The sequence below is a fragment of the Bacillus sp. WC2507 genome (assembly GCF_052656125.1).
On the sequence record NZ_JBQXPN010000001.1, the window covers coordinates 4,645,607 to 4,703,277 of the forward strand.

57 protein-coding genes, 6 pseudogenes and 1 riboswitch are annotated in these 57,671 nt (G+C 35.8%); of the genes and pseudogenes, 25 read left to right on the top strand and 38 right to left on the bottom strand.

Annotation, left to right across the window (positions count from 1 at the left end; translation table 11 throughout):
* Positions 1-93 precede the first annotated feature (93 nt).
* Both ACUN28_RS24525 and ACUN28_RS24530 read right to left on the bottom strand, forming a co-directional pair.
* Positions 94-288, bottom strand: a pseudogene (locus ACUN28_RS24525) (hypothetical protein); the annotation flags it as partial.
* 143 nt (positions 289-431) lie between these two features.
* Complete coding sequence (locus ACUN28_RS24530; RefSeq protein WP_016133795.1) at positions 432-1,070, bottom strand: VanZ family protein; 639 nt, start codon at positions 1,068-1,070, stop codon at positions 432-434.
* A 182-nt stretch (positions 1,071-1,252) separates the two neighbouring features.
* Here ACUN28_RS24530 and ACUN28_RS24535 point away from each other — a divergent pair.
* The 4 genes and pseudogenes from ACUN28_RS24535 to ACUN28_RS24550 all read left to right on the top strand — a co-directional run.
* Positions 1,253-1,327: pseudogene (locus ACUN28_RS24535) on the top strand (TetR family transcriptional regulator); the annotation flags it as partial.
* 194 nt (positions 1,328-1,521) lie between these two features.
* Positions 1,522-1,833, top strand: coding sequence for an ArsR/SmtB family transcription factor (locus ACUN28_RS24540; RefSeq protein ID WP_000433539.1), 312 nt, complete (start codon positions 1,522-1,524; stop codon positions 1,831-1,833).
* Positions 1,834-2,120: 287 nt separating this feature from the next.
* A complete protein-coding gene (locus ACUN28_RS24545; RefSeq protein ID WP_016136576.1) occupies positions 2,121-3,296 on the top strand; it encodes an MFS transporter in 1,176 nt (391 codons plus the stop codon).
* Between the two features lie 594 nt (positions 3,297-3,890).
* Positions 3,891-3,995, top strand: a complete 105-nt coding sequence (locus ACUN28_RS24550; protein ID WP_000505689.1) for a YjcZ family sporulation protein — start codon at positions 3,891-3,893, stop codon at positions 3,993-3,995.
* Between the two features lie 138 nt (positions 3,996-4,133).
* Here ACUN28_RS24550 and ACUN28_RS24555 read toward each other — a convergent pair whose 3' ends face one another.
* From ACUN28_RS24555 to licT, 6 genes are all read right to left on the bottom strand, one after another.
* A complete protein-coding gene (locus ACUN28_RS24555; protein WP_016133793.1) occupies positions 4,134-4,505 on the bottom strand; it encodes an ATP synthase subunit I in 372 nt (123 codons plus the stop codon).
* A gap of 22 nt (positions 4,506-4,527) precedes the next feature.
* Positions 4,528-5,112 carry a CDP-diacylglycerol--serine O-phosphatidyltransferase gene (gene pssA, locus ACUN28_RS24560; RefSeq protein ID WP_016136575.1) on the bottom strand — a complete coding sequence of 195 codons (585 nt, stop codon included), beginning with the start codon at positions 5,110-5,112 and terminating at the stop codon, positions 4,528-4,530.
* Positions 5,105-5,563, bottom strand: coding sequence for a MarR family winged helix-turn-helix transcriptional regulator (locus ACUN28_RS24565; protein ID WP_016136574.1), 459 nt, complete (start codon positions 5,561-5,563; stop codon positions 5,105-5,107). The genes pssA and ACUN28_RS24565 overlap by 8 nt, the downstream gene beginning before the upstream one ends.
* Positions 5,564-5,722: 159 nt before the next feature.
* Positions 5,723-7,162: a 6-phospho-beta-glucosidase gene (locus tag ACUN28_RS24570; RefSeq protein ID WP_016133790.1), complete on the bottom strand. Its 1,440-nt coding sequence runs from the start codon at positions 7,160-7,162 to the stop codon at positions 5,723-5,725.
* A 94-nt stretch (positions 7,163-7,256) separates the two neighbouring features.
* Positions 7,257-9,149, bottom strand: coding sequence for a beta-glucoside-specific PTS transporter subunit IIABC (locus tag ACUN28_RS24575; protein WP_016136573.1), 1,893 nt, complete (start codon positions 9,147-9,149; stop codon positions 7,257-7,259).
* Between the two features lie 139 nt (positions 9,150-9,288).
* Positions 9,289-10,137, bottom strand: a complete 849-nt coding sequence (gene licT, locus ACUN28_RS24580; RefSeq protein ID WP_016136572.1) for a BglG family transcription antiterminator LicT — start codon at positions 10,135-10,137, stop codon at positions 9,289-9,291.
* 557 nt (positions 10,138-10,694) lie between these two features.
* On the opposite strand from licT, the gene ACUN28_RS24585 reads away from it, so the two are divergent.
* Positions 10,695-10,964 carry a YmzC family protein gene (locus ACUN28_RS24585; protein WP_016089072.1) on the top strand — a complete coding sequence of 90 codons (270 nt, stop codon included), beginning with the start codon at positions 10,695-10,697 and terminating at the stop codon, positions 10,962-10,964.
* 149 nt (positions 10,965-11,113) lie between these two features.
* The gene (locus ACUN28_RS24590) at positions 11,114-11,224 is read left to right on the top strand and encodes a YjcZ family sporulation protein (protein ID WP_000505686.1); all 111 of its coding nucleotides are present in this window, start codon (positions 11,114-11,116) and stop codon (positions 11,222-11,224) included.
* Positions 11,225-11,291: 67 nt separating this feature from the next.
* On the opposite strand, the gene ACUN28_RS24595 is transcribed toward ACUN28_RS24590, so the two are convergent.
* Positions 11,292-11,453 carry a hypothetical protein gene (locus tag ACUN28_RS24595; protein ID WP_154214097.1) on the bottom strand — a complete coding sequence of 54 codons (162 nt, stop codon included), beginning with the start codon at positions 11,451-11,453 and terminating at the stop codon, positions 11,292-11,294.
* Between the two features lie 469 nt (positions 11,454-11,922).
* Here ACUN28_RS24595 and ACUN28_RS24600 point away from each other — a divergent pair.
* A pseudogene (locus ACUN28_RS24600) lies at positions 11,923-12,324 on the top strand (WXG100 family type VII secretion target); the annotation flags it as partial.
* A 19-nt stretch (positions 12,325-12,343) separates the two neighbouring features.
* Complete coding sequence (locus tag ACUN28_RS24605) at positions 12,344-12,559, top strand: bacteriocin immunity protein (RefSeq protein ID WP_016089074.1); 216 nt, start codon at positions 12,344-12,346, stop codon at positions 12,557-12,559.
* Between the two features lie 717 nt (positions 12,560-13,276).
* Here ACUN28_RS24605 and ACUN28_RS24610 read toward each other — a convergent pair.
* Positions 13,277-13,522, bottom strand: coding sequence for a hypothetical protein (locus ACUN28_RS24610; protein WP_016089075.1), 246 nt, complete (start codon positions 13,520-13,522; stop codon positions 13,277-13,279).
* Between the two features lie 199 nt (positions 13,523-13,721).
* Here ACUN28_RS24610 and ACUN28_RS24615 point away from each other — a divergent pair, with 199 nt between their 5' ends.
* Positions 13,722-13,847 carry a YjcZ family sporulation protein gene (locus ACUN28_RS24615; protein WP_000540377.1) on the top strand — a complete coding sequence of 42 codons (126 nt, stop codon included), beginning with the start codon at positions 13,722-13,724 and terminating at the stop codon, positions 13,845-13,847.
* Between the two features lie 223 nt (positions 13,848-14,070).
* Complete coding sequence (locus ACUN28_RS24620) at positions 14,071-14,544, top strand: hypothetical protein (RefSeq protein WP_016089076.1); 474 nt, start codon at positions 14,071-14,073, stop codon at positions 14,542-14,544.
* A gap of 63 nt (positions 14,545-14,607) precedes the next feature.
* Here the strand turns inward: ACUN28_RS24620 and ACUN28_RS24625 are convergent, their stop codons facing one another.
* Positions 14,608-14,775: a hypothetical protein gene (locus ACUN28_RS24625; protein ID WP_016089077.1), complete on the bottom strand. Its 168-nt coding sequence runs from the start codon at positions 14,773-14,775 to the stop codon at positions 14,608-14,610.
* Between the two features lie 233 nt (positions 14,776-15,008).
* On the opposite strand from ACUN28_RS24625, the gene ACUN28_RS24630 reads away from it, so the two are divergent.
* The 3 genes from ACUN28_RS24630 to ACUN28_RS24640 are packed head-to-tail and all read left to right on the top strand — an operon-like array spanning position 15,009 to position 16,349.
* A complete protein-coding gene (locus ACUN28_RS24630) occupies positions 15,009-15,350 on the top strand; it encodes a PadR family transcriptional regulator (protein WP_000683187.1) in 342 nt (113 codons plus the stop codon).
* Complete coding sequence (locus ACUN28_RS24635; RefSeq protein ID WP_016089078.1) at positions 15,343-15,825, top strand: hypothetical protein; 483 nt, start codon at positions 15,343-15,345, stop codon at positions 15,823-15,825. The genes ACUN28_RS24630 and ACUN28_RS24635 overlap by 8 nt, the downstream gene beginning before the upstream one ends.
* Positions 15,822-16,349, top strand: coding sequence for a permease (locus ACUN28_RS24640; protein ID WP_016089079.1), 528 nt, complete (start codon positions 15,822-15,824; stop codon positions 16,347-16,349). Before ACUN28_RS24635 ends, ACUN28_RS24640 begins: the two co-directional genes overlap by 4 nt.
* A 148-nt stretch (positions 16,350-16,497) precedes the next feature.
* Here the strand turns inward: ACUN28_RS24640 and ACUN28_RS24645 are convergent, their stop codons facing one another.
* The gene (locus ACUN28_RS24645) at positions 16,498-16,653 is read right to left on the bottom strand and encodes a hypothetical protein (RefSeq protein ID WP_016136571.1); all 156 of its coding nucleotides are present in this window, start codon (positions 16,651-16,653) and stop codon (positions 16,498-16,500) included.
* Positions 16,654-16,951: 298 nt separating this feature from the next.
* Between ACUN28_RS24645 and ACUN28_RS24650 the strand changes: the two genes are divergently transcribed.
* On the top strand, positions 16,952-17,839 hold the full coding sequence (locus ACUN28_RS24650; RefSeq protein ID WP_016133783.1) for a DMT family transporter: 888 nt from the start codon (positions 16,952-16,954) through the stop codon (positions 17,837-17,839).
* A gap of 199 nt (positions 17,840-18,038) precedes the next feature.
* Here the strand turns inward: ACUN28_RS24650 and ACUN28_RS24655 are convergent, their stop codons facing one another.
* Complete coding sequence (locus tag ACUN28_RS24655; RefSeq protein WP_016133782.1) at positions 18,039-18,806, bottom strand: TSUP family transporter; 768 nt, start codon at positions 18,804-18,806, stop codon at positions 18,039-18,041.
* A gap of 263 nt (positions 18,807-19,069) precedes the next feature.
* Here ACUN28_RS24655 and ACUN28_RS24660 point away from each other — a divergent pair, with 263 nt between their 5' ends.
* Entirely contained in the window at positions 19,070-19,855 is a 786-nt protein-coding gene (locus tag ACUN28_RS24660) for a TrmB family transcriptional regulator (RefSeq protein ID WP_016089082.1), read from the top strand.
* A 96-nt stretch (positions 19,856-19,951) separates the two neighbouring features.
* Here the strand turns inward: ACUN28_RS24660 and dnaB are convergent, their stop codons facing one another.
* The 12 genes from dnaB to ACUN28_RS24720 form a co-directional block, all read right to left on the bottom strand.
* Complete coding sequence (gene dnaB, locus ACUN28_RS24665; protein WP_016136570.1) at positions 19,952-21,238, bottom strand: replicative DNA helicase; 1,287 nt, start codon at positions 21,236-21,238, stop codon at positions 19,952-19,954.
* A complete protein-coding gene (locus ACUN28_RS24670; protein ID WP_016136569.1) occupies positions 21,235-22,095 on the bottom strand; it encodes a DnaD domain-containing protein in 861 nt (286 codons plus the stop codon). Before ACUN28_RS24670 ends, dnaB begins: the two co-directional genes overlap by 4 nt.
* A gap of 193 nt (positions 22,096-22,288) precedes the next feature.
* Positions 22,289-22,615, bottom strand: coding sequence for a nucleoside triphosphate pyrophosphohydrolase (locus tag ACUN28_RS24675; RefSeq protein ID WP_016136568.1), 327 nt, complete (start codon positions 22,613-22,615; stop codon positions 22,289-22,291).
* Between the two features lie 52 nt (positions 22,616-22,667).
* Positions 22,668-23,411, bottom strand: coding sequence for a MerR family transcriptional regulator (locus ACUN28_RS24680; protein WP_016136567.1), 744 nt, complete (start codon positions 23,409-23,411; stop codon positions 22,668-22,670).
* A gap of 8 nt (positions 23,412-23,419) precedes the next feature.
* The gene (locus ACUN28_RS24685; protein WP_016136566.1) at positions 23,420-23,671 is read right to left on the bottom strand and encodes a hypothetical protein; all 252 of its coding nucleotides are present in this window, start codon (positions 23,669-23,671) and stop codon (positions 23,420-23,422) included.
* A gap of 3 nt (positions 23,672-23,674) precedes the next feature.
* Positions 23,675-24,013 carry a DUF4870 domain-containing protein gene (locus tag ACUN28_RS24690; RefSeq protein WP_016136565.1) on the bottom strand — a complete coding sequence of 113 codons (339 nt, stop codon included), beginning with the start codon at positions 24,011-24,013 and terminating at the stop codon, positions 23,675-23,677.
* A gap of 255 nt (positions 24,014-24,268) precedes the next feature.
* Entirely contained in the window at positions 24,269-25,264 is a 996-nt protein-coding gene (locus ACUN28_RS24695; RefSeq protein ID WP_016136564.1) for a PD-(D/E)XK nuclease family protein, read from the bottom strand.
* A gap of 26 nt (positions 25,265-25,290) precedes the next feature.
* Entirely contained in the window at positions 25,291-27,735 is a 2,445-nt protein-coding gene (locus ACUN28_RS24700; protein WP_016136563.1) for a restriction endonuclease-like protein, read from the bottom strand.
* Positions 27,710-30,244 (bottom strand): MrcB family domain-containing protein, encoded by a 2,535-nt coding sequence (locus ACUN28_RS24705; RefSeq protein WP_016136562.1) that lies wholly within the window; start codon positions 30,242-30,244, stop codon positions 27,710-27,712. The genes ACUN28_RS24700 and ACUN28_RS24705 overlap by 26 nt, the downstream gene beginning before the upstream one ends.
* An 88-nt stretch (positions 30,245-30,332) precedes the next feature.
* On the bottom strand, positions 30,333-31,307 hold the full coding sequence (locus ACUN28_RS24710; RefSeq protein WP_016136561.1) for a tripartite tricarboxylate transporter substrate binding protein: 975 nt from the start codon (positions 31,305-31,307) through the stop codon (positions 30,333-30,335).
* A complete protein-coding gene (locus tag ACUN28_RS24715; protein ID WP_016136560.1) occupies positions 31,304-31,981 on the bottom strand; it encodes a response regulator in 678 nt (225 codons plus the stop codon). The genes ACUN28_RS24710 and ACUN28_RS24715 overlap by 4 nt, the downstream gene beginning before the upstream one ends.
* Before the next feature lie 19 nt (positions 31,982-32,000).
* Complete coding sequence (locus ACUN28_RS24720) at positions 32,001-33,590, bottom strand: ATP-binding protein (protein ID WP_016136559.1); 1,590 nt, start codon at positions 33,588-33,590, stop codon at positions 32,001-32,003.
* 225 nt (positions 33,591-33,815) lie between these two features.
* On the opposite strand from ACUN28_RS24720, the gene ACUN28_RS24725 reads away from it, so the two are divergent.
* Positions 33,816-35,138, top strand: a complete 1,323-nt coding sequence (locus ACUN28_RS24725) for an MFS transporter (protein ID WP_016136558.1) — start codon at positions 33,816-33,818, stop codon at positions 35,136-35,138.
* A gap of 583 nt (positions 35,139-35,721) precedes the next feature.
* Positions 35,722-36,669: a class A beta-lactamase BlaIII gene (gene blaIII / locus ACUN28_RS24730; RefSeq protein ID WP_016089096.1), complete on the top strand. Its 948-nt coding sequence runs from the start codon at positions 35,722-35,724 to the stop codon at positions 36,667-36,669.
* Between the two features lie 170 nt (positions 36,670-36,839).
* Here blaIII and ACUN28_RS24735 read toward each other — a convergent pair whose 3' ends face one another.
* The 3 genes from ACUN28_RS24735 to ACUN28_RS24745 form a co-directional block, all read right to left on the bottom strand.
* Positions 36,840-36,998 carry a hypothetical protein gene (locus ACUN28_RS24735; RefSeq protein ID WP_000548946.1) on the bottom strand — a complete coding sequence of 53 codons (159 nt, stop codon included), beginning with the start codon at positions 36,996-36,998 and terminating at the stop codon, positions 36,840-36,842.
* A gap of 599 nt (positions 36,999-37,597) precedes the next feature.
* Positions 37,598-37,993 (bottom strand): hypothetical protein, encoded by a 396-nt coding sequence (locus tag ACUN28_RS24740; RefSeq protein WP_000477315.1) that lies wholly within the window; start codon positions 37,991-37,993, stop codon positions 37,598-37,600.
* 754 nt (positions 37,994-38,747) lie between these two features.
* Entirely contained in the window at positions 38,748-39,329 is a 582-nt protein-coding gene (locus ACUN28_RS24745) for a TetR/AcrR family transcriptional regulator (RefSeq protein WP_016089098.1), read from the bottom strand.
* A gap of 272 nt (positions 39,330-39,601) precedes the next feature.
* Here ACUN28_RS24745 and ACUN28_RS24750 point away from each other — a divergent pair, with 272 nt between their 5' ends.
* The 5 genes from ACUN28_RS24750 (at position 39,602) to ACUN28_RS24770 (ending at position 43,973) form a co-directional block, all read left to right on the top strand.
* Positions 39,602-40,861, top strand: a complete 1,260-nt coding sequence (locus ACUN28_RS24750) for an MFS transporter (protein WP_016136556.1) — start codon at positions 39,602-39,604, stop codon at positions 40,859-40,861.
* Positions 40,862-40,961: 100 nt separating this feature from the next.
* Positions 40,962-42,035: an LLM class flavin-dependent oxidoreductase gene (locus ACUN28_RS24755; RefSeq protein WP_016136555.1), complete on the top strand. Its 1,074-nt coding sequence runs from the start codon at positions 40,962-40,964 to the stop codon at positions 42,033-42,035.
* Between the two features lie 51 nt (positions 42,036-42,086).
* Entirely contained in the window at positions 42,087-43,025 is a 939-nt protein-coding gene (locus tag ACUN28_RS24760) for an alpha/beta hydrolase (protein ID WP_016089101.1), read from the top strand.
* A gap of 341 nt (positions 43,026-43,366) precedes the next feature.
* Positions 43,367-43,705, top strand: coding sequence for a hypothetical protein (locus ACUN28_RS24765; RefSeq protein WP_016089102.1), 339 nt, complete (start codon positions 43,367-43,369; stop codon positions 43,703-43,705).
* A 127-nt stretch (positions 43,706-43,832) separates the two neighbouring features.
* The gene (locus tag ACUN28_RS24770; RefSeq protein WP_154214098.1) at positions 43,833-43,973 is read left to right on the top strand and encodes a hypothetical protein; all 141 of its coding nucleotides are present in this window, start codon (positions 43,833-43,835) and stop codon (positions 43,971-43,973) included.
* Positions 43,974-44,007: 34 nt separating this feature from the next.
* Here the strand turns inward: ACUN28_RS24770 and ACUN28_RS24775 are convergent, their stop codons facing one another.
* From ACUN28_RS24775 to ACUN28_RS24805, 7 genes and pseudogenes are all read right to left on the bottom strand, one after another.
* Positions 44,008-44,658 carry a Yip1 family protein gene (locus ACUN28_RS24775; protein WP_016089103.1) on the bottom strand — a complete coding sequence of 217 codons (651 nt, stop codon included), beginning with the start codon at positions 44,656-44,658 and terminating at the stop codon, positions 44,008-44,010.
* 402 nt (positions 44,659-45,060) lie between these two features.
* Entirely contained in the window at positions 45,061-45,732 is a 672-nt protein-coding gene (locus ACUN28_RS24780) for a hypothetical protein (protein ID WP_016136554.1), read from the bottom strand.
* A gap of 156 nt (positions 45,733-45,888) precedes the next feature.
* Positions 45,889-46,407, bottom strand: a complete 519-nt coding sequence (locus ACUN28_RS24785) for a SecY-interacting protein Syd (protein WP_016136553.1) — start codon at positions 46,405-46,407, stop codon at positions 45,889-45,891.
* A 73-nt stretch (positions 46,408-46,480) separates the two neighbouring features.
* Entirely contained in the window at positions 46,481-46,567 is an 87-nt protein-coding gene (locus tag ACUN28_RS24790; RefSeq protein WP_179886403.1) for a hypothetical protein, read from the bottom strand.
* Positions 46,568-46,682: 115 nt separating this feature from the next.
* Positions 46,683-46,874 carry a hypothetical protein gene (locus ACUN28_RS24795; protein WP_016089106.1) on the bottom strand — a complete coding sequence of 64 codons (192 nt, stop codon included), beginning with the start codon at positions 46,872-46,874 and terminating at the stop codon, positions 46,683-46,685.
* Positions 46,875-47,267: 393 nt separating this feature from the next.
* Positions 47,268-47,524: pseudogene (locus ACUN28_RS24800) on the bottom strand (DUF4176 domain-containing protein).
* Between the two features lie 129 nt (positions 47,525-47,653).
* Positions 47,654-47,916: pseudogene (locus ACUN28_RS24805) on the bottom strand (hypothetical protein); the annotation flags it as partial.
* Positions 47,917-48,449: 533 nt separating this feature from the next.
* A riboswitch (SAM riboswitch) is annotated at positions 48,450-48,557 on the top strand.
* A gap of 83 nt (positions 48,558-48,640) precedes the next feature.
* Here ACUN28_RS24805 and mmuP point away from each other — a divergent pair.
* Both mmuP and mmuM read left to right on the top strand, forming a co-directional pair.
* Positions 48,641-50,050 (top strand): S-methylmethionine permease, encoded by a 1,410-nt coding sequence (gene mmuP, locus ACUN28_RS24810; protein WP_016133752.1) that lies wholly within the window; start codon positions 48,641-48,643, stop codon positions 50,048-50,050.
* On the top strand, positions 50,025-51,002 hold the full coding sequence (mmuM, locus tag ACUN28_RS24815) for a homocysteine S-methyltransferase (protein WP_016089109.1): 978 nt from the start codon (positions 50,025-50,027) through the stop codon (positions 51,000-51,002). Before mmuP ends, mmuM begins: the two co-directional genes overlap by 26 nt.
* A 686-nt stretch (positions 51,003-51,688) precedes the next feature.
* On the opposite strand, the gene ACUN28_RS24820 is transcribed toward mmuM, so the two are convergent.
* The gene (locus ACUN28_RS24820) at positions 51,689-52,795 is read right to left on the bottom strand and encodes a serine hydrolase domain-containing protein (protein ID WP_016136550.1); all 1,107 of its coding nucleotides are present in this window, start codon (positions 52,793-52,795) and stop codon (positions 51,689-51,691) included.
* 811 nt (positions 52,796-53,606) lie between these two features.
* Between ACUN28_RS24820 and ACUN28_RS24825 the strand changes: the two are divergent.
* Positions 53,607-53,867 (top strand): annotated as a pseudogene (locus ACUN28_RS24825) (DUF2975 domain-containing protein); the annotation flags it as partial.
* On the opposite strand, the gene ACUN28_RS24830 reads toward ACUN28_RS24825, so the two are convergent.
* Positions 53,794-54,279 carry a DUF2975 domain-containing protein gene (locus tag ACUN28_RS24830; protein WP_016089111.1) on the bottom strand — a complete coding sequence of 162 codons (486 nt, stop codon included), beginning with the start codon at positions 54,277-54,279 and terminating at the stop codon, positions 53,794-53,796. The pseudogene ACUN28_RS24825 and the gene ACUN28_RS24830 overlap by 74 nt on opposite strands.
* Before the next feature lie 553 nt (positions 54,280-54,832).
* On the bottom strand, positions 54,833-56,965 hold the full coding sequence (locus ACUN28_RS24835) for a family 10 glycosylhydrolase (protein ID WP_445423424.1): 2,133 nt from the start codon (positions 56,963-56,965) through the stop codon (positions 54,833-54,835).
* Positions 56,966-57,671 lie beyond the last annotated feature (706 nt).

A 57,671-nucleotide genomic window follows, 5' to 3' on the forward strand; every position in this document is an offset into this window, starting at 1 on the left:
ATATCGTTCTATACTTGAGGGTTTACTCATCTATTTCTTCTCTCATATTCTTAAATCAATAGTTAGCTCATCTGTAATCTGCTCAAGATGGAAAAACCCTTTAATGATTTCTTCAAATCCTATATGCTGATTCCAATTCGTCCCCACTCCTATCATAATAGGGTGATTTAAATAAATAGGATACGGTGATACCCCTTCATCTTTTGACATATACACTCGTTTTCCATCAGTATGAAGAGCTGGTTGAGACTCTTTTAGTAAGTATTGAGATAATTGAACACTTAACACATTTACACCTACCTAACATGTAATACATGAACTGTATCTATTAAGTTAGAAAAAGGGATGAGCCGTTCACATTTTACCTTGTTTGAGCCTAGAGAACTAGAATCATTTTATAAACTAGGATATCTCACAAGAGCATAATCACCTCACTGAATGATGACAGGTCTTCCAAATAAAGCTGGATAATATATTAACATCGCCCCTACAAATGAACACACTAAACAAAAAACAGCCTCGTATTTTATAACTAGAGACGAGTCGGTATCAAGCTTTTTCCCCTCTCTTTTACATATCATTTTAAATAAAACTCTATATATTACATACCCAACAATTGCCCCGAGGGTATTCGTAAATAAATCATCAATATCTGTAATTCTATTATTTAGTAATTGATTTAACTCAATTGCCAATGAAAAAAAGAATCCTGCACATACGGTGTTTTTCATTTTTCTAAACTGCGGCCAAATAGTCGGTAATAAAAAACCGAACGGCATAAACAGTACAATGTTCAAAAGATACGTAGTACTACCTGCCGTATCAAATAGAGTCAAATTAATTTGATTTACACGAATCCACGTTTCGTATCTACTTATATCCCATACAGTCGCGATTTGCGTCACCTTATACACGAGCGAAAGGTAAAACAGAAAAACATATACCCATAGAAAATGCCGAATAGATATAGTTCTTTTCGCTTTAAAATAAACTCCAACTTGAAACATAATACAAAAAATAATAGTAAAAAAATAAGTATATAAATAACTAATCAAAACCTCTGTATGCATGTAGAATCCCCTAACTTTACATCTTCATCTATGACTTTGTCGTTTTTAGTATCCTTCTTGATGTAACTTGTTTATAGGATAGGAAAAACTTTTAAAATAAAAAGTGGGGTAAACATAAAATTTTTCTTAAATCTTCACATGCAACCTCTATAGTATTTTCATCCATACAGTATATATAATCATGTGAATCGTTTGTTCAGTTAAAACATGAAATTAAGAAATATATGCCGTACTATAATCACTCTTGCTATCAATAGAATTTAAAGAAGATGACTCCTGTTTGCATACAGAAATCATCTTTTTTAGGTTGCCTAACTTTTTTTAGAATGTCCTTTACAAAGGGTACAGATCAAGAGCACCTTATGCCTATTCAAAGGGATCAACTATACCTTCTTCCCTTAAAATCACTAAAACCCATTTACAAATCTATAAAAGTAGATATAATATCCTTATGGAACCTTTATTAATTTATAAAGCATTGTCAAATGAAACAAGATGTCAAATTTTATCCTGGTTGAAAAATCCAGAAAACCATTTCGATGAAAAACCTTATCTAGAACAAGACCTTAACTTTCAAGTTGGCGTATGTGTAGGAGATATCCAGCTTAAAACTGGCTTAGCCCAATCGGTTATTTCTAGTTATTTATTAACTATGAAAAAAGCAGGCTTACTAGAGTCTGACCGAATTGGAAAATGGACCTACTATCGTCGAAATGAAAAAACAATACGAGAGTTTTCTGAATACGTCCAAAACGAATTATAAAATGAAAGCTAATAATCAATCAGCATACTAATTGATTATTAGCTTTCACACATTCTGCTTTTTTACAGGTATCCAATAATTTTTGTATAAATTGCACTGCCTATAAAAGCAAGAAACATCGAAAGGAAAATTTTTTTTAACACATCATATCTAGTTATTTAGATATCTGTTATTGTATTTCGGATTACATACTCCAGATAATATTGGCATCCAATCACGCTTATAATAATGCTTCTTTGTTAATGAATTTACTTTCAAAATACTGATACGAATGGAGAGTTTTATAAATGAAAAAAGTAAATCCTTTACTTATTCTGACACTCGCAATAGGTGTGTTCGGAATTATTACTACCGAGATGGGTATTGTCGGCGTATTACCACAAATCACTGAAAAGTTCGGAATTTCAACTACACAAGCTGGATTTTTAGTAAGTATATTTGCACTAGTTGTTGCTATTTCTGGTCCATTTTTAATTCTGCTCGTCTCTAGTATTAATCGTAAAATAATTTTATTAACAGCAATTTTCATATTTGTTATTTCAAATATAATCTACGCTTATACAACACAATTTGAAATCATGCTTATTTTTCGTATTTTACCGGCAGCGCTTCATCCACTCTTCTTTTCAATCGCTCTTGTAACAGCTGCTAAACTTGTCCCTCCAGAAAAGAGCGGTCAAGCAGTTACAAAAGTTTTCATGGGAATTACTGTTGGCTTTGCTTTAGGTGTACCACTAACCTCTTACCTTGCAGACCAATTTTCACTCGAAATGGCTTTCTTATTCGGAGCATTCGTTAACACTCTTGCATTCATTGGAATACTACCGCTACTTCCTTCCATGCCTGTTAAAGAAAAAATGTCTTTCGGCAAACAAATTCGTATACTCGGCAAACCAGGATTATGGTTAAATATTTTAACCGTCACATTCCTTTTTGCAGCCATGTTTTCCGTATACAGCTACTTCGCTGAGTACCTTGCAAAAGTAACTTCCATGAATGGATCTCTCATCAGTATCATGCTATTCATATTTGGTATAGTTATGATTTTAGGTAATCATTTATTTGGTGGTCTTCTGCAAAAAAGCATAATAAACACTGTAATATCATTCCCTATTCTATATTCTATTGTTTACATATTGGTTTATTATTTAGGTTCCTACCTTGTTCCAATGATTTTTATAGTATTCATTTGGGGAATCGTACATGCTGGTGGATTAATTGTTGGTCAAACATGGTTAATAAGTGAAGCTAAAGAAGCACCTGAATTTGGTAACAGTCTATTCGTTTCTTTCTCAAATCTCGGTATTACTTTAGGAACCACTATTGGAGGCTGGTTCATTTCAAACTTAGGTATTCACCAGCTTATTTGGAGCGGATTTATATTCACACTACTCTCATTTGTATTAATTATAATAAAACTAAAATTTTTCAATTCTAATAGCCAGGCTTCATTATCAAGCTAGTACATTTTCAGTTCCAAATTCGATAAAAAACGTTATAAATTCTTCTTATAAGATTTTATTAATTAAAAAGTATAACGCTCAAAGCCTTTAGCCATAATTACGACTAAAGGCTTTTTTGTATATAAAAATAATTCTAAAAGGAGCTAATTTTATGGAACATAATCAAAATGGAGTACTTGCTTTAATTGTTTTGTTTTTAGGATTAGTGTTTTTTGTTAGTGGAATGGTTTATCATTTATGGGGTTCTTTTTAATCGTATGATTGTAATCACTCATAAATACCCTCACGTATATCGTTCCTTTATTAATTTCAACGTTTAGACAGATACATAATTCCAAAACTAAAACGTTTATTGCAATTATCGATATGGAACATTTCCCAAAACAACTTAACATGGTAAAATAATATTCGGACGGGAGTCCAATATTATTAAAATTAAGATGGTTCAAGTCGGAGGAAGGCACCTTAGGGTGTCTTTTCTTTATTTTCAAAAGGACCTGCTCAATTATTGTGTAAAAAACATAAAGTAAGTTGAATCCATTAAAATACATGAGTGACCCCTTGTTTTCCCCTCTTATTAAAGGAGGAACTATTATGGGATTTGGTGGTAGTTGTAGTAGTGGTTGTGGCGGCGGCTTTGCTTTACTAGTTGTATTGTTTATTTTATTGATCATTGTTGGAGCTTCTTGCTTCTGCTAAAAAACTATCGGAAAAGACACTCTTATATGGGTGTCTTTTCTTTGTAATAAAAAGCTTTCTATAAAGGAGGGTTTTTAGGTTTTTAGGTTTTTAGGTTTTTACATTCAAATCATCCAAATTAGTTATTTACACAGCACCTTATTCCTTCTCATCCCTCATACTGTAATACCCCAAATTAATAATAACCAAGAAATATCCACCCATAATTCCCGCAGCAAATGTCCACATGAATTCACGGTGTTCAATTTCATACATAATAATCGCGCCGAGTATTGCGGCTGCAAACCGATTCATCATGCCGAGCATCGGTGCTTTTTCTTTTTTTACAATGCTATCCCCAAACTTTTCAATACGCCTTCCTAAAATCCAGGCGCAGTACATACTCACCAAAAGGCCAATGCTTATCCCTACAAACTGGGCTGGAAAAGGTGTCACAAGCCACCCTAATAACATTACGCCTAGTAAACAATACATTTGTATGTTGAATGATCTTAATGCCATACGAATCATGTTCTGTTCCTTACCTTTCTCTTTAGTCCCATCTTTCGGACTTCAAGCTTTCCGATATATCTTTTTTAAAATGGGGGAATTTGATTTTGCTTACCATTAAATAAGCGAGTACGCATGTGCCAAACGCCACGGAAACTGGATTATTCAGGAGGCATAAAATAAGGAGACACATTGCCGCAAATGGAATGGGCATGCCGATAAATGTTGGGAGTTTGCTTTGTTGCGTGTTAAATCTCGCAAGCCGCAGCATTCCGCAAATACTATAAGCAAGTGCACATATCATCCCGATAGACTGCAAATCTTTTAACACGACACTATAGGCAAGAATAGACGGCGCCACACCAAAGGTAACTAAATCCGCAAATGAATCTAACTCTCCGCCAATTTCCGAAACAGCATCCAGTTTCCGAGCAACTATACCATCAAACAAATCAAATACCATACCTGTAATAATGAACATGACTGTACCATACATATCTTGAACGAAAACAGAATAAATGGCCAATATCCCACAAATAAAATTAGCTATCGTCATCATATTTGGTATGTAACTCATCACACGCTTCTCCTCCTTTCTACTCATTACCTCATCTAAGTTCTTACTCATTACAATCAAGATCCTTCTGTTTTTCTTCTAATATCACTTTATTTATTTTCGTTAATGTATCCGTCATTTGTTCTAAAGCACCGATATCGATTTTAGAAAAATACTTCTCAATTAATACATCATCTAACTCAGACAACCGCTCTATATACTTACTACCGTTTGGACCAAGCGTAAGGAAATACTCCCGTTTATTGTTAGGGTTTACTTGTTTCGAAATCATCTTCTGTTTTTCTAATTTCGATAAAACTTGGCTAACAGCACTTTTTGATATATTAAAAGTAGTCGCAATGTGATTTGCTGTCGTGTTTTCATTTAAATTAATATGAAATAACATACTCTCTTGCTGCCCTGTAAGACCGTACTCATCTTTCAACTCCTGAAATAGTAAAATGTAGAATTCATTATAGGCTCGGTTCATTTCATTAATTATTTCTTTATACGTTCTCGTCATAGCGTTCTTCCTCCATGCTGTTATTTTGTTTTATTTAATAGTTAAGTTCACTTAACTTAACTATATTATACCGTTATCTTTGTGTAAAGGGAAATCAATTTCCATACTTTATTCACAACGAAAAAAGAAGACATCCATTAAGATGTCTCCCTTTCATACTTAAGACTCCAAGCTCCCACCATTCGTCTCAATTACTTCTTTATACCAATCGAAGCTTTTCTTCTTCGATCTGTTTAATGAACCTTTTCCTTCATTATCTTTATCAACGTATATATATCCGTAACGTTTTTTCATTTCTCCAGTAGAAGCACTTACAAGGTCAATCGGGCCCCAACTTGTGTATCCGATAATATCTACTCCGTCTTGAATTGCTTCTGACATTTCAATCATATGCTTTTCTAGGTAATCAATACGGTATTCATCGTTCACTTCGTCTTCATCATTTAATTGATCAATTGCACCGAGGCCATTTTCAACGACAAATAAAGGCTTTTGGTAACGATCGTAAAGTTGGTTCGCCGTAATGCGGAAGCCTTTCGGATCAATCGTCCATCCCCACTCTGATTTTTCAAGATACGGATTTTCAACCGAACCGAATACATTTCCGCTCGTTATGCTTTTTAATACTTCTGGATCTGTACTTGTTGCTCGGCTTGCATAGTAGCTAAATCCAATATAATCAACTGTATGTTCTTTTAAAATTACCTCGTCTTCTTTTTCCATTTCAATTGTTACATTGTTATCTGTAAAGAATCGTTTTGCGTATCCAGGATATGCTCCTCTTGCTTGTACATCAATGAAGAAGAATGATTCACGGTCTTGTTCCATCGCGCGTTGGATGTCATCTGGATTACATGTATATGGATACGTTGCACCAGCAGCAAGCATACAACCGATTTTTGCATCTGGAATGATTTCATGACACGCTTTTACAGCTAACGCACTTGCGACAAGCTGGTGATGCGCCGCTTGATACTGAATTTGTTTTTTATTATCGCCTTCTTTAAAGGCTAGACCTGCTCCCATGAAAGGTAAATGTAAAAGCATATTAATTTCGTTAAATGTCATCCAATATTTCACTTTATCTTTATATCTATTAAAAATCGTTTTTGCATACGTCTCGAAGAAGTTTACAAGCTTTCTACTTCTCCAGCTTCCATACTTTTCTACTAAATGAACAGGCACATCAAAGTGAGCCATCGTAACGACTGGTTCAATACCGTGCTTTAATAGTTCATCAAATACGTTATCATAAAACTGTAATCCTGCCTCATTTGGATTTTCATCATCACCATTTGGGAAAATACGTGTCCAAGCAATAGATACGCGTAACGCTTTAAATCCCATTTCTGCAAATAGAGCGATATCTTCTTTATAACGATGATAAAAATCAATTGCTTCGTGTGATGGGTAAAACTCCCCTTCTACCGGTGTAAAGGAATGAATATTTCCTTTCATAATGTCCCAGCGGTTTTCACCAGTTGGTAATAAATCAACCGTCGTTAATCCTTTTCCGTCTTCTACATATGCGCCTTCAACTTGATTGGCTGCAGTCGCTCCACCCCATAAAAATCCTTTAGGAAAAATCACTTTAGACATATAGAAAAACTCCTTTATATAAGAATGAACGAGGAAAGGTATTATAAGTTTTAAAGAATACCTTTCTTCGTTTGAACCTGTATGAAATGTACTACTATTTAACTCCTAACTTTAGTAAGGAATCTCCTGCTTGTATCTTTTCTACTTCTGTTTTTTTCAAGCTATATTTATCATAATTTGTAACAACAACTGGTGTTGTCACAATATAACCCGCCTTTTGAATTTCAGCTATATGAAACTCAATAAGTAATTGCCCTTTTTCTACTCTCGCTCCTTGTTCAATATGAGAAGAGAAAAATTCGCCATTTAATTTCACAGTATCCATCCCAATGTGGATTAAAATTTCAGCTCCTGAATCCGATGTAATTCCTACTGCATGATTCGTCGGGAAAAGCGCAGAAATCGTACCTGAAACTGGTGAAAACAACTTTCCTTCTGAAGGCTCGATCGCAACTCCTTCTCCTAACGCACCTGATGCAAATGCAGCATCGTCAATATTTTGAAGTGGCATAACTACACCATGGAAAGGACTAAATATTACCTCATCATTGCTTGATGCAGCAATTTTATTACTTGTTTCCTCTGTTTCTGTAGATGTTTGTTTTTTCGTAAAACCAAATAAGTAAGTCAGAATAAAACCGACTATTAAAGAAACAACCATCGAAACAATTGCTCCCCAAAATCCAGCTGTAATCCCATCTTTCGGACTAATAAATGTGGGAAGCGTAAATATGCCAAGCCCGCCTGTCATATAAGCTTGTGTACCAAATACGCCAAGTATTGCGCCGCCAATTCCTCCAGCGATACAACTCATAATAAACGGCTTTTTAAGAGGAAGTGTAATACCATAAATCGCCGGCTCTGTAACACCGAAAATACCTGAAATAAAAGCTGGAATACTTAGTGTTTTTAATTTCTTATCTTTCGTTTTCACCCAAACGCCAAGCACAGCACCAATTTGAGCAAATGAAGCAGCAAATATAAGCGCTAGTATTGGATCAATACCGTGTACTGCTAAATTGTTATAGCCAATCGGAACGACGCCCCAATGAAGGCCGAATATGACAAGCACTTGCCAGAAAGCACCGAGTAAAGCACCCGCTACTAATGGGCTTGCATGATAAACCCAAAGCGTCGCCTGTCCTAAAAACTGCCCTGCCCACGTCGCAATTGGACCAATAACGAGAAATGTAACTGGTACAACGATTAATAATGTGAAAAATGGTAATAAAAATGTTTTCACAACATCTGGAATGACTTTCTTTAAAGAATGTTCTACTTTCGCTCCAAAATAAGAAGCGAGAATAATTGGAATTACAGATGATGCATAGTTCATTAAAATAACTGGTATGCCTAAAAACGTAATATGAATGGGTGATTCAAACATCGTTCCTGCAAATAACGTATATAATGGCTCACTTGCTTTTAAACCGGATAAAGCCGGATAGACTAACGCTCCTCCAATTGCCATACCGATGAATGGTGATCCCCCGAATTTCTTACTTGCTGTATATCCAAGGAAGATCGGGAAGAAGTAAAATAGCGAATCGCCTACCGCATTTAATATTTGATACGTTCCTGACTGTGTACTTAACCAGCCTAACGCCACAAATAGTGCATTAAACCCTTTAATCATCCCTGTTGCAGCTAACACCCCTAAAATAGGAGTAAAAATGCTAGAAAGAATATCTATAAGACTACTCTTTTTCTTCTCACTCGCACTTTCTTCCTCTGTTTCTTGAAATCCCCCGGCAACAATAACCGCTTTATACACGTTGGATACATGGTTACCAATTACAACTTGATATTGTCCGCCGCTTTTCATAACAGTCACAATATCTTCCATGCCCTTCAGTACTTCCGTATTTGCTTTCCCCTCATCTTTTAACTGAAATCGTAAGCGAGTTATACAATGTACAACGCTATTTATGTTTTCTCTTCCCCCAACATGTTTCAGTATGTCTTTTGCCAATTGCTCATACTTCATAGTAATTTCCCCTCCCTACAATCATCCCATTTTTATAAAAGAAAAAACCTAAACTAACCATAACGGTGCGATACATACGAATCACTCCATTACAAGTCAATTTAGGTTTTGCCTGCCAAACAGTAACAATCCCGTTTATTCAATTACATAATTCATTGCGTTTTGTTACACGATGAATGTGCAACGTTACATACACTTTTTCATCTTTTGAAAGATGACTATTATGTGCTTTTTGCAAGTATGCTTCAATCTTTTCTGTACAACAATATGCCTCTTCGTACTTACTTTTTACTTGCTCGTATAAAAAATCATCATCGGCCGAGTTCAATTCCTTCTGCATTAAACGCTGGGCAAAGTATCGTAAATGCGTTACGAACCGACTATAATTAAATGAATTTTCATCTAAGTTCATCTTATAGTGGTACTTTACAACATTTAAAATATCTTGGACGATTTTCGTCATCGCCACCGTTTGCTGCATTGCCGGCTCCCCTTGCTGCGCATTCACGAAATGTAGTGCAATTGACCCTGCTTCATCTTCAGAAAGTCTAAAGCCAGTCTCTTCTTCAATGATGTTCAAAGCTTGTAGACCAATTTCAAACTCTTTCTGATAGAATCTCTTAATCTCCCAAAGCAAAGTATTTTTGAGATCCATTCCTTCTTTATGCCGAGTTAAGGCGAAACTTAAGTGATCCGTTAATGTAAGATAAATATAATCACTTAAAGTCCCCGGCAAAACAGTCTTAGCAAACTGAATAATTCTCTCTGTAATCTCTAAATTTTCTACAGGAATTTCAGTAAGTAACCTAGCAAGTTTCTCTGACAATTCTCTTGTTTCTAGCACAAAGGTTTTTTCTATCTTAGATTCATCAATCGCATCGCCAACTTTTTTCTGAAATCCCAAACCTCTGCCCATAAGTACAACTTCTGTCTCATTATCCTTCATCGTACAAACAACATTGTTATTTAAGATTTTATGGATTCTCATATTGTTCCGCCTTCTTCTTCTTAAAGTCACAAAAGGTAATAAAAAAACCTAAACTGATTCCAAAAGCTACACTACACCCGTAGCCTCTAGATCAATTTAGGTTTTGCCTGCCGAACAGTAACAATCCTTTTACTTATTAACTTACCTTTATTATACACAAAGAGTAAGCGGTTGCAACGATAAATTATTGAATATTTTTTTACAAAGAAAATACTAACAATCGATCAGCTGTTGCTTACATTCATTACAAGACTAGTTATATACATCATTATATTTTACAATTACTGTAGGTAACGTATACCTTTCACTACATATATCATTCTAAATAATCAAACATAATTATCTATAAAATTCCATATAGACCCATTACTGGTTAAAATGTTATAATTTAATTACCCTACATAGTTACTCATATCCGGAATGAGGAACTAGCGTCTTATTAAGTAATGCGCATAACTCAAATAAAAAAGACACTTGAAAGTGTCTTTTTTATTTATTTTCATAATAATTATCTCTTTTATAAACAAAATCTATTAAACAACGAAGGAGACTATTAAATGGAGAATACTGTATCGAGAGAACTACGTAACATACGTATATGCCTTATCATCTTGATCATTGTCATTGCGTTTTGGGATCGTGAGAAAACTGTGGAAATCACTGACCATGGTAGTGACCCTATCGTAAACACCAGCAATATGACCCAAGTTGGCGATAATACATTTGCCTATAAAGACGAATCTAATCAAATTAAAATATTTAAATTTAACCCAGATACAAATGAAATAAAACTAATAAAAGAATTTTATACTAACGAATATGAATGAAATACATGGGACAAAAGGCACCTCAAGGTGTCTTTTTTATTTTCAAAAGGACCTGCTCACGTTTATACGTCAAAACATAAAGTAAATGGAATCCGTTAAAAAACACGAGTGACCCTTTGTTTTCCCCTCTTATTAAAGGAGGAACTGTTATGGGATTTGGTGGTAGTTGCGGCGGAAGCTGCGGTTTTTCTGGAGGATTTGCATTATTAGTTGTGTTATTCATTTTATTAATCATCGTTGGAGCTTCTTGCTTCTGCTAAACAAACTATCGGAAAAGACACTCTTATATGGGTGTCTTTTCTTTATTTTTGCATAAAAAAAGATTATTTATATTCTATCACTAACATCGGATACTTTTTCGCCGACGGCAGACATTTCTTTTTTTAGATTTCCTATTCCCTCTAATATTTTATCATGTCTTTCCTCTTCTTTATAAAGCTTTACACATTCCTTTAGACTATCAGCTTGATGTATATCTAAATACTCCATAAATTTATCAATTATTTTAGTTTCGCAAAATAATTGAGGTAATTGTGTAGAATGAATAAGTTAATCCAACTTATGTGACATTTCTTTCTTTAGTCTTTTTTGTTTATTTAATAAAAAGCACTTGCCTATGAAATAAACATAAATCTTAGTGACTTGTTTAATAATTGGAAAAAACAAAAGAATTAATGCTATGATTACGTTAATTCCTATCAGCATAGGCCATTGACCTGTATTAGTTATAAAAAGTTCTTTTAATATAAGAGTCATAGATATAATTTATTTTATTGATATAACAATTATTTCTAAAATAACTAAAATGATTACTAGTAAGGCTCCACTTAAAAGAATATGTCTCTTTGCCCTATTATATTGCCTATTTCATTCTTCATATTCTCCTGCTAGTTGTTTACCTTTTGTTAATACTGCTCTAAGCTGTTCCTTCTCCCCAAAAAATCCCTCCATTATGTTTACCAAAACTTCAAGTGCAGTAAAAAGAAAGACACCAGGTACAGTGACCTCAAGTTTTAACCTCGAACGAAGTTTAGGTACCCAAAAGAAGTTAATGTATAATGATGGTGCTATTGGTATTATTCCGCAAGAAGTTCGAGAAGAATTTTGGAAAACACTTTCTGATTCGAGCTATGCTAAAGAATTTAGTTCTATGAATATAAAACTTATGAAAAAAGGTAAGGCACCTTACTCACCAATAACAGAACATTGTGGTAACAATAATAAATATATACTACATCCGAAACAGCCTATTAATAAAAGTGGAGATGTCTATAACCTTGATAACTTAATCATTGTATCTCCTAAGATTCATCAAACAATATTAGATCCATCTTACCATTTTTGGAAAAAAGGGCTATAAATGATAGGAGGAATATAACATGAATAGTAAAATGACTAAAGAAGAGCTTATTAAACTTGTAGAGCAAATATGTGATCCTAAATTGCCAGATGAGTTAGGTAGTAAGTATATTGATATCTTAAAAGAGAATGTACCCCACCCAGCTCCAAGTGACTTAATCTTTTGGGATTTTAGAGACTTAACACCTGAAGAAATAGTAGAGATTGCATTGAATTACAAAGAAAGAAAAAAGTAGAATACTATGTCCGTAATAAGGTCGCTCCTTTATGGAGCCTGTTTTATTTTGTAACCAGAACATCTAATCGTTACCATGCCCCTTAAAGAAAAGACACCATAAGGTACCTTTTCTTTAAAAACTAAAAAGTATGAGAAATGGAACCTTTAGCCATAATTACGACTAAGGGCTTTTTGTATGTACATAAAAAAAGGAGCTGACTGTATGGAACATAATAAAAACGGAATGCTTGCTTTAATTGTTTTGTTTGTAGGACTAGCATTTTTTGTTATCGGCATGGTTTATCACTTATGGGGAACAGTTTAAAAACAAATAGTAATCCATTTAGAAGAAATTCAGAAGCAACATTCAGGTCTTCACCTCATTAAACACCAATAACCATTTTCCTAGTCATGTAACCCCTCCTTATGCTTGAGGGGTTTCCGCTTTAACACAATTATAAAAAAAGGCCCCATCACTGGGGCGCTCCAAAAATAATATAAGTAAATGAATTAAAAAAATAACAGACAACTAAAATATATATGATTAAAATTATATAATCTATATATATGCAATATTACATAAAAAATTTCATCATTACATGCTATACTAAAACAGGAGTCGACAATCGTTATTTTCTTCTTATTTTTAAAGCAATATGATATATACCTTCTTATCGCATTTGGATTGTACAAGCAAAAGAAGACATCATAATTGATGTCTTCTTTTCTTATATTTTTATGAATTTTTTTGCGAAGATGCTCTCCAATCACGAAAAGATGTTGGGCGTCCAGAATAAGCTCTTTGCTTTGCAGCAGCAACAGCTGATTTTTCTTCAATAGTCTTTGGTTTCTCTTCCACAATCGCTGATTTTTCTTCAAGAGTAGTCACAGCTGTTTGTATTTTTTCCAACTGCTCTTTTAAAGCTTGCTGTTCAATCTTTAAATCCGTAAGTAAGCGTAAAATCATTTCAGAATTAGCCATACAGATCCTCCTTCCCCCAATACACAGAATAAAATACAATATGTAAACGACCCAATACCGGTGACAAAATAAGGTTGTCAACTCTTATAAAATCCCAAGTATCTTTTATTTTTCAAAAGGACCTGCTCAAGTTTATCCGTAAAAACATAAAGTAAATTAAATCCATTAATTAATGGTCTTTATGGAAGGAGGAGTTAATATGGGCTATGGCGGTAGTTGTGGTGGAGGCTGTGGTTTCGGCGGCGGATTTGCTTTACTTGTTGTACTCTTTATTTTATTAATCATCGTTGGAGCTAGTTGTTGGGGCGGCGGATTCGGCTGCTAAGGGGAGGCACTCTTGAGAGTGTCTTTTTTTTTGTGTTTTTGGATGTACAGCTCCTATCTTCTGTAGAATGTGGAACAGACGGATAAGAACCTTTCGTATTTTTCCACCTAAATACGGCATCCTAATATGATTGATAATTATAAAAATTCTCCCTATTCATATGGTTAATTTTTCTATATTTGTTATAATTATTTTATATAAATAAATTGGAGGTGAAAAAATAATGATACTAATATTACCTATACTGTTATTCTTATTATTTATCCTTTATAAGATTTCTAAAATGGTTAGTAGAACCGTAGCTGTGTTAGTTGATTTTTTATTTTTAGGAGGATTCACTGCTTATTCATTACATAAACTCATATCGGTAAACATAGCAAGTGGGTATGCCGTTTATTTTTGGGATATTATATTTTTTATCCTTTCTTGTGTTCTATATTACATTGTTTTAAATTATCTAGTTATTAACTTCCCTAGAATAGCCGCATTTATTAATTACATTATTTCTTGGATTGGAACATTTTTAGTATATACAACAATCTGTATTATCTTGATAGGAAATTTACCGCAGTTATTAAATAATGAGTTTTTCAGTCAGCTCACTAATATTATTATTATTTCTATACTTGCGATCATAACATTTAATATTAGAAAAACCATGTTTGCCAATGAAGAGAGAAATGAAGAAATTTATTAGTTTATTATTAACTACATATCATAGTGTGGTAATAAAAAAGGCATACTAAGGTGCCTTTTTTATTTATTTGAATTGGATTAATCCATAACCTTCTTGTGTATTTGGAAATCCTAGTCGTTGAGAATAAACAATTAGATAGAATTTCACCAGATAAAGAAGTATTTCTATTTCTTGTTTACCTATCATTTTTATTATAAGCGCTATTGCCCCTGTTGCATGAAGTGCGGCCATAGATGTACATCCAATAACCCTCATACCAATTCTGTTGTACACTTCATTTTAAATATCCTACCCTTCCTTTATTTTAGTTTCCATTTGTGCTTTGCTCGTAGCAAGTTTTCTTACACCGTTTTCAGTACATGTAACATTACAAATTGACATAACACTTCATGCACCATATACTGTTAACAACAGTATACTGTCATTAACAGTATAAATCCTAATTCATTCTAGGAGGTCTATTCATGAAACATACAGGAAGACATACAGGTGCATTTCTTTTGTTATTTTTAGCTGAGGGGGATAACTATGGTGGGCAATTATTGCAAAAGTGCGAAGAAGAACTTCCAGTCAATCCAATCGATAGCGCCATTTTATATCGCACGCTAAAGAAATTAGAAAACGAAGGTGCAATTGAATCTTACGTAAGTACAGATCATCAAGACAAACCGAGAAAGATGTACAAAATTACACCTGCTGGAAAGGAACAATTGGCAGATTTCCAAATGGATATTGAAGAAAAAATGAAGAACTTATCCTTTTTCTTAGATAAATATAAAGACTTAAAGGAATCTGATCATGATTAACGGCGTGATCCTTTACACTTTAGCCATTATTCTTACGGGGCTTTCTTTTATGAAGGATCGTACGAAAACGAAAGAAGCTCTATGTAAGTCATGGAAAATGTTTCGCAATCTTCTACCCGCCATGCTTTCCATCATGCTTTTCGTTGGCTTATCGCTTTCTATATTAACACCGTCCTTCATCTCTTCTATCATTGGAGAACAGTCTGGATTGTTAGGTATTATTTATTCAGCGATACTCGGCTCCGTTGCACTTATTCCAAGCTTCGTCGTGTTCCCACTTGGTAATACGCTATTACAACACGGCGCAGGTCTACCTCAAGTTGCGGCACTCATGTCTACATTCATGTCAGTAGGAATTACAACATTGCCGATGGAACAAAAAATATTCGGACGAAGCTTTGCTTACGCACGTAATGCATCTGCATTACTCATGTCACTCCTATTCTCCTATATCATTTGGGTGGTGATGGTATGAAGGAACTAAAAAAATATCGCTTCTTTTTCATTTTATTACTGGGGCTCTTTGTCTTAACTTTTATAAATCAATCTTTAGGATGGAGCGCATTACAATTAACGGGGAATAGCATTTTAGATATGTTGTTTCTACTCCCCCCTGTCCTAGTATTTGTAGGATTACTTGATCAATGGGTGAAGAAAGAAACGCTCATGAAATATATGGGAGAAAAGTCCGGCATATATGGAATCTTATTCTCTTTATTATTAGGCGGAATTGCAGCTGGCCCTCTCTACGTTGCCTTCCCAATGGCAGCACTACTATTAAAAAAAGGCGCCAGCATTCGGTACATCGTATTTTTCTTAGGCGTTTGGACAACTGCAAAATTGCCAATTCTCGTGTATGAATTTTCTTCATTTGGCGCTACTTTTACACTTATTCATGTTGGTTTCGGTCTCGTATTTTTCTATGTAATGGGGCTTATTTTTGAAAGGTTTTATGATCAGGGACAGTTGCTTCGGTATGATGTTACGGAGGAAATGTAATCAAATTGACCATAAAATAGGAATATGATATATTTTCGGTAGAATACTATATAAGTATGACATCAAATAAAATGGCATATAATAAAAGAAGAGATGCGCTAACATCTCTTCCCTAACTGCTACCGTATAGGGTGGTAGTTATTATAAGTTATTTCTTTTTACGAAACCCACCCTTCTGCTTCCTACGGCGCGGAGTGGGTTTTTTGTTGTCCTTATCTAGAAGTTGCTTCCGCAAAAAATACGCTGAAACTTCGCGCACAGTCGCTTTCAGAAACTCTTTTACAAGATCAATCAAAAACTCCATATTATCACCTCCTTTCCTTCCGAATAGAAAGAAGGGATAACCATCCACCCTCACAATATGCAGTTGACTTTGTTTTATCAAATGATTGTAAAGATATTATGTAAACAAAACAAATGAAATTTTACATAGTTAAAAAGCCCTTCTAAACTGGGCTTTTTATATACATGCTATTACTTCCCAATTGTTATGAAAAAAACGTCGATAAATTTCTATTTCAAATATTCAGAATTAATATTAAAATAAAAAATGGGGATAGGGGTATGGGATTTAAAATTTTATACATAACGAGGGAATAGAAATGAAACTACAATTAAAAGCGGATTTAATGCTACTACTAGTTACATTCTTTTGGGGTGCATCCATCCTACTTACAAAGCTTGGACTTGATGGCATAGAAGAATATAATTTAATCGCATTACGATTTATTATTGCCTTTCTTTTATCAGGTTTAATATTTTACAAACATTTATTCAAAGTTGATTTTAAAACTGTAAAATATGCATTTATACTGGCTTCTGTTTTATTTATCGTTTACATTTTCGCGACTTTCGGTACAAAGTATACAAGTGTTTCTAATGCTGGTTTCTTATTATGTCTCACAGTCATTTTCATTCCAATATTATCAGCTATATTTTTAAAACACATTCCTGAAAAGAAAGTTATAGTAGGAATCATTTTAACGATAATAGGAATTGGTTTATTAACATTAACGAGCGAATTCAAAATCGGTAATGGCGATATATTTTGCATACTGTCTGCCCTATTTTATGCGATCCACGTCATCATTACTGGAAGCGTAACGAAACATGTAAATTCCATTGCACTTGGAGTCATACAACTCGGTTTCGTCGGCCTATTTAGTCTTATTTTTTCATTCATTATAGAAACACCAAAGCTGCCTAGCACAACCAACTCATGGCTCATCATCTTAGCCTTAAGCATATTTTGCACCGCAGTCGCATTCATCGTGCAAGTAATTGCCCAGCAATACACGACGCCCACACATACCGGACTTATCTTTTCATTAGAACCTGTCTTTTCCGCAGGCTTTGCTTTCGTTTTCACGGGTGAAACACTTACTGGAAAAGGATACTTAGGGGCGACACTTATATTAGTAAGTGTGTTGATTGCTGAGTTGGATTTTAAGAGTTTGTTGAGGCCTAATTATAAGAAGAATATAGAGTAAACATTTCACTATGATCAATAAACATACCCTAGAAAAATATGAGTTTATATTATTTTCATGCTCTTCACTTAGATTTTCTTTTTCGATGCTATCTTCAAACAAGGTAGCATCGAAAAAATGTTAAAAGGAATTTCTCCTTAGTATCTTCTTATACTTGATGTAGTTTACATATTTGACCTTTTCTACGTTCTTTGATTACTTACTGAATAAAGTCATACAGATTTTTCGCTAACAATAAACAAGTTACTGTAATGAAAAGAGCACGAACATACCCACTTCCTTTTTTTATAGCAAATTGGGAACCAACAATCCCTCCAGCAATTTGAGCAATCCCCATTATAAAACCATACGCATAGTTTACTTGCCCTACATACATAAACATCAACAATGCCCCAACATTACTTCCTAAATTAAGAAGCTTCGCATTACCTGCTGCTTTTAAAAAATCATACCCGATAAATAAAAGAGAAAACATTAAAAACGAACCTGTTCCAGGACCTAGAAATCCATCATAAAAACCAATAGTAAAAACAAAAAAAGTAAAAATAATGACGTGTCGACCAGACAATTTCTTATGAGTGGAAATACTACCCCAATCCTTTTTGAATATCGTATAAATAGCCACCGCACCAAGCATGATCAGCATCAATGGCTTCAGTACTTCTGGGTTCATTAAATGGACGGTCCATGCCCCTATTATGGAACCTATGAAAGTGAGTGGAACTAATTTAAACGCCGATTTCAAATCAAGATTACCAGAACGATAAAACACAATATTACTAGTTGCACACCCCATTGTCGACGCTAGTTTATTCGTAGCTACTGCACTTGCTGGATTCAATCCTGTAAATAATAAAGCAGGTAAGGCAATGAGTCCACCACCACCTACAACTGAATCAATAAATGCAGCTAAAAATCCAAAAGCAATCAAAATCATTAATACGGATGGGTCTAAATAAAAATCCATGTTATTAACCTCCCCTTTAGTCACTATCAGAATAGTAACTAATAATTTGCTAAATGTAAACAGTTATTGTAACGTTGAAATATAAAGTGAAACTTTAATCAGTGGGGGGTTTTGTTCATCCCCCACTGATTATTAGTTGAACCAATCGGGCTTTTACGGGCAGTTGATCCCCCACCTAACTTCTTTGCTTCCGCTGAATTTTGAGGTGGGGGTCTTACTGCCCGTTAAAGCGGGATAAAAGCAAACATCGGAGGACGAAAAAAGTGGATTACATAGTGCAACAGCTTAAAAAAATGGGTTTTAATGAATATGAAGCTAAATCTTATGTATCTCTTGTTAAACAAGGGCCTGTCACAGCCTACCAAGTGAGTAAGGATTCGGGTGTCCCAAGAGCGCGAATTTATGAGATTTTGGGTAACCTTGTAGAAAAAGGAATTGTCATGAAGGAAGAAATAAATGACACCACTCGCTATTCACCTCTACCGGTTGAAGTCTTTTTACAAAAGGCTCAATCAGAATGGCAGTCTACTTATGAAGGAATCAGTGATTCATTAAAAAAACTAGAAACTTCCGAGGAAAAAACGGATAATCGAGTCATTACGTTAAAAGACAATAAAACAATCATTAGCTATTGTCAGGCATTAATAAAAAAAGCAGAACAACGTATTGTCATTTCAATGTGGGATGAGATGTATGAAGCGTTAGAAGAGGATCTATCTGAAGTAGCTGATAAAGTTACAATACAAGGTATTACCCTGCATGTTGAAAATCCCATCAAAAATCTAGAAGCCCATCGTATAACACCTTATACAGAAACCTTATCTACAGAACATTGGTTCATTTTATCGATAGATTCTAAAGAGATGATTTATGGACCATCACTTGAAGAGCGTAATATTGCTTTTTATACAGATGACCCCGTTCATATATACCTATTAGAGGATTATGTATGGCATGATGTTTTAGTAAATCGACTTGTCCGACGTAGCCAAGATGATTTGCAGCAATGGATTACTGCAGAGAGAAGATCTTTCTTTATGGGGAAATAAGAAACATATTTAAAGAATCAAAGAATAAAGCATAAGTTAATGAAATGAAACACTTATGCTTTATTTTATTCGCAAAGCGATACTCGATCCTTTTCACTATTTCCCCTCCACAAACCTCCCAAACTCCTTCAAAAACCGCAGCTTAAAACTCCCCACAGGTCCATTCCGATGCTTCGCCACATGAATCTCCGTCATCTCTTTCTGCTTCGTTTCCTTATCGTAATAATCCTCGCGATACATAAGCATAATGACATCCGCATCTTGCTCAATTTGTCCCGTCTCTCTTAAATCAGATAAAAGAGGGCGCTTATCTTGACGTGACTCTACGGAACGAGACAATTGCGACAACGCTACTACACAAACATGTAATTCACGTGCTAATACCTTAAGGTTACGCGAAATCTCACTAATCTCTTGAAATCGATTGCCCTTATGCTTCGGATCGCCCGTAATGAGCTGCAAGTAATCTACAATAATTAAAATCTTTTTATCACCGTGCTTCCTTTTTAACTTACGAGTTTGCATCCAAATATCTTGCACCGTAATGCCTGCATTGTCGTAAATCTCAAGCGGCAGTTCACCAATCTCCGCAAACGCCTGACTCACCTTTTCCCAATCTTCCATCGCAAAACGGTGCTTCGGATTTTTCAGCCTGCCTGCTGACACTTCACCTACGCACGAGGCCATCCTTTTTAACAATTGCTTGCTACTCATCTCTAACGAAAACAATCCAACCGCCGCTCCAGACTTCGCTGCATGCAGTCCAACATTTAGCGCAAACGCAGTCTTCCCCATAGAAGGACGCGCACCAAGAACGACAAAATCACCTTCCTGCAATCCGCACGTCATTTTATTTAGCGATATATAACCAGTCTCAATACCAGTAATCTCTTTCGCATCTTGATGAAGCTCTTCATATAAATCAACTAACGCATCCTTCAAATCAAACTCACATACACAGTCCTTTTCCTCTAACTCACAAAGTGCCGTAATCGTCTCACCAATAATTTTCTCATTCTTCTCCGCAATAAGACGCTCTCCCATCTTGTGCCCGAGAACACCAGCCTGATACATTTTCCAGGCACCTCGAACAAGCCCCTCATAATAAGAGAAGTTGCTAGTAGTAGGCACACCATCCATTAACCCGATAAAATACTCCATTCCCCCGATTCCCTGCAAAAATTTCGGATCTATCCTAGAAGTGAACGTCACAAGGTCAATTGGTTGCCCCTCTTCTTCCATTTTTCGCATTAACTGAAATATAGACTTATGCACCGGCATCGAAAAATACTGCTCCGTCAAACGGCACTCCTTAATAAGCTCTCCATCAAGTAATAGAGAACCTAACACCGTCTTCTCCGCCTCCACATTTTGAATACTCATGGACGCCACCCGCGCTCCGCTAAAAAGCGCTGCAACTCTTCCTCAGACGGCGCACTCTTCTCCCACTCCTCACACCTCGCCAAAAACTCCTCCGTCTCCCCCGTACTAACAGACGACTCCTTCTTCCGAAACTGAGCCGTATCCGCCTCAACCTCACATACTTTCGTAAATCCTTTCCCGTGCCACCCTCTCAAAATCCCCTTCACATAAGCAACCGTCCGCTTATTATTCTCAAACGCAATTTGAAGAGCCTTCAGCACAAGCTCCTCTGACAAATCTTCCATCCACGCACTCAATTCCTCCACCGTATGCGGAGACAAACTACCAAAATGTTGCTCATAAAAAGAAAACACGCGACTTCCCGTTTCCTCCTCTACAACCTCTTCTTCCTCTGCCTCCTCACAAATCGGATCGGCATCATCCACAGCCAAATCACCCGGCATACCGAAATGCGCTAACAGCATCGGAACATTCAGCTCCTCCTCTACGCACTTCTGAAGAAACATATGTACAAACTCCTTATTCTTCACACCCTTAAGCTCACGAAGCACACACTTCTCCACATTCGTATTCGTCACAGGATTATAACGAAGCCAATTTAAAACAAATAACTCCCGAGTATCCGCATCATAAAGAATCTTTCCATAATCAACAAAGCGCTGCACAAGCTTATCAACCGTCTCCCGATTATAACCAGTCTCCATCTCAGCTAACCGCTTCGGAAAAGGAAAAATCCCGCACTGCGTCGTCTTCGAACAAGTCAGCAAATACACATAAAAATACCGCTCCTCCGGCGTCAAATCCAAAACAAAATCATCCTGCCAAAAATTCACCTGCACATTACGATATACCGCCATCCTAATTCCTCCCGTCTCCGTTCAAAAGTGAAAACCTCTTCATAATATATATGGGAGGATGGCCGGGTTTTTGGCGTGTTATTTCAAAATTTTTTTCGACTCCTACTACGGTGTTTGTTGGTGTTTTTGTTTTGTTATGTTTTTTCTTAGTGATTTATTACTTGGTAGGGGCTTGTAAGGGGCTTAGGAGGGGTTAGTTGTCGGTTACTTCGATTAGAAACACTCGATCTGAGAAGCCGCCTCTTTCTTCTGCTTTCTTTTTTCGGATGTTGTTGATTTCTTCTAGTGTTGTGCCTTCGTGTTCAGCTAGGGCGTTTATTAGTTCTAGTAGGTCGGAGAGTTCTTCTAGTTTATGTTCTTTTGCATCTGCCTCTAGATACTCGGTTAGTTCTTCTTCTGTTTTTTTGCAGATTTCTTTTATATATTCTTCTTCGGGTAGGATTTTTGTTGTGGGTGTTTTTCCGTTGTTTTTTATTATTTGTGGGATTTTGTTTCGGATTAGTTTGTTGTAGGTTGGCATGGGGTTTTCCTCCGTTTGGTTTTTCTTCTATTATAATGGAAAAGCAGTTTAACTAGGTGTTAAACTGCTGCATTGCTTCTTTTATATAGTTTTCTTCTTCGGTTGTGAAGAGGGTTGGGAATTCGGATAGTGGAAGGTTTGTTTTTTGGATTATATGCTCTATATCGCTTTGAGGTGTATCAAGATAGTTCGTTACTTCTTCTATTAAATTGAAAAATCTCTTCAAAGTAACTTGAACTTCATGATGACTCGGATCCTTCTCTTCTTCCTTATACTTTTTCAACTTCCCTATCACATCCATAAATCGCCGATCAAACTTTTCTTTTAATTCCTTATTATTATAAAACGCTCGAACACTATCCGTTGAAAAGTGTTCCTCTAACCATTCACTATTTTCTTTCTCCCATATAAAAGTTTGCAAAAACGAAGAAAACAAAGCAACATCCACTCGTTCTTCCTTTTGAAACTTCTTCGTCATCTCATCCATATGCGAAAGCACCTTTGCAATTCTTTCTTGCTCTGCCAAAAGCAATTCCCTTTGAAAATGCACTTGCCTTAAAAATTCTTCCGTCTCTATATCACGCTGCAATATAATATTTTGAATTTCCCCAAGCGAAAAACCAAGATGCTTAAACGATTGAATTTGCTGCAGCACATACAAATCATCTTTCGTATATAACCGATGCCCACCCTCAGTATAATCGCTCGGCTTTAATAAATTAATCTTGTCATAATAACGAAGCGTCCGCACCGTAACATCCCCAACACTTGCAAACTCACTAATCATCCACGCCATACCATCACCTACTCCGCTAACTTCTTTCTCACATACTGAAGCATACGAGAAAAACTCTTCTCATTCTGCCTACAATATTGAAACAAACCTACAACAAGCAATAAAAAAGAAATATTCCCTCTATAACGATTTTCATACTCACTAATCCCATCATAAAAGTAATCATACTTTCTTTTTCGTAAAACGATATAAATTGCAATAAACAACACAGCAATCATAACCAAAAGTCGCTTTCCCCTTATCTCCACTTCTTGTTTCATCACCTATTCTCCTTCCAATGCATACTTATCTTCTTTAAATAACGGAATTCGAATGAGATAACGATATGTTTCATCGCGTATTACTTTCCACGCAACAATGATCACTTGAACGACCTCAAAGGCAAATAGAATCCAAAACAAAATATCACTAATACGCGAACTAATGTTAAATAGAAGAAAGATTAACAAATGAAAGTTGAACGCCTTTCGGCAATGGTATTTGTACACTTCATTTTTACGTGCCAGTGTGATGTACATGAGTAGTGGCGAAAAGATTCCTATTGCGGCTGAGAGTAATAGCATGATAATGGTGTTTCTTTTTTCTTTTGTGGTGGTTTTCATGAGTAGTTTTGTCCCCCTTTTTGTTTTGTCTTCTTTAGGTTAGGGGGTGACGTTGGGGGAGGTTCAAGGGAGAATGTATAGGAAAATTGATTAATACCGATATAGGTAAAATTAGACTTTTACCTTGACAGGGTGGAGGTCATCATTTTAAATTTCACATCCACGTTATTTACAAATAGAAAGAAGAGCATATATCTCATATGCTCTTCTTCCCATAGCTAATAATACAATTTATCCGACTAATATTTATCTAATCTATTTCACAATTACATCCATCATTTTTAACAATTTCTCCACTTCACCTAAAACTCCCATCGTTCCAGGAATATCAATTATCCCTTTTCCATCTCCCACTCTATAATCCCTCACCACAGCAACCGTCATATATCGCCCATTACCAAACCTAGGTTTCTCCACATTGAAAGAATAATTATGCCTTCGTTCGATTAGCGCCTTACTCCACTTATCCCTAAGTTCTTTTCTTCTATCCTTATCAGCAACATGTATTTTAAAACATACACGTCCTTCTTCTAACTGCAAATACTGCTTACAATTATTATCTTCTTGTTCACTCCACCATAACGCATAGAACCCACCATTGGGATTAGCTACATATCCATATTGACCTTTGATCCCGCGTTGCTTTAACTCCTCATAAAATCCTTCCCAAGCTTCACCTTTCCACTCGCTTAACGGAAGTATCTTATATGAATCATATTTTTGATCTATTTCTCGTAAATAAAAATAGTAATCTAAAAATATTTGATCTTGAACTCCTCTATCTATATTCTCTTGTAAAAATTCAAGCATATGTTTTCTTGTAAACAACATATATTTTGCGTCAATTACTGCTGAATAATCACTTTGATTCCCTATTTTATAATAGATAGGCAACAGTTCATTTTCTTCATATTTTTTAAATTTCATTATATCTTCATAATAACGTTTCAGTTGATTAGAATGCTCTTTTGTATACGTTTTATCTTCAATTAAAATAGCCTGATTACCGTTAATTTCAATGAGTATATCTAAACCTTTAAATTGTTTCGTAATCTTAATTCCTTTAATAACGGCTGGAAAGGTCTTTTTATGTAAGTCATATATTCTTCTAATAAAACCTATACCGGCTTCATGTAAACATTCATCGGTTTCTTTATAGATTGGGTTTGCCCACTCTGCTAGCCAACAAATAAAAGCATCTTGCGACAACTCACTTGTTCCATGTGAAAATAAATTCGGTCTCTTATCCATTATTTACTCCCCTTTGTATCTAAACGCTATTCCCCAACATTCAATACTTCTAAAACTTCCCTAAACAACACCGATCCCCTACCAATGGCTAACTCCAAAGGCACTTCCTTAACTCGTCCATCTCTCCCCACCATAACAACCCCATTCTCATAATCAACCCAAATCTGAACATCCTGCACATAATAACTCTTAATAGTAGAAGCCTCATCTAAGTTGTTATGATCCAGCTCAACTTTAACCTGCTTCGTGAAACGACGTAACGTTTTCCAAAGAATTCGTTCCTCTTTTGATTTCATGAAGAGTTCTGGGAGTTCTTGTACTTCTTTTAATAACGACATAGTTGTTATGGTGTATGTTTGAATACCATATCCTACTGGACGAATGAGGTGGTCTAGTTTTTTCCATGGCTCTAGTTCGAAATGTACATGCTCATCGTTTTGTGGCATTTGAATGTGTTTGATTTTGGCTACGTATTGAATGCCACCTTTTTCTCCGTGCCATTTTTTCGGTGCATATAATGCTATGTACTTTGCTTCTTGCCATCCTGATTTTAGCTGTATGGCTGGTAACTGATATAAGCCATTCTTTCTATACGTTTCATAGTCATTTTCAGTTTTCACGCTGCCCACTAATACTTTTTCTTCTAGTGAAGAGTGCCATTCTTCTTTTGTTCCTCTTGGAAGGATGCCTTCTCTTATAATTTCTTCTGGGCTTTTTTCAATGAGATGATCTAGAAATTGTTCGACTAGTCTTGTTGCATTTGGTAAGAATGGAAAGCCACCGATATTTACTTTTTCGATACTTTTATAAAATGGATGGTTCTCGTATTCTTCCTCTTGGTCCCACGGGAATAGTACGTACGCTCCGTAAGCTGTTCGCTCAAATGGTCCTTCTTGTTCTACTACTAGTGCGTCTCTGTAACGATGCATTGTATTAATGTCTTCTTCCATTGGACCAGGAGTGCCATACTTCCTTTTGTAATGAGCTTTTTCAGCAAAATCAATTCGGTATTTTGCATCAAAAATGTATTGATATTGATAGTTCTTTCCCTTTTTCTCAATAGCGAGCATCGTATCTGGTTTTTGTGTAACTGTTGGTAGTCTACCGTTTCTTTTCTGGAAATAAAGTTCTATTACTTCATCAGTGACTGGATGCTTGAACGTTCTTTTTGCAGTTTTACTTTCATCAAGCGTTACGTATAAACCATCTTGTTTAACTTGAATAACGTCTTGATGAAGCGGTATATATTTTTTAGATAGAATTTGTCCAAGTTTTAAATACGTCCAGTATTCGTATAACCTTGCGACATCTTTTACCGACATTTTGAAAATTTGTCCTCGTAATGTTAAACCGCGCGATAGCATTAAGAAGATTTGATATGCATCTCTATAGCCTGCTGCCATCTGGATAACGAGTGAAAAGACTGAGCGATCTAATTTTCCGATTGCTCTCCAAAATGGATCGTTCAATTCATTTTTCATTCGATACTTCATATTTTTTACACGTTTCAGCAAATCTTCATCAGTTTCACCACGTGTATATCTAGACTTTTTCTCTAGCGCCTTAAGTAAATCATCGATTTTATGTACGACTCTTTGAATCATCCATTTAACAAATCGATTTTCTAACGTATCATAAGACACTTCCTTATAAGCTGTAACACCTTTAGTCGGTATACTGTTTTCTCCTTGCAGCAAGTGTGGTCGCTTTCGCAAATAGTTCATTCCGACAGAATCCAATTTACGAATTTTTTCTCCTCGTACTAGTTGATGTCTAGTCATAAGCGTATGATGCGGTTGTCTTTTAATGTGAGAGATCGACTTCATAAACCGCTCAAAGGAATCATTTAAAATACGATAAAACTCACTCTTCGATGGATTTGTAGCGTAAATTGCAGACGCTCCTAAGTAAGTTCTCTTTAATAAATGAAACGCTAAATTATAAATTTCATCATTCACTTCATCTAATAAGGCTCTGTAATCATCCTTATAATCAAGTTTTGCTGGAAAAACTTCAAATGTAACGGTTAATAAAGTATCTTGATCATCTTTAATTTCAAACGTTGTATTTCCTACTTCATTCGGAAACGAAAGATTCCCCATTAACACATGAAGTGATCCCATTTGAATAGAACTAACTTGTTTTCGAAAACCCGGATGTTCATGATAAAAAGAGAGCTGCTTGTTATTTTTCGGAACAACAACAAGCTGATAACTTCTATTTTCAAAAAAGATTGGCGGGTGTTCGCTCCATTCATCCAACCTCTGCAATCCCGCATCAAATACAGAAACGGATTCCGGATTCCCATCTACATGAAAATACATCATTTCATCCGCGTTCATAGCGTGATATTCTTTTAAGCTCTCATATTTTTCATGATAAGGATTTCCTTTAATCGTCAATGATAGTTCATCTGTTTCAATCTTAACTAGCTCTATCTCATTATTAGATCCAGAAAGAGGTGAAACCATCATACTCGAACCTCCTTAACATATGAGACAGCTTGTTAGCTGAACGAGGATATTTAGCATATGAAGCGTCATTATTACCGCTATCATATTCTTCATTTGCACATAATACATACAACTGTTTTAATACCTCTTCTGTTCTTCCATCGCTTCCTGCAAGACGCGGTAAAATCTTTTGATATATTTGATAATCAAGCGCTTCATCAAACGATAATAGCTTTCCTTGTTCGTTGTATGCCATATAGAAACAAATTTCATCTCGTATACGGTATCCAACTTGAGCACCTACTGATTCAAGTATTCTATTTATTTCTATTAAAATAGTTGAGATATTTCTCACAAGATCTTCGTTTTCTTTAAAACATTCTTTTAGATGAAGATACTCGGTTTCTAAAGAGCGATTTGAAGCAATTTCAGCTTCCTTCTCTTCTACATCCATTAAGAAATTAAAATAATCTAAGTTAACGGTATTAAATTCAATTGTATTTGCACGATCTAATACTTTCTTACTTAAAGGATGTGTCGTTTCGTCCATGTTTACCGTTCCGATAATATATACATTTGATGGGATCGTAATGTGCTTATTCGTAATTGATTCTGGAAGTACTGGTGACGTAACAATTTTTCCACCTTTCCATTTACGGCTCTCAATTACACTTAAGAAATCACTAAAATAGTATTCCACTCGAGCTAAGTTCATCTCGTCCAATACTACAAAATAAGGTCTATTTGGATTTGCATCTGCAGCTTCAAGCACCTTAATTAACGGTCTTTCTTGAAACTCCCCTTGAAGGTTCACATACCCAAGCAAATCAGAACTGTCACTCCAATCAGGTCGAATCGGAATAAGTGTAAATTGTCCATTCTCTTCCGTTGCTCCTAAACTCTCCGCAAACCACTGAACAATTTTCGTTTTCCCTGTACCTGAAATACCCGATAAAATCACAAATGGCTTCGTCTTTAATGAAAGGAAGAAATTAATAAGATCCTTTTTCTCATAATAGAAACCTTTACTTTGAATATAAGAAGACACATGATTAATAAGGGATTTCTGATCTAAATGAACTTCTTTCCTCCCATAAATCACTTCATATTTTATTCCTTCCTCTTTATAAGCAATAAATCCCTCATAATAGCGAAGCATTTCTTCTAGATCCTCTACTAACTCTTTTTCACTTGGCATTTTATTAGCATCATACGCAATATAAGCCGCTGTTGAATTCGCATATCCTTTCGCTTTTGGGCTTGTCCCTAGGAAAATCTCATCATCTTTTTTCACCTTTTGAGACATATGTATTTGCTCTCGAATCTCTTCTTTAATTTTTTGCATATCTTCTTTAGCGGTTTCCGTTACACCTTGTCCAATGGTCAAATATAGTCGTTGCATATCTTCACTAAATAAATAAACGATATAATATCCTCTCTGTGTCGATGTTGTAATATCTCTATGCATTAATGCAATCCACGGAACTGTTGCCCAATTTCCTTTCCCAACCGATCCTATTACACTGTACTGCGCCTCATTTATAAAAGGTAAACGAATGATCTCTGTTGCCATATCATTTCGGACTGTTGACCCTAATTTATGTCCTGCTAATTTTTCTGTTTTTGCATCCAAATATTCTTTCATTATCTTCAAAAAACCTTCACGTAAACTACTACTCATATTACCGCCCTTTTCTTCACTCTTTTTTATGTATCGTTCGGCTGGAACCCCTTCATCATTAATTAGCCCTACTTGCTCAAGCCAATCCAGTAAGTTATTCGTACGCTTCCTCGCCACAGATTCAACCATCAAATTATCTCCTATTGAATTTCGGACAATCGTCATTCCCAAACCTACTAAAGCTTCTTTCTTTTCATCCTTTGAATACTTCTCTAACAATCCAAGAACAAATAAAGCATGTCGGAAATATTCCTGCTTTAAAACTAACTGGGCAATGTAGATATTTTTATCTTCTGATTGAACATATTCATTTAATAGAAGATGATTCATTTCATGAGGTTCATTCAAAAATCCCAACAATCTTAAATCCTGGCGCGCATTAGATTTCATTCTATATAAATTTTCATCCGTTTGTTGACGTAACGTACTTGGATTATATGTACCATTCATTATCTCTTCTAAAAAGAGCATGACTTTATCATATTTTTCGCTTGGTAGATTATCAGTTTGGAACTCTTTAAATGTAATAATTCCTGATTCCGTTACATTCACAAATGGAAGCTGTGAAAAGAAAGCTACCAAGAAATTATTCATTTCACTTGCTTGTCTAAAACCCTCCCTCTTTACTGTGCGTATATCAATAAACTTTTGCCAAGCGTTCTTAAGGAGCTCAGAACTCACTTTAAAATAAGATGATGCTTCCTTTTCGTATTGCTCACGTGAAAATTTGATTTCAACGTCTAAGTCTCCATTATCTTTATTTCTAACCAAATAAGTTTTATCACTATTTATATCTTCAACCTGCTTTGTTGATTTAGCCAATTCACTTATGAGTTGCTCTAACATTTTCATCCCCACCGTTACAATAAATTACAATTACTACTATTTTACCAAACTATGTATAAAAGAAAAATCATACGCCATACCGTATGATTTAATAATTTCTATTATTCCCCACTAGTTCCCCATACTCCTGACTACTTTTCTCAAGAAATATTATACTCTCCCCACTCCCCTTATAAAACCCCTCCCAACCCCGCTCCCTCAAAATCCCCTTCCAACTATCACTCTCCACCATCTTCCTAATAACACCATCCCAATAAGCAACCTCTTCCTCCGTCATATCTTTCGGGCCCATAATCCCTTTCCAGTGCTGGAATATGACGTCGATTCCTTGTTCTTTCCATGTTGGGATTTCTGGTAGTCGGTCTAGCCGTTTTGGTGCGGATACGGCTAGTATTTTTATTTTGCCGGTTTTGTATTGTTTTTCGGCTTCGGATAGGGTCATGGTTGCGGCGCTTATTTGTTTGTTCGTTAGGGCGTTTATGATTTTTTTTTTGTTTTCATAGACGAAGAATTGTAGTTCGGCAGGGTTTATGCCGAATGCTTTGCTTACTTGTACGAAGGATAGGTGATCGTCGTTTCCTAGGCCGGGGGCAACGCCGATTTTGAAGCTTTTCTTATTTTGTTTTAGTTGTTCCATTAGTTGTTTTGCATTTTCTATATTTGAGTCTTTTGATACGACAACAACTTCCCAGTCCGATGCGAGTGTTGCGAGCGGCGTGAAGTCTTTATATGTTAGTTTACTGTGGCCTAGTAGGTTGTTCGTTATGAGTAAGCTTGAGTTAATCGCCAGTACGTGACCGCCTTTTTGTTTCGTATATTTCCATCCGACATCACCACTGCCACCTACTTTGTTTGTGACAGTGATTGGTTTTGTGAAGATTTTTTCTTCTGTGAGCGTTTTTTGCATCGCTCGTGCTGTTAAGTCCCATCCTGCTCCTTGAACGTTTGGGGCAACGATTTCTACTTTGTCGATGTTCACTTTATTTGTTTGGGATTTTTCCGAGGAACAACCAGCTATTACTCCTGTCATGATCCATATACATAGTAATAATCGTTTTTTCATAGTCCTCGTCCTATTCGGTATTTTCGTTCTGGTCGTCCGATAATGCCGTATGTGTACTCTACTGTACATTCGTTTGTCGCCACTAAATATTCTAAGTATCTTCTTGCGGTTGTTCTGGAGGCCCCCATTTGTTCTCCCATTTCTTCTATTGTAATTCCCTCTTCGAATCCTTTTATAATGTCTTTCACTTTTTGCAGCGTTAACGGATCAACGCCTGTCGGTAAGTTTTTTACATCTTGTGTTTGCGACGTACCGAAGAAGTTATCGATGAGTGCTTGATTCACTTCATTGCTACTATGTAATAATTGCTTCTTTCTTTTATAGTCTTCAATTGTGCGAACAAATTTTTCTAACGTGACCGGTTTTATAAGGTAATTGCTTACGCCGTTTCGAATTGCTTTTTCTAACATATGGTTTTCATTTGCCGCAGTAACCATAATGACATCAACGTTTGGAAAATCAGCATGGATTTGTGGTAATAAGTCGGTTCCAATTCCGTCTGGTAAATAATTATCTAATAGAAGCAAATCGACTTCTTCCTTTTGTAGTAGTTCCATCGTTTCTTTCGCGTTCAATGCTTTTCCAATTACTTTTACGTCCTTTATTTTTGATAAAAACTCTTCCTGAATTTGTGCGACGCGGAAATCATCTTCTGCAATTGCAACCTTCAACATATGCCCATCCCCCTGTTTGTCATGTACTTTCTCTCAATGTTTTCGGAAGGTAAATTGTAAAAATAGCTCCCCCATTTTTCTCGTTTTGAATTTCAATTGTTCCTCCTAGTAGATCTACCATTTCTTTCACGTTTGCTAGTCCGTAACCACGATTGTTTCCTTTCGTTGAAAATCCTTTTTGAAAAATAGTCGTGATTTTTTCTGCCGGTATTCCTGCTCCACTATCTATCACTTCAAACACAATATCGTGTCCAATATCCGTAACAAAGAACGAAACATTCTTTTCCTCTCGTTCACTCACCGCATCAAACGCATTGTCGATTATGTTTCCAAGGATCGTAATAAGATGCGAAACTTTTATATGATCTGGTAACGGATGAAGCGCACTATCTCCTTCAATATGAAAATCAATTTTCTTCTCAGACGCTGTTCCGAGTTTTCCTAATAAAATAGCTTGTACTTTCGCATCGTGAATTTGATGGAATAAAATATGGTTTTGGCTTTGATGAATGTTAGATTCTTGCTGAATAAATTCAATTGCTTCTCTATAGTGCCCTAACTGAAGTAATCCTGATAAAACGAAAAGTTTATTTGTAAATTCATGCGTTTGAGCACGTAAATCCTCCGAATACTTTCTTACCTCAGATATTGTGTTCACAAGGTTTTGCAGTTCTGTTTTATCTCTAAAACTACATACAACGCCTACCGTATTATTATTTTCGAGTATCGGCGTCATGTTTAAAATAAACACTTTATCTTGAAATGCGATTTCTTGATCGTTTTCTAGTACTCTCTCCATATGAAATTCCGGTAAAACTTTTGAAATGTGCCGCTGCATATAATCATCATTTACATGTAGCATCTCTTCTGCAGACGTATTCATCATCGTAATAAAGCCATTTTGATCAATGGCGATAATCCCTTCTTTTATAGATAGTAGTATCGCACTTCGTTCCCGGTATAGCGCTGCAATTTCATTCGGCTCTAGACCGAGTGTATCTTTACGAATGCTACGTGCTAAAAGAATGCCACCAACAATTCCAGCTAGTAATACAGCTAAAGAAAAGAGTATAATTTCTTTCGTTCTGCTCAGTATGTTAGATTCGATACCTTTTATTAAAAACTCTACTGTCACAACGCCTACGACTTGATCATAGTCTCCGTTATGAACAATAATAGGTGCCTTCGCCATTAAGGCTGGACCGCTTTCACCATTTCCTTCAAGCGTATAGTATCCGCCAAAAGTGAGTGCTTCATAGTTATATGGATTGTTACTCTTTGTACCAATTAACTCCGAATTAGAATGGGAATACATAACCCCAGAGCGATCTTCCACAATGACATAATCTGCACCAGCTTGCTCACGAACTTGTTCCGCAATGGATTGAATCGTACTTTTATGCTCGTTATATTGAAAAGCATCTTTTATAGCTGGCATAAAAGAAAGAGATTTAGCCGTTTGCAGCGCTAACTGTTCTACTTGGCGCTTCGTATCAACGGACTGAATGTAAACAAATATTCCCGCTAATAGGAGAACGACAAATAAAATTAACGTAATAATTAAGCTTACTATTTTCGTTTGTAATGACACTTTGCGTGATTTCTTCATATTTCATATCCTTTGATAAAATATTCAAAACTATCAATCTCCTTTTTTCTATTATTATGACAAAACTGAAAATGAAGCAACTATTAAAAATACCCATGTACATAAAGTACAAAAAGAATAAAATTGTCATAATATTGAGATTTTAACCAAAGAACAGTACAATTCAACTACAATGAACACGCTTTCATATTATTTTTTTATTTATAAGCAAGAGGAGGAATTAGTATGGCTCAAGCAAAATCTAATCGAGTCGCCGGCAATATTTTCAAAGGTTCTGTCGGCAATTTAATTGAATGGTACGACTGGTACGTTTACTCTGCTTTCGCCGTTTATTTTTCAGCAGAGTTCTTTCCTAAAGGAGATCCAACGAGTCAGTTACTGAACACAGCCGCTATTTTCGCAGTTGGGTTTTTAATGCGCCCTATCGGCAGTTTATTAATGGGACGATATGCGGATCGGCACGGTCGCCGGGCAGCATTGACTCTTTCGATTACAGTTATGGCCGGTGGTTCTTTAATTATCGCCTGTACACCTAGTTACGAAAGCATTGGGATCATGGCACCAATTATTTTAGTCCTTGCCCGTTTACTTCAAGGACTATCACTTGGCGGAGAGTATGGAACTTCCGCAACGTATTTATCTGAAATGGCTAGTAGTGGTCGCCGCGGTTTTTATTCAAGTTTCCAATATGTAACGCTCGTTGCTGGACAGATGGTTGCGTTAGGCGTTCAAATTGTTCTTCAGCAATTACTAAGCGAACCAGATATGAAAGCTTGGGGATGGCGAATTCCATTCATTATTGGAGCGATGGGGGCAGTAGCTGTATTATGGCTTCGCCGCACGATGGATGAATCGGAGCAATTCGCAAACATAAAATCACAAAAACGCGAAAGCGCAGGAACCGTTCGCACTCTTATGAAACATCCGAAAGCAGTATTAACAGTAGTCGGCCTAACACTAGGAGGCACTGTCGCATTCTATACGTACACAACATATTTACAAAAGTTCATGGTAAACACAGTCGGTCTTCCGAAAGAAGTTGTGAGCTGGATTAACTTTGTCGCACTACTTATTTTCGTCGTACTTCAACCAATTGCGGGGCTACTATCCGATAAAATTGGACGTCGCCCACTATTAATGGCATTCGGTATTCTCGGAACATTACTAACAGCACCGATCTTCTTCTTTATGGAAAAAACGACAGAACCAATCGTAGCATTCTTACTCATGATGATCGGCCTCATTATCGTTACTGGTTACACATCCATTAACGCAATTGTAAAAGCCGAACTCTTCCCAACTGAAATTCGTGCACTTGGCGTAGGTTTACCATATGCACTAACCGTTGCGATATTCGGCGGAACAGCTGAGTTCATCGCATTATGGCTAAAGAGTATCGGAATGGAATCACTATTCTACTTCTACGTAGCTGGATGTATCGCAATAAGCTTTATTACGTATTGGCGTATGGATGAGTCATCGAAGACTTCGCAGATTGAGGCGGAGCTTAATGGTGGAGGTAAACTAGCTAATAATAAATCTAGTTAAAATTACGTATTCTATGTTCTTCGTTTACCTGAACTCGATTTTCTTTTTCTAAAAAAGCATAATTCATTCATATATAATTTAAAAGCCTCTACTTATATGTAGAGGTTTTTGTATGACGAAAAAACACGTAGTTCCATTGTTATTTTACAAACCCCAAATTCTTCCTCCTCTTAAAGTGGAACAAATTTATTACTTAGAGTGTCTAATAAGTGTATTTCTAATATGAGTTTTCCAGATTGGATACAACATATCCCGTTTGACATCTATTTTTATGTATTATAAAAAAATGAAAGGACTTATTATTCCCAAAAGTAAAAAACATGTATTGTAATACTACGGTTAAGTATTACAAGTGGAAACAAAAAAGAAATAACGCAAACTGTGACTTATCAATCATATAAAGTGAAACTTTAATCAGCGGGGGTCTTACTGCCCGGCAAATAGCGGGATAAATGTTTTGGATGTCATTTAACCTGTGAAATTTTAGCTGCAGTAGTATTGTTACCCAATGCCATCTTTAATTGCATTGGTATTTAGAATACCTAGACAAAATCCATATATTCTTGAAAGAGGTTGAAAATTTATGTTCGTTTTAAACAAGTTCTTTAACATTTTACATTACAAAAAGATTGTGCCTGTAGTATTACTTTCATGTGTATCACTTATAGGATGTTCCAATAGTAACACTCAATCTGAACCACCTAAACAAACGAATCAAGCTAATCAAATTAAACAAGAAAATACAGGTAACCAATCTTTCGCTAAACTTGAAAAAGAATATGATGCTAAGCTTGGTATTTATGCACTGGACACAGGTACGAATCAAACTATTGCTTATCATTCAGATGATCGTTTTGCGTTTGCATCTACATCTAAATCATTAGCTGTGGGCGCTCTTTTACGCAAGAACTCATTAGAAGCTCTTGATCAAAGGATTACGTATACTCATGAAGATCTTTCTAATTATAATCCAATTACTGAAAAGCATGTTGATACAGGAATGACGTTAAAAGAACTCGCAGATGCTTCTGTTCGATATAGTGACAGCACAGCACATAATTTGATTCTTAAACAGTTAGGAGGTCCCTCTGAATTTGAAAAAATCTTGAGAGAAATGGGAGATACTGTTACTACTTCAGAACGATTTGAACCTGAATTAAATGAAGTGCATCCAGGAGAAACACATGATACCAGTACACCAGAAGCAATAGCTAAGACACTTCAATCATTTACATTAGGAACTGCACTTCCAATAGAAAAACGTGAACTATTAGTAGATTGGATGAAGAGAAATACAACTGGAGATAAATTGATTCGTGCTGGCGTACCAAAAGGATGGGAAGTAGCTGATAAAACAGGCGCGGGATCTTACGGAACAAGAAATGATATCGCAATTATTTGGCCACCAAATAAAAATCCGATTGTTCTTGCTATACTTTCTAATCATGATAAAGAAGATGCTGAATACGATGATATACTTATTGCAGACGCAACCAAAGTCGTGTTAAATACCTTAAAAGCTACGGAATAAAGGATAATAGGTTATAAGTTTTCTATTTTGGCGGGTGTTTTCTCTAGTAGGAGTTGTACCGTATTTTCATCAACTAAAAATTTAATAGTGTCTCAAAAACGAAATTTGGCGCTCCCCCTAAAGCATCTGGACTATAATAGCCAATTAAAAAAATGCAAACAAAACGACCCTTAATCAGTCGTTTTGTTTGCATTTCCTTTTTCTAAAACCACAGAAAAGATAAGTACTATAGTTAACAGCATAATAAACCTTACTTCACTTCCGTCACTTACAAAAAATGAATACAAAGTATAAATTAAAATTAATATTCCATAAATAATTTTGTGCAATGTACTCCCTCCTTTTTGCCGTATATATTTTAGTATAAAAATTTGATTCAAGTCCTATATCCAAATGAAAATAAAAATCACCTGTGATATACACAAAGTACTTTTCTCTTGTTTATTTATCTATTTCACTATATTTATCTATTTTCTTTTTATAACTCAAACTTCTTCGAATCCTACTTTTCTAGAATTTGCTACAATTCATTTTGTTCATATGGAATATGCTTATCTTTCTGTACATCTTCAACATTTGCTCCACCTGCTAATAATCTCCTGTACATAAAAGAGTGCCCTGTTAATACTGTTTTAATCATTTTATATTGCCCTCCTTTTGTTTGATTACTTGTATCATAAAATAAGTATCTGAAGTTGATATGTAGTCTATCTAGAGTGTATGTAAATTTAGAAAATCTCTAATAAAATGTTTGTATTGTAACGTTACCACCAAAACTATTGCCCTAAACACCATGATTTGAAGAGATAGGCCCCCACGTTCTAGTCTCAATTCCTCCTACAGTTCTATATTCAGTAGAACTAGTTAATTCCTATAATATAAAAAGAGCACCACTTTTTGGATGCTCCTCGTTATAACTATATATTATTTAATTTCCTTCTTTTGCTGGTACCATTTTTCCTTCTTGAGAATCCGTACCCTCTGTTCTTTCAACAGTTTTTGCATGCTCTGGTTTTTCAGGGGCTCCCATTTCAAATCCAGGTTGAGAATCTGTACCTTCTTTTGTTGGTACCATTTTTCCTTCTTGAGAACCTGTACCCTCTGTTCTTTCAACAGTTTTTGCGTTTCCTTTAGGAGTTGCTGGCACTGCATCTTTAGGTAAATCAAAGTTTTGTGAGAAAGACGTTGTTCCATCTGCACTCTGTGTAATTACTTGATTTGAACTATTTTCATTTGACTTTAAATTGTCCATTTTCGCATCATCTGCACCTCCCGCTACTAATCCTGTACTTAAAAGTGCTCCTGCTAATAATGTTTTAAACATCTTTCATTACCTCCTGTTTATTTGTAATATTCATCAAAAAAGTATCTAGAGTTAATGTTTTAGTCATTATCTTTATCTACTTGCTTTTTGATTACATTTAGCATAAGACAAGAATCTATAGTTGATATGGACTGTATCTGGAGATTATGTAAAGAAAAATGGATGATCCATTGTATATCCTAATGGATGCTTAGACAAGATTGAAACTTTATATGAGTTTGAACAATTGAGTTCCCCTTTGTTTTTGGGTGTGAGGTTTTTAGCTGGAGTGGAGTGAGGGACTAACCTTTTCTAATATAAAAGCAAACTTTTTATTATTAGTTTACATTCATTTCCCCTTAAATATTGACTTCTCAACAATTCCCTTTGATATCCTCAATTTATATAACAGCAGATTTACAATATTAAATATCTATCAATATGATTTATTCTATTGATAGATATTTAATTAATTTTACACTTCAACTAAGGCTTACAAATATCTCGTATGACTTATCTCAAAATCCTTATCGATGTTAAAGTTATTCATTTTTAAGACTAGATACAAATTAATATTGTGAGTTCACATTTTAGGGGTACTACCCCATACCCATCAACTTAAGAATTCAGAATTACCCCGAAACGAAAAAATGAGTTTTTTTGTTTCAAGTTAGCACAAAATTTCGTTCTGGGGGTACTATAAAATTTTAGTTTGATGGTGATGTGACGCTACCCCTATAAAGGTATAGTTTTCGTACTTTCATATACAATCATGTCACTTAAGTAATGTGAGCGTCGCTGCTATTACATTGTCGACAAATGAACGTTGGGGGCGAGATTTCATCATAACCGTTAGACCGATTAACGCTACAATCAGTGCCTGTGCCAAAGACTTTGCATCTGTGTTGACTTCCAGCTCACCTGATTGGATTCCTCGTTCGATCGTCTCCTGAAAAATGACAGCGAGGTACATTTGATGTTCTCTGGTCAAAATTTCAAATCTCTCATCATGAGGTGCTAATTCAACCATTGTATTGATACAAAAACAACCTTTACTAAGATCACCCGCGTATTCTTCATTGACGACATCCGCAAAGAAAATAGAAAATGACTCTTTTACAGAGGAGTGACTTTGAAGCCTATTTCGTATATCAGATGCCCGAGACATTGTATATCTACGAAGTGCGGCTTCAAACAATTCTTTCTTATCTCCAAAAGCCGAATAAATACTAGGGCGTTGAATGCCCATTCTAGAAGTAAGATCACTTAATGAGGTAGCCTCATATCCCTTCTCCCAAAATAACTGCATTGCTGCATCTAAAACTTGATCTTCATCAAATTCACGAGTTCTTGCCATTAAGAATTCTCCTTCTCAAACTTTGATTTTATTAATTGTTTTAGGATAGGTGTGTAGGTAATTACAATTATTTTTCATTACCAAACAGTATGTAATTATTATATAATTAGCCATTATTTATGTCAAATCAAGCTCCATTCATTTAATGTAACATAAACTTTAGTGCAAAAATCGTTGACATCACGAATGAGAATAAGTTATATTTACCAGTAATCATATTGTACTGAACGGTATGTTATGATTAAAAATCTAATGTGATTGGAGGTTAAGGTATGTTTAAAACAGAGACAGATATAGAAGATGATCCACTCTACACTAAGATAAGTCATAAATCTTCCATAACAAAACCTAATTTGAATCAACAGCCATCCATGTCTCACGCTTTGGCATTATTGTTTGCGACTGCCTGTGGAATGTCTGTTGCCAATATTTACTTTGCACAGCCGTTGCTTGATCAACTATCTAATGAGTTTAGTATTAACCATTCCATTATTGGTGTTGTTATTACCGTTACACAAATTTTTTATGGAGTGGGCTTACTGCTACTCGTACCGCTTGGAGATTTGCTAAACCAGCGACGTCTAATTGTCGGTCAGATGCTATTATCTACAACAGCTCTGGTTATAGTTGGTACTGCTTCCTCCAGCATGGTACTTTTCGTAGGTATGGCTTTGGTGGGTCTGCTTGCAGTTGTGACACAGACTCTCGTGGCGTTTGCAGCGACCATCGCTTCCCCTACAGAAAGAGGACGTGTCGTTGGAATTGTAACAAGTGGGATAGTTATTGGCATACTTCTCGCACGCACTTTTGCTGGTATATTAACAGATGTTGCGGGATGGCGTTCTGTATATCTATTTTCTGCTGCGCTCATGCTTTTGATGGTTTTTATGTTTATAAAGATGTTGCCCAATGTTAAGCGCGAGGTAAAATCGCTATCCTACCCTGAGTTGATTAGATCGGTGCTTACTTTATTTATTCAAGAACGAACGTTACGTGTTCGCTCCGTTCTAGCCATGCTGATTTTTGCTGATTTCAGCATTTTGTGGACTTCACTAGTACTGCCACTTAGTACACCGCCAATTGCTCTATCTCATAGTGCAATTGGCGCATTCGGTCTTGTAGGTGTGGCTGGAGCCTTAGCTGCGGCACGGGCAGGGACATGGGCCGATCAAGGTTACGGACAACGAACGACAGGTATTGCTTTAGCTCTATTATTGATTTCATGGTTGTTCATCAGTTATATAGAGCAGTCATTAATCTCATTAGTGATAGGGATAGTTCTACTTGATTTGGCCGTACAGGCAATACATGTCACGAATCAAACCATGATCCTTCCATTGCATACAGAAGCACGGAGTCGACTTACTGCTGGATATATGGTGTTTTATTCTATCGGCAGTGCTGGTGGTTCAATTGCTTCGACTCAAATATACGCACACTTTGGCTGGGGAGGGGTTTCCTTACTCGGAGCCTCTGTCAGTACTTTCGCTCTTCTTTTTTGGGCTATGACCAGACGAGTTAAGATTTCATGAAATAAACGTGTGTTAGCCAATATGAGAAACACGTTACTACTATAAAGGAAATGATTAATTTTTTTGACTTAAAATCTAATTGAACTAGGAGAGATGACAAATGGAAATAGGGATTACGTCTTTTGTAGAAACGAAACCAGATGTACATATTGGTGAAGTGATAAGTCACGCACAGCGATTGCGTGAAGTTGTTGAAGAAATCGTTCTTGCTGATCAAGTAGGACTTGATGTGTTTGGTGTTGGTGAGCACCATAGGAAGGATTATGCAGCATCCTCTCCAGCGATGGTTCTATCAGCGGCGGCACCACAAACGAAAAAGATACGGCTAGCGAGTGCAGTAACTGTACTTTCTTCAGCTGATCCTGTGCGCGTTTTTCAGGATTTTTCTACACTGGATGGCATTTCAAATGGACGCGCAGAGATTATGGCGGGGCGTGGTTCCTTTATCGAATCTTTTCCATTGTTTGGCTATAACATGAAGGACTATGAAGAACTGTTTGAAGAACATTTGGACCTACTTCTCAAAATACGTCAGTCCGAAAAAGTGACTTGGGAAGGCGGACATCGACCAGCAATCAATAATTTAGGTGTGTATCCAAGACCTGTTCAAAATCCTTTACCGATATGGGTTGGTAGCGGTGGAAATCAGGAGTCTGCTATCCGTGCCGGTTTTCTGGGATTACCACTTATGCTGGCGATTATTGGTGGTAGCCCAATGCACTTCGCACGAATTGTACAGCTATATAAGAAAGCGGCGGCTCACGCTGGTCATGATGTATCAAAACTTCAGGTGGGATCTCATTCGATTGGATTTGTTGGAGAGAATACGGAATTGGCAGCAGATACATTTTTCCCGTCCACTCAGGCAGGCATGAATAAACTTGGTAAAGAGCGGGGTTGGCCTTATTATGATCGTTCCAGCTTTGATGCTGCACGAAGTTTTGAAGGGGCATTGTATGTTGGTGATCCAGATACAGTCGCCGAAAAAATCATCCATCTTCGTAAGCATGTAGGGATTACACGCTTTATGATGTATGTACCATTAAGTACCATGCCACATGATCAAGTCATGCGTGCCATAGAATTGCTTGGAACAGAAGTTGCCCCTCGTGTAAGAGAGGAAATTGCCAAATGGGAAGCTGAAGGAGAACAGGAGACACATCTATTCCGTTAATTATTCCATAAGGATTGCATCAAGTCTCATTATTTAACTGGAGGAATTTATATGAAAATTGACAGTCGAGTATTACCAGAATTAAAACAGGCTTTCTCACAATTTCCAGGCTTTCAATTAGAGGGGGATTTAGAGGCGAGTCGAAGTCTCTTGTCGAATCCACATTTGGAAAAATCAGAGCTTGTACACATGACCAAGCGAATGATTCCTGGCGCTGCTGGCGAGATGTTAGTTAAAATTTACGAACCCGTTGAGAACAATCTTGATAAACTTCCAGCTATGCTGTGGATTCACGGTGGCGGATACGTAATGGGACACCCCGATATGGACGATGTTTTGTGTGAACGCTTTGTTCAGAATGCTAAATGCGTTGTTGTGTCTGTCGATTATCGACTTGCTCCCGAACATCCTTATCCAGCGGCTATCGAAGATTGTTATGCAGGCTTGGTTTGGATGACAAATGAGGCAGACTCGCTGGGCATTGATGTGAATCGAGTTGCGATCGCCGGTGCAAGTGGAGGCGGTGGACTAACCGCAGCGCTTGCGTTAATGGCTCGGGATAAAAGAGGCCCATCTATTATATTCCAGATGCCGCTGTATCCGATGCTTGACAATCGCAACATAGCACCATCAAGCTATGAGATTACAGAAGACCACGCAACATGGAATAGAGCAAACAATTTGACGGCTTGGAGTATGTACTTGGGCAAGGAGAAAGATTCCAACGAGCTATCTCCCTATGCCGTACCTTCGAGAGCAGAAAATTTAGCCGGGCTACCGCCAACTTATACATGTGTAGGTCAACTCGATTTATTTCGAGATGAAACCATTGAATATGTAACACGACTTGCACAAGCAGGAGTAGACGTTGAATTTCACCTCTACCCCGGCTGCTTCCATTGCTTTGAAGTATTTGTGCCTGAAGCCGTAGTAAGTCAGCGTGCCAGTCAGAATTATTTTGATGCGATAGCACGGGCACTTCATCCATAATTTATCTTGGCTCAGTCATCAGGGTGTTCAACTGAAGGCATGAGTGATAGCTCTAGGTTTATTCGATGAGCAAAGATTACAGGACGAAGTACAAATAGTGCCACCATATACTTTGAATTTTGCACCTTACTCATTGATTTAAAAACAGTAAATACTTCAAAGTTTGAATAGCTAACCAAGGTTTCAAAATAATGCAGTACGAGAGGTCACCTTGAAAGAGGTGGCCTCTCAAAATGAGTTTAAGCCTAGCAACCTAAAAGAAACTCCTCTTAAATGATTGTTATATATGATCAAAAATGTAGAATGGGATTAAAGATAAAAAACACTTTTAGGAGGTTATCATGACATTTGATGAATTGAAAAAAAACAAACCAACAGCCTCATGGGTTGAGTATGATGAAGATGGGGAATTTTTCACTGAAGAAAATATAAGTGCAACAAATAAGGTTCTTGACACTTACATTAACCATTTACAGCAATTAGGTGAGAATCCAACCGAAGTCGAAGTAATGCAAGTTGTTAAAGAGGTAGTTATTAAAATAAATGAACTAAATATCGAACATGACCATTTTATCGAAACAATGGAAAGAGAAGATCTCTATGAATTTATCGATACAGCAGCACGAATAGCTGGCTTAGAATCCGAAGAAGATATAACAGAAGAATGGCGGGAATGGTAACAAAGGCTGCATTTACTCCTCCATAAAAATTTGTCCCTTATTCTCCAATTGGAAAATAAGGGACAAACAAAGACAATCTACCCAGCTACCCTAAGGTTTTAATGGTTTAATATTTTGATTTTCAAGTTTGCCTTCACAAATTCCTGTTAAAAGAAAAACAGGCCGTAAAACGGGCGATCAATTTGATCATAAAGGTTATACGCTTCGCCAAGTGGAACATCCGAATCATGTGGTTGTTCATCCTGTAACACTTACTAACAGCAAGTAGAAAACGTTTGGATAAATAAGAAGCAAATAAATTATTAAAGGGTTGTAACCCCTACTATAAGAAATACTATTATTACCAAAGGAAGAATAATAATCATAAAGGACACTATTATTGTTAATAATGCTTTCCATGCTGAAAATTGGTGTGCTTCTCCTAAACATTTTAAGGAAATAATGATTGTCCAAATTCCAATAACTATATCAATTATGGCAAAAATAAGAAACAGAATCGTTAAAGTTATGCTACTCTCCATTTTCGGTGTCTCGCTCGTAAAGTTTTCTATCCCAAACAAGAAAAATGAAGGCACCCAAACTAATATAAGAGAATAAACGTAAGGGATATAAGAATAGGCAACTGAGTAACGTGTTTTTTCAAAGGTACCTTGTCCACCAAGTTTTTTTGCCACCCAATTAAATAACGCTGGTAGCAAAAAATAATAAATTAAGAAAGCAACGAAGGTACCGAATATAACTATTGAGATTATTGAAAATGGACTACGTATTGAATCCGCCATATTTTTAGAAGATGCTCGATCTAAAGTCTGTACGAATGAGCCTAATAAAATGAGTAAAAACACATTCTTAGGTTTGGATATAAAAATTTCTTTCATTGTATCACGTGGTTTTGTCCAAATGGAGAACCAAGGATTAAGTGCACGTTTAAATTGATTTTCTGGAGTTTCCATATAAAAAAACATTCCCCTTTCTTAAAACATATTAAATATAAATCCCTAATTATCCCAGTTGTGTACATAGAAATATTAAAGCATAAGTAGTCGATTATTTAAATATAAATATTCAATCATTTAATTTCATCTGAAACTTAGGGGGAGTGCTTCTTAGCAATTGTCTTGCATTTTTAACTATGGGCTGAGTAGTTACTTTCATTTTTGAGTACCTCACATTCTTTAATACATTGGATAAACAGTTATAATCTTATCATTAATATGAACAAACCTAATTTCCATTCCTTCAGATGTTTTACCAGAATGTGACCTTCTACTTATACATCTTTTATTGCTATAAGCCTCGTGAATGGCTTCCATAATAAGAATGCGATTATATACTTGAAATGCAACAAATCCTCTTTAAAAGCCTATGCGTATTTTCCCTCCATCTTCTATATGCTTCCGTAAATAATAATACTTATGGAGTTCTATAATCATATAAAACAAACCAAACGAAAACACTGTGCATGCAGACATAAATACAATTGCCCCCATCTGTTGTGTTGCAATGCTAAGAATTATATTAGCAATTAACTGCCCCAATCCCGCTGCAATAGCTGCTACTTTTACACCACCAGTTCCTTTCGATGATTTTGATTTTTTTCTTGGTTCCTGAAGTTTTTCAATATGATTTTTATAAAAATAATACAAAGCAAAACCATACAAACCAAATGAAAGAATAAAATAGATGGGAGTTTGTAATTGTAACACTTCATAAGCATATTTTTGAGTTATAACCAATAATCCGACTGAACATATGGTGCCATATACTCCTCGAAATAGAGTGTATTGTAATTGTCGTTTCCGAGGATTGATAGCAATCCATATCGCCCACAAATTTAAAAAAACAACTGGAGGAGTTACTATATATACATAGAGTAATCGAAAAGGATTCGCAAAAGCAGGCAAAAGAACAAACACGTCTGCCCCCAAAAGGACAAGACCAATTACGTGGACTCTTATTTCATTTACAGGATAAAGAGCCATATAATGTGCAAAAGCTTTCTTATTAAAATCTATACTTTTTTTCATATTAATTAAACCACCCCGCTACTGTTCCAATCGGTAAAAGTTTCATAGCTATTTATTCTCCTTTTTTTAAATTTATCCATAATATTATGAGCAACTACATTCCATAGTAAAGAAAGTACGGTAACAAAAAGTACAGCTAAAAAAAATAAATCCAAACTATATATTTAAAATTAATTCTGCTAAACTATCACAAATAACTTCGAAGCTTCCGCTTTCATAATCTTCTAATTTTACTTGTCCATTTTCATTATCTACAACTACCAAGAGACCATTACATTCCATACCAATAGGAATATTATTCAGTTGATTATCATGTGCGCCTTGGTATCCTTGTAAAGATACATAAAAATCATGCAATTCAATTCCTGGTATAACAGGATTTAATTCAAAATCATAACCTAAATAATTACCTCCTAAGTCTAAAAACCAATAAGAATTATAATATTCTTTAATTGAATTATGTAATTGTATCCCCAAATCTTTTTCTATATCAGAAAAATCATGAATTATATTTTTCTCTAAAGGTTTCCAGAATACGTACCCCTCTGTATCTGGTTCTCCTTCATAGATAAAAGCATCTGCTTCTTCTATCCATAAAGATTTTGGCAATGAATTATTACAATCTTGCCACTCTCTAATTATTTTATCAAAACAATTTTTCATTTCATTTTTCATTTTTTTATTTACCTCCTAATTTATGATGTTCCATAAACTTCTGAAGCATTTCTGCATATTCTGCATCTTTTCCTCATGCTCCAATCGCTTTTTCTGCGTTATGAATCCCTCCAAAACCAGGATGTAGTGGCATCGGAATACCAACAGCTTGACCACCAATATGGTGATGAACTAATTTAGTTCCACGTAATTCTGTAAAATCATTTTGTAGAAATCCCCCTCTAAATCCTTAATGATTTATTCATATTTTGAATTACCCTATCACATAAGTAATATCATTTCTTATTAAATTTACTGTGTACCCGTTCAAAAAATTTATTTGCACCAAGTGAAATTGCGCCAATAATAAGAACACCAATAATAAAATAAATCTTTTTAAATAAGTTGTAAGGAGATAAAATAGCAACTACAAGAAGTATTATAATTGCAACGAATGTGACTAATTTTCCAACTTTAAATGCTTGCATATCAGCTTTCCTCCTTCTTTGGTTTTTCAAATTTAATAACCCCTCCAAGACCAAACTCTTCACCAAAGTATCCCCCATTTTGAGCTCCAAGCTTTGCTTTAAAACCGAATGTACCTAATCCTACTTCCCCTTTTGCTATTACATCGCAGTTTCCTATAAAGTGAAACTTTAATCAGTAGGGGGTTTTGTTCATCCCCCACCTAACTTCTTTGCTTTCGCTGAATTTTGAGGTGGGGGTCTTACTGCCCGTTAATGTGGGATAAATGTTATGCAATTTCAAATAAATTTTTTAATTCATTGCACGTTGAAAAAACAAAGTTTGGTTGCAAACTTCGTTTTTATTTATAAATGGCATGAATCGTTTTGATTACTTTCCCTGTTTCTAGATCACATTCAATTAAGCAATCCTACAAATGCCTCTTCTTCCTCATCTATAAAACCTACAAATATAATTTCTTCAATAGCATCATGATTAAATACAAATGTATAATTATGATCAATATATCCTTCTGGATAAAAACAGCCAATATAGTCATACATTACAGGTTCTTTAACCCATAAGTAGTTGTTTCCTTCCATAAATCACAATTTTCTTCGTCCCACCTTTTAATAGAACCATTTGGTAAAAATTTTTCTTTAGAAAATTGTATAATTCCCTATCCTTCCTTTATCTAAATGTAATTCTATATTCATGATGTTGTTTCCCCCTTCTCTTTTCCATAGTCTTTACTGACTAGAAGAGGGCTGCAACCACAATACTTAAAATTCAATAAACCTCTTTAAAAGGTTGTATGTGTTCTACCTCCATCTTCTATATGCTCCCTTAAATAATAATACCTATGAAGTTCCATAATAAAATGAAACAACATAAACGAAAGCATGGAGTATACACACATTAATACAATTGCTACCGTCTTTTGTGTTGCAAAACCAAGACTGATATTAGCAACGAATTGACCCAACCCTATAAAAGCCACTACTCCGAAACCAGAGTTTTTTTCGATGACTTTGATTTTTTGATTGGTCCCTGAAGTTTTTTTAACTGAAATAACATCAAGAACTTGCAGATTTACAATATTAAATATCTATCAATATGATTTATTCTATTGATAGATATTTAATTAATTTTACACTTCAACTAAGGCTTACAAATATCTCGTATGACTTATCTCAAAATCCTTATAATGTTAAAGTTATTCATTTTTAAGACTAGAAACAAATTAATATTGTAAATTCAAATTTTAGGGGTACTACCCCACATCCATCAACTTAACGTATATTTTTTATACAAAATGCGGTCTTTCCACGTAGTTTTTTTATTATCTTTTATAGATGTTATAAAAGTAGGCACATCAAATAAACCCTGACGGGTTTCAAATTTTGAGCAAGTGCTTGTGAACCGTATCATAAATAAATGAGGTTTTGTATGTTCGATTTTTAAATAATACCCAAGAAGGAGTGGGTTGCAGTTATAGTAATACTCTATTTTTTGTATTTCTATAATAGACAATTTTTTTAAAAAACAGAATTATCTTTACAGTTATTGAATGGATTGATAAGGTTATAAAAAAATATTTCTTATCCAGAGAGGTGGAGGGACTGGCCTTATGAAACCTCAGCAACAGGTCTGCTTAAGTAGACACTGTGCTAATTCCAGCGGGTGAAAATCCTGATAGATGAGAGCTTCCGTTTTTATTTGTCAGTAGCGCCCTCTTTTTTAGAGTGCGTTTTTGTTTTTTCTGGATAGTAACTAAAGGAGAGTAGAAATGGAGAACAAAAATGGGCAAGGATTTCAAAGGAAAATGCAAGCACGTCATTTAGTCATGCTATCACTTGGTGGCGTGATTGGAACTGGCTTATTCTTAAGCCCAGGTTACACTATTCAACAAGTTGGCCCATTTGGAACAATTCTATCCTATCTGATTGGTGCGCTAGTGGTTTATCTAGTTATGCTATGTTTAGGAGAGCTTTCCGTACATATGCCTGAAACGGGCGCATTTCATAGTTATGCAGTTAAATACATTGGACCGGGTACAGGGTATACAGTAGCCTGGTTGTATTGGTTAACTTGGACTGTTGCTTTAGGTTCTGAATTTACAGCCGCAGGATTACTTATGAAGCGATGGTTTCCATCGATTAATGTTTGGGTATGGAGTGCTCTTTTTGCCATTTTGATCTTTGTATTAAATGTCCTGACTGTTAAATTTTTCGCCGAATCCGAATTTTGGTTTTCATCGATAAAGGTTATAGCTATTGTGATTTTTATTGTTTTAGGAGTAGCGGCAATGCTAGGGTTTCTTCCGATGACTCATTCAAAAGCAGCACCATTCTTTTCTAATTATACAAGTGGAGGTTTATTTCCCCATGGTGCTACGGCCATTATAATGACCATGCTTGCGGTTAATTTTTCTTTTTCGGGAACAGAATTAATAGGCATTGCAGCTGGAGAAACAGCGAACCCGGAAAAAATGATACCGAAGGCCATTCGAACTACTCTGTGGAGATTGATCATCTTTTTTGTAGGAACGATTGTTGTTTTATCTGCGTTATTGCCTATTTCCGATGCAGGGGTATTAGAGAGCCCTTTTGTTGCAGTACTAGAACGAATTGGGGTGCCATATTCAGCTGACATAATGAATTTCGTTATCTTAACAGCCATTTTATCTGCGGCAAACTCAGGCCTTTATGCCTCTTCTAGAATGCTTTGGTCGCTTGCTAATAAGAATACGATATCCCCGATTTTTGGAAAAATGACGAAGCAAGGTGTTCCAATCAACGCCGTCATTTTCAGCATGGTGGGTGGAGCTTTGGCTTTGCTCTCGAGTATTGTGGCACCAGATACTGTCTATATCGTACTTGTTTCCATTTCCGGTCTAGCAGTAGTTGTAGTTTGGATGAGTATTAGTGCTTCCCAGTTCCTATTTCGCAGACAATTTTTGAAAGAAGGAAATTCTGAAAAGGACTTGATTTATCGCACACCACTATATCCATTAGTACCAATTGCTTCTTTTATCCTTTGTCTGGCATCGTGTATTGGAATTGCATTCGATCCAACACAGAGAATTGCCTTATATTGCGGCATACCGTTTATTTTGTTTTGCTATGGAAGTTATTATCTAACAAAAAATCTAAAAAAGAGGGGCGTAGATTATGTCGAACAAAATCAACCCAATTGATGATATTTTATCCCAACATTCCATTATGCTTCTTGACGGAGCATTAGCTACAGAATTGGAGGCGCATGGATGTAATTTGGACGATCCCCTTTGGTCGGCAAGTGTGTTACTAGAAAATCCGGAACTAATTTATCAGGTTCATTCAGACTATTTTCGTGCTGGAGCGGACTGTGCCATAACAGCAAGCTATCAAGCTACTATTAGTGGGTTTTCCACGCGTGGAATACAAGAACAGGAAGCTTTGGAATTAATTAAGAAAACGGTGTTACTTGCAAGAAGGGCAAGAGATGATTTTTGGAAGGAAAATAAGCAAACGAATAGGCCTAAACCATTGGTTGTTGCATCAGTTGGGCCGTACGGGGCTTACCTTGCAGATGGTTCAGAGTATGTAGGCAACTATGGTGTGACAGATAAAACATTAGCAGACTTTCACCGTTCGAGAATGTCTGCGTTAATCGAAGCAGGTGCAGATCTATTGGCATTTGAAACGATCCCTTCCCTGCAAGAAGCAAGAGTATTAGATACATTATTGCGTGAGTTTCCAGAAACATATGCGTGGCTTTCCTTTTCGCTAAAAAATGAGAAAGAGATTAGTGAAGGTATGAAACTCGTGGAGTGTGCACGAGCTTTTGAGAAAAGTGAACAAATTGTAGCGATAGGCATCAATTGTGCGCCAGTAACCGTTGTGACTGGTGCAATCCAAGAGTTGAGGGCAAACACCAAAAAACCGATTATTGTTTATCCAAACTCTGGTGAAACTTATAATCCAGAAACAAAAACATGGCATGATCATGAACAATGTAACGCGTTGGATATTCAATCTGAAGAATGGTACCAAGCAGGTGCACGTTTAATAGGTGGATGCTGCAGAACGACACCTTATCACATTGAGGGGATATCGAACAAGTGGCGTTCTTCCGAGTTTTTCTATTCGAACGAAGCAAAACAGTAATGTAATGGATGATAATCTATCTTTGTGTGTATTTTCATGATTTAGCTTGTTCAGGAATCTACAGTTACGTCTAGTGGCACAAAATGTCTTTTCAGAGACACAAATGTGGATGGTAGCCTCGGGAATCCAGTGGACTTTTGGATACCTTAGGTATGGAAAGGAATCAGGGAAAATAAAAACCGCTAGTTTAATAGATATGGTAAATAACATGCTGAATTTTTTAATGAAGATGTAGTTGTTCCAATTGAAGGTGAAGGGGACCATTTATTCGTAATTAAAGTTAACGAAGAGATTAATTTAGTTATTCAAAAAATAGTTCAATAACTATATGAAAATTTGTTGTGGTAAAAATCCTTGTTGTAGTAGTAAATATGGTCATATTGTTGTAAAAAAGGATAGATGTAAACAGGTATACTCTCCTATTCATCTATCCTTTCCTTTTTACCTTATAAAATGTGTGACATTATATTCACTCGTATAAATATAGGATTTCATTACTATTTCCTTGACTTTTAATAAAACGATAGTGTTTATTTGGTATGCGTATTATTAAGAGTATTCTTCTATTTTAGGAATGCTTTACCCCACAAAATGAAAGTACACTTTGTTTCCATTCTTAAGTTGATGGATGTGTGGCTGTACCCCTATAAAAACTATGACAAAATTTATCCGGGTTTCCTTTTTGCCTATTTGCTAAATTCAGCAAGTAAAATATTTTTAAAAGGATCAGGACTATCAGCTTTAAGGCTGTTCAAATTGACAGACAATGTATGATTGCCTCCTAGTGTGCCCCCAGCAAAAGTTAAAAATCCAAGAATGGTTCCTCCATGCCCCCATATCGATACACCGTTTGAAAGCTTCATTTTGAAAATTCCAAGCCCGGAATCGCCAAGTTCATCTATTCCTGTATGGACTGTTGTAAGCATTTGCTTTAGTTGCTGTTCTTTCAGTAATTTACCCCCAAGTAAATAAGAGAAGAATTTGTTTAAATCATCAGCTGTAGAAATCATATCTCCGGCCGAGCTCCCCATACTTGGGTTATAATAAGTAACATCTTTTGGCTCACTTGCTCCGTCTAATTGGATATATCCACGGGCATGCTTGGTTCCTGGAATGACGCTTGAATTTCCAGGTAAGAATGTATTCGCTAATTCAAGTGGTTCAATAATTCGATTTTCAATCTCTTCCGCATAGCTGTTCCCAGTTACTTTTTCAATAAGAATTCCTAGTAATACATATCCTGTATTTGAATACGACCAGCTCTTTCCTGGAGCAAAATCTGGAGGCATGGATATTCCCATCTTTACTAATCCTTCAGCAGTATAAGATTTTTTTGTATCCATCATATTAAAATCCTTTGAACTTGTGTAATTAGCGATACCACTTGTGTGGTTCAATAATTGCCGGATAGTAATTTGTTTATCATCATATCCATTTCCTTGAATGACACCAGGTAACCATTTTTCAATAGAATCGTCTAGATTTAGGTGTTTTTCTCCTGCTAATTGAAGTACAACTGTTGCAGTGAACGTCTTCGTCACGCTGCCGATGCGAAAGCGGAAATCTGTTTCCATTGGTTTCTTGGTTTTCAGGTCCGCTACCCCGGCCGCATAACTCCACGTTTTCCCATCCTCGGAAGTTTTAGCAAGTACCCCCGGGATTCCAAATTTCAAGATATCACGCATTGCTTGTTTGACAGAATTACGATCTCGTTGAGTGCTTGTGTGTGACGAACTAGATACATTTTCAGTGGGCTCTGCTTTTACAAATGTAATTTGACTACGTGTTTTCATAAGGCATTCCTCTCCTCTATTCATATTGTATGAGTGGTTGCTTGTTGTTTCGTATTAATTACACAGCTATCATCTCCATCAATGACAAAAGGACAACATGGAATTTGTAATTATCTTCATAATGATTATTTTTGTCCTAACAAACGGTAAATCCCTCTTTTTTTACAAGTATGTTAACCCCAGAAATTACTTCTTTTCCTTACAACACTCTTATTCATTGTAGTAGTAAGATTATTTTTTTAATATTGAATTGTCTTACATTTTACTTACACACTTGTAATGTTTCTGAAAATACAGTTTATAATGTTCGGAGCAATAATTCTTTTTTGGGGAAGATAGCAAAGAGGGATTTTTCATATGAACTTTACTATACTGAACTAGATTTCCGTATAGTTTTTATTTTCAACTCATTGTTTTTTTACCAAACACGTATAAAAATCCAAAGTAAACTACTGGGTAAAAGTTTACTTTGGATTTTTGGAATTATTTATGGTCAAACTCTCAATATAGATATAATTGTTAAATGAGTTTTGTATATGGAAATTCAACTTTTAATACAATATTATAAATAATAAGATAGTTTTTAACATTTTTCTCCTTGGGAAAAAGATAAGATCCTACTCTCCGATCTTATCTTTTTTATTTATTAATTTGTAATACAAAAAAGAGAACCCTTATACTAAGGATTCTGCAACAGGAAATAACAAAATATAAATCCTAATGTATTTAATGTATTTATTTTTTAAAACAAGGTTTAATAAATAAGAATTTCATATATTTTTAGCTTTTTCTTTTTTAAAACACATACCCCCTAAAGAATATAAAATTCTGTGCCATCACGATCAGTACCTTGTACCTGCTAGGTATGCCACTCTACTATCTCATGGCGGAAAGAGTTGACCCTCCAGGTATCATACCGATCGGATTGGTCATTATTTTCGCCTCTTGTTTCATAAAAAGTATCTCGTTAATTAAGTTAATTAAATTTTACCGAAACGTTAATCATTTTTTGGTTTTAATTCTAGGATGTTTTTTATTGGCTTTTGAAGTGCGTCCACAATGGCTACGATGATACATGTTGCTAAAATACCCATTAGACTTAGTGATATAGGACCTGCTGGGTCGTCTCCTGTAATTTTAGAAATCACCTTTAAGCTTATTATCATTAACACAATGAAGAAAATGGCTGTAAAAGCACATCTTTTTATAACCTTCAAAGATTCAAGAGATAACTCGGAGAAAGCGTTGTTCCTTTCGATATAGGTTAATAGTTTATATACTTGATACAGCGTAAAAGAAAATGTAATACAGATTCCATACGCACATACTAAAAGGGGATATAGCGAGTAATCCCCACCTGGATGTGCTTTTACATCTCTAATGGTTAACACAGGCATCCAATAAATACACAAAGTAAGCACTGCAATTCCAGCCAGAAAAATAATTACCTTTAAGAAAGTGGTTGAACCACGTTTACCATTCATTTAAAACACCTCACTTATTTAATGACAACGTGATTTTACCACGTGATTTATCGTTTAGCAATAAATTATTATTGTTTTTATTATGTTATTATTGTTAACAATTACCTGTTTTTATTTTAAACAAAGATAAAAAGCATTCCTCATTACAAGGAAATGCTCTATAACTTTAAACTATTAAATTTATAACTTCTTGTGGGGTAGCACGCCATGCCCATCAAGCTAAGATTTTGAGACATCTCCATTACGAGAAATTTACTTTTTCACAGTTATTTATGAGAATTTGACTCATTTTTTTCGTTTTGGAGCACAATCAATTTTTTAAGTTGATGGCAATGTGGCAGTACCCCAATTGTGGATTTGTAACAAAAAAGAATCCTTGTTCATCAAGGATTCTTTAACAAAAATTTATAAATTGTTTATACAATATTATTAGCACTTACTTTATTACACTTTTAATATCAATAATTACTGAGGAGAATGATTGTAATAAAATTCCAATCACACCTTCCGGTGAAGAATCTTTTTTATTCAAAATATATTTGGCGTTAAAATGTTAACGTAATTCCTTATTTATCGTTCTCGCCATCATAGTCGCAAACTGTTCTCGTTTTAACGGATCCCCTGGTCCGAACATTCCATTGCCATATCCAACCGCAATACCATTTTTGGCTAATGATTGAATGTACGGATGTGCCCAATAATCTTTTGGAACATCTGAAAATTCTTCGCTGTGTGTCCCATTTAAATTATAGTTACGAGTTAAAATAGTTGCCATTTCAGCACGGGTTAACACGCCATTTGGATCGAAATATTTTTGGCCGCTGTCGTTTACTTTGCCTGTAACAATACCTAATTCAACTGCTTTTGCAATTTCTTTGTACCCATAAGTACTAGGATTTACGTCGATAAAATTAGGATTGGATACATTAGATACATCTTTAATACCTTTTTCGTTCAAAATCATAAAAATAGCTTGTAAACGAGTGAGTCTGTCTTCTGGTTTGAATGTCCCGTCTGGGAAACCTGAAATAATTTTCTTTTCAGCTAGAAAATTAATATAAGTCAAAGCCCAGTGGTTAGTAGATACATCTTTAAATTGCGTTTTTGGTTCAGGTTCAGGTTCAGGTTCAGGTTCAGGCGTAGAAGCCGGAACTAGGTCACTTTCGTTATGAAGGCGGTCTACTGCTGAAACTGCGTATGTGTAGTCACTACTATTCGTTACTGCCTTGTCTACATATGATAGTACCTTTGAACCGTTGTTACGAATTGTTGTGACAATCACAGATGAGTTGTTTCCGTCGATTAGTTGTCCTCTGTTAAAACGATAGATAACGAAATAGGCCGCGTCATTACCAGCATTGTTATTCCATGAGATTGTTGCACCGTTAGAGCCGTCTGTCACAGAATGTATAGAAGGCTTACTTGGCGCAGAGTTATCTAACCAGGGCATAGTTGGAATTAATGCTGGGTATTTGTACGCATTTGCTCGTAATTGATCTTTGATACCTAATATATTTGTCTTTAAATTGCGGTAACTAAAGAACATACTTCCTTTTACATTTTGAAGTGTTGAGTTAAGAGCCAATTGATTGTTTGTCTCAGCCGGGTTCTCCCAGGCCTTGTCCGAATCGTTATTAATCTTGTAAGCAGCTTGTCCAATGTATAGGTGTATGTTCTTTCCTTGTGCTTCGTTGTTCCACCATTTTGTTATTACGTCATAGTTTGCGGCATTATAGCCAATGCTCCAATAAACTTGAGGTGTTAAATAGTCCACCCATTCTTTATGCACCCATAATCTTGAGTCAGCATAGATGTTGTCGTAAGCGGATAAGCCATTTGTCTCGGAACCTTGTGTGTCATTATGTTTGTTTCTCCAAATACCGAATGGGCTAATTCCGAATTTCACGTGAGATTTTGTTTGTTTAATACTTGTTGATAAATCGCGAACAAGTGTGTTGACATTCTCACGTCTCCAATCGTCTTTATTTTCACCTTTCCCGTATGTTTCGTAAGTTGTTTCATCCTTGAAATTTTCCGCATCTGCGTATGGATAGAAATAATCATCCATATGAATCGCGTCTACATCATAGTTTTGGACAATTTCGAGAGTGCTATTTTTAATATAGTCTCGAACAGCTGGGATGCCAGGGTTATAGAGCAGTTGCTTGCCGTGTTTAACAACCCAATCAGGATGTTGTTTAGCTGGGTGATTTACAGCTAGTTTGTTTACATCTTGGTGACTTGTTGTAATGCGATATGGGTTCAACCATGCGTGGAATTCTAGATTGCGCTTATGCGCTTCTTCTACCATAAATGCTAGTGGGTCATAGCCTGGGTCTTTTCCTTGTGTACCTGTTAAATACTCTGACCATGGGCTATGTTTTGATGGATAAAATGCATCACCAGTTGGCCTTACTTGTACAACAACAGCATTCATCCCCATTGATTTAACATCATCTAAGATGTTAATAAACTGTTTCTTTTGTTCATCAGCGCTTGCACCTTTCACTGGCCAATCGATATTGAACACAGTTGAAATCCAAACGGCACGTAGTTCACGTTTTTTATTTATGGCTTGTTGTTCTGATGCTTCTACGCTAGAAGCAGATATAATAAGTGCCAGAAACAAAATAGGAATGAGTAAACTCTGAACGCGCCCCCTACTTATTACTTTTTTTATAAACATATTTATTTCCTTTCTCTCTTTGCGATATAACAATTAGTAGATTTTTTGTTTCCTAGAATCAAAAGGTTATATATTCCAAATGATATTATAACATTTTATATGTTTTCCGTCACAATTCCCTCATTTGGTACCTCTACTAAGCCAGGAGAAAACCTTTCTAAAATTCCATCCCCCTATTAATTCATCATCTTCAAATACAAAATATTTCACACTTACCACTCCTTAATTAATAATTTTTTGCTCTTGATGTATTACTTCTTGCAAAAAATATTATTTAGTCCACTAAGTAAAAGTGCCAAGCCGTGGAATAGATAAGATAAGATAAAATATAATTTGATTTACACAAACAAATAAACCTATTGCAGATACAATCATCAAAAATCCAGCCTCTTTCCATGCACCCTTAGCGTTTAGAAAGCCAAAGAATCCTAAAATAGGGGTCACTATTCATGCCCATCAAGCTAAGAAAAGCAAATACACCAAAACGAGAAAATTTGCATTTCCAGGTCGAAATATACATTTTTTGAGTTTTGGGTGCCACTTGGTGAGCATAGGATACCAGAAAAAACGCATTAAGATCAGTATTTATATACCATTTCGTGTAATACAAAAGGAATTGGTTCATTATTAACCAAAGTGTATGTTAACTAAATGAATTCATTCATATACAGTACTACAAAATACATAATTATAACATTATATAACG

Excerpts from the sequence above, each read along its gene's own strand:
- ACUN28_RS24530 (WP_016133795.1), bottom strand. The coding sequence starts at position 1,070 with ATGCATACAGAGGTTTTGATTAGTTATTTATATACTTATTTTTTTACT.
- ACUN28_RS24540 (WP_000433539.1), top strand. The coding sequence starts at position 1,522 with ATGGAACCTTTATTAATTTATAAAGCATTGTCAAATGAAACAAGATGT.
- ACUN28_RS24545 (WP_016136576.1), top strand. The coding sequence starts at position 2,121 with ATGAAAAAAGTAAATCCTTTACTTATTCTGACACTCGCAATAGGTGTG.
- ACUN28_RS24550 (WP_000505689.1), top strand. The coding sequence starts at position 3,891 with ATGGGATTTGGTGGTAGTTGTAGTAGTGGTTGTGGCGGCGGCTTTGCT.
- ACUN28_RS24555 (WP_016133793.1), bottom strand. The coding sequence starts at position 4,505 with ATGATTCGTATGGCATTAAGATCATTCAACATACAAATGTATTGTTTA.
- pssA (WP_016136575.1), bottom strand. The coding sequence starts at position 5,112 with ATGAGTAAGAACTTAGATGAGGTAATGAGTAGAAAGGAGGAGAAGCGT.
- ACUN28_RS24565 (WP_016136574.1), bottom strand. The coding sequence starts at position 5,563 with ATGACGAGAACGTATAAAGAAATAATTAATGAAATGAACCGAGCCTAT.
- ACUN28_RS24570 (WP_016133790.1), bottom strand. The coding sequence starts at position 7,162 with ATGTCTAAAGTGATTTTTCCTAAAGGATTTTTATGGGGTGGAGCGACT.
- ACUN28_RS24575 (WP_016136573.1), bottom strand. The coding sequence starts at position 9,149 with ATGAAGTATGAGCAATTGGCAAAAGACATACTGAAACATGTTGGGGGA.
- licT (WP_016136572.1), bottom strand. The coding sequence starts at position 10,137 with ATGAGAATCCATAAAATCTTAAATAACAATGTTGTTTGTACGATGAAG.
- ACUN28_RS24585 (WP_016089072.1), top strand. The coding sequence starts at position 10,695 with ATGGAGAATACTGTATCGAGAGAACTACGTAACATACGTATATGCCTT.
- ACUN28_RS24590 (WP_000505686.1), top strand. The coding sequence starts at position 11,114 with ATGGGATTTGGTGGTAGTTGCGGCGGAAGCTGCGGTTTTTCTGGAGGA.
- ACUN28_RS24595 (WP_154214097.1), bottom strand. The coding sequence starts at position 11,453 with ATGGAGTATTTAGATATACATCAAGCTGATAGTCTAAAGGAATGTGTA.
- ACUN28_RS24605 (WP_016089074.1), top strand. The coding sequence starts at position 12,344 with ATGAATAGTAAAATGACTAAAGAAGAGCTTATTAAACTTGTAGAGCAA.
- ACUN28_RS24610 (WP_016089075.1), bottom strand. The coding sequence starts at position 13,522 with ATGGCTAATTCTGAAATGATTTTACGCTTACTTACGGATTTAAAGATT.
- ACUN28_RS24615 (WP_000540377.1), top strand. The coding sequence starts at position 13,722 with ATGGGCTATGGCGGTAGTTGTGGTGGAGGCTGTGGTTTCGGCGGCGGA.
- ACUN28_RS24620 (WP_016089076.1), top strand. The coding sequence starts at position 14,071 with ATGATACTAATATTACCTATACTGTTATTCTTATTATTTATCCTTTAT.
- ACUN28_RS24625 (WP_016089077.1), bottom strand. The coding sequence starts at position 14,775 with ATGGCCGCACTTCATGCAACAGGGGCAATAGCGCTTATAATAAAAATG.
- ACUN28_RS24630 (WP_000683187.1), top strand. The coding sequence starts at position 15,009 with ATGAAACATACAGGAAGACATACAGGTGCATTTCTTTTGTTATTTTTA.
- ACUN28_RS24635 (WP_016089078.1), top strand. The coding sequence starts at position 15,343 with ATGATTAACGGCGTGATCCTTTACACTTTAGCCATTATTCTTACGGGG.
- ACUN28_RS24640 (WP_016089079.1), top strand. The coding sequence starts at position 15,822 with ATGAAGGAACTAAAAAAATATCGCTTCTTTTTCATTTTATTACTGGGG.
- ACUN28_RS24645 (WP_016136571.1), bottom strand. The coding sequence starts at position 16,653 with ATGGAGTTTTTGATTGATCTTGTAAAAGAGTTTCTGAAAGCGACTGTG.
- ACUN28_RS24650 (WP_016133783.1), top strand. The coding sequence starts at position 16,952 with ATGAAACTACAATTAAAAGCGGATTTAATGCTACTACTAGTTACATTC.
- ACUN28_RS24655 (WP_016133782.1), bottom strand. The coding sequence starts at position 18,806 with ATGGATTTTTATTTAGACCCATCCGTATTAATGATTTTGATTGCTTTT.
- dnaB (WP_016136570.1), bottom strand. The coding sequence starts at position 21,238 with ATGAGTATTCAAAATGTGGAGGCGGAGAAGACGGTGTTAGGTTCTCTA.
- ACUN28_RS24670 (WP_016136569.1), bottom strand. The coding sequence starts at position 22,095 with ATGGCGGTATATCGTAATGTGCAGGTGAATTTTTGGCAGGATGATTTT.
- ACUN28_RS24675 (WP_016136568.1), bottom strand. The coding sequence starts at position 22,615 with ATGCCAACCTACAACAAACTAATCCGAAACAAAATCCCACAAATAATA.
- ACUN28_RS24680 (WP_016136567.1), bottom strand. The coding sequence starts at position 23,411 with ATGGCGTGGATGATTAGTGAGTTTGCAAGTGTTGGGGATGTTACGGTG.
- ACUN28_RS24685 (WP_016136566.1), bottom strand. The coding sequence starts at position 23,671 with ATGAAACAAGAAGTGGAGATAAGGGGAAAGCGACTTTTGGTTATGATT.
- ACUN28_RS24690 (WP_016136565.1), bottom strand. The coding sequence starts at position 24,013 with ATGAAAACCACCACAAAAGAAAAAAGAAACACCATTATCATGCTATTA.
- ACUN28_RS24695 (WP_016136564.1), bottom strand. The coding sequence starts at position 25,264 with ATGGATAAGAGACCGAATTTATTTTCACATGGAACAAGTGAGTTGTCG.
- ACUN28_RS24700 (WP_016136563.1), bottom strand. The coding sequence starts at position 27,735 with ATGGTTTCACCTCTTTCTGGATCTAATAATGAGATAGAGCTAGTTAAG.
- ACUN28_RS24705 (WP_016136562.1), bottom strand. The coding sequence starts at position 30,244 with ATGTTAGAGCAACTCATAAGTGAATTGGCTAAATCAACAAAGCAGGTT.
- ACUN28_RS24710 (WP_016136561.1), bottom strand. The coding sequence starts at position 31,307 with ATGAAAAAACGATTATTACTATGTATATGGATCATGACAGGAGTAATA.
- ACUN28_RS24715 (WP_016136560.1), bottom strand. The coding sequence starts at position 31,981 with ATGTTGAAGGTTGCAATTGCAGAAGATGATTTCCGCGTCGCACAAATT.
- ACUN28_RS24720 (WP_016136559.1), bottom strand. The coding sequence starts at position 33,590 with ATGAAGAAATCACGCAAAGTGTCATTACAAACGAAAATAGTAAGCTTA.
- ACUN28_RS24725 (WP_016136558.1), top strand. The coding sequence starts at position 33,816 with ATGGCTCAAGCAAAATCTAATCGAGTCGCCGGCAATATTTTCAAAGGT.
- blaIII (WP_016089096.1), top strand. The coding sequence starts at position 35,722 with ATGTTCGTTTTAAACAAGTTCTTTAACATTTTACATTACAAAAAGATT.
- ACUN28_RS24740 (WP_000477315.1), bottom strand. The coding sequence starts at position 37,993 with ATGTTTAAAACATTATTAGCAGGAGCACTTTTAAGTACAGGATTAGTA.
- ACUN28_RS24745 (WP_016089098.1), bottom strand. The coding sequence starts at position 39,329 with ATGGCAAGAACTCGTGAATTTGATGAAGATCAAGTTTTAGATGCAGCA.
- ACUN28_RS24750 (WP_016136556.1), top strand. The coding sequence starts at position 39,602 with ATGTTTAAAACAGAGACAGATATAGAAGATGATCCACTCTACACTAAG.
- ACUN28_RS24755 (WP_016136555.1), top strand. The coding sequence starts at position 40,962 with ATGGAAATAGGGATTACGTCTTTTGTAGAAACGAAACCAGATGTACAT.
- ACUN28_RS24760 (WP_016089101.1), top strand. The coding sequence starts at position 42,087 with ATGAAAATTGACAGTCGAGTATTACCAGAATTAAAACAGGCTTTCTCA.
- ACUN28_RS24765 (WP_016089102.1), top strand. The coding sequence starts at position 43,367 with ATGACATTTGATGAATTGAAAAAAAACAAACCAACAGCCTCATGGGTT.
- ACUN28_RS24775 (WP_016089103.1), bottom strand. The coding sequence starts at position 44,658 with ATGGAAACTCCAGAAAATCAATTTAAACGTGCACTTAATCCTTGGTTC.
- ACUN28_RS24780 (WP_016136554.1), bottom strand. The coding sequence starts at position 45,732 with ATGAAAAAAAGTATAGATTTTAATAAGAAAGCTTTTGCACATTATATG.
- ACUN28_RS24785 (WP_016136553.1), bottom strand. The coding sequence starts at position 46,407 with ATGAAAAATGAAATGAAAAATTGTTTTGATAAAATAATTAGAGAGTGG.
- ACUN28_RS24795 (WP_016089106.1), bottom strand. The coding sequence starts at position 46,874 with ATGCAAGCATTTAAAGTTGGAAAATTAGTCACATTCGTTGCAATTATA.
- mmuP (WP_016133752.1), top strand. The coding sequence starts at position 48,641 with ATGGAGAACAAAAATGGGCAAGGATTTCAAAGGAAAATGCAAGCACGT.
- mmuM (WP_016089109.1), top strand. The coding sequence starts at position 50,025 with ATGTCGAACAAAATCAACCCAATTGATGATATTTTATCCCAACATTCC.
- ACUN28_RS24820 (WP_016136550.1), bottom strand. The coding sequence starts at position 52,795 with ATGAAAACACGTAGTCAAATTACATTTGTAAAAGCAGAGCCCACTGAA.
- ACUN28_RS24830 (WP_016089111.1), bottom strand. The coding sequence starts at position 54,279 with ATGAATGGTAAACGTGGTTCAACCACTTTCTTAAAGGTAATTATTTTT.
- ACUN28_RS24835 (WP_445423424.1), bottom strand. The coding sequence starts at position 56,965 with ATGTTTATAAAAAAAGTAATAAGTAGGGGGCGCGTTCAGAGTTTACTC.